The organism is Novilysobacter erysipheiresistens (assembly GCF_036663935.1).
Taxonomy (GTDB): Bacteria; Pseudomonadota; Gammaproteobacteria; order Xanthomonadales; family Xanthomonadaceae; genus Novilysobacter; species Novilysobacter erysipheiresistens.
Genome location: NZ_JAXGFP010000003.1, coordinates 1 through 57,671 on the forward strand (window position 1 = coordinate 1; position 57,671 = coordinate 57,671).

46 protein-coding genes, 1 tRNA gene and 2 pseudogenes (1 of these 49 running past the window's edge) are annotated in these 57,671 nt (G+C 66.9%); 22 read left to right on the forward strand and 27 right to left on the reverse strand.

Going from position 1 to position 57,671, the window contains the following annotated elements:
* From SNE34_RS06115 to SNE34_RS06130, 4 genes are all read right to left on the reverse strand, one after another.
* Positions 1-459: multicopper oxidase domain-containing protein (locus SNE34_RS06115; protein ID WP_332615729.1), on the reverse strand; the 459-nt coding region annotated here is incomplete at its 3' end.
* Between the two features lie 116 nt (positions 460-575).
* Positions 576-995, reverse strand: coding sequence for a CopL family metal-binding regulatory protein (locus tag SNE34_RS06120; protein WP_332615731.1), 420 nt, complete (start codon positions 993-995; stop codon positions 576-578).
* A gap of 279 nt (positions 996-1,274) precedes the next feature.
* Complete coding sequence (locus SNE34_RS06125) at positions 1,275-2,798, reverse strand: UvrD-helicase domain-containing protein (RefSeq protein ID WP_332615733.1); 1,524 nt, start codon at positions 2,796-2,798, stop codon at positions 1,275-1,277.
* Positions 2,795-4,597 (reverse strand): ATP-dependent nuclease, encoded by a 1,803-nt coding sequence (locus SNE34_RS06130; RefSeq protein WP_332615736.1) that lies wholly within the window; start codon positions 4,595-4,597, stop codon positions 2,795-2,797. Before SNE34_RS06130 ends, SNE34_RS06125 begins: the two co-directional genes overlap by 4 nt.
* Before the next feature lie 248 nt (positions 4,598-4,845).
* Between SNE34_RS06130 and SNE34_RS06135 the strand changes: the two genes are divergently transcribed.
* The 5 genes and pseudogenes from SNE34_RS06135 to SNE34_RS14815 all read left to right on the forward strand — a co-directional run.
* Positions 4,846-5,877, forward strand: a complete 1,032-nt coding sequence (locus SNE34_RS06135; RefSeq protein WP_332615737.1) for an NAD(P)H-dependent flavin oxidoreductase — start codon at positions 4,846-4,848, stop codon at positions 5,875-5,877.
* An 808-nt stretch (positions 5,878-6,685) separates the two neighbouring features.
* A complete protein-coding gene (locus SNE34_RS06140; RefSeq protein WP_332615739.1) occupies positions 6,686-7,324 on the forward strand; it encodes an HAD family hydrolase in 639 nt (212 codons plus the stop codon).
* Positions 7,325-8,878: 1,554 nt separating this feature from the next.
* Complete coding sequence (locus tag SNE34_RS06145) at positions 8,879-11,350, forward strand: integrase catalytic domain-containing protein (protein ID WP_332615741.1); 2,472 nt, start codon at positions 8,879-8,881, stop codon at positions 11,348-11,350.
* A gap of 1 nt (position 11,351) precedes the next feature.
* The gene (locus SNE34_RS06150; RefSeq protein WP_332615743.1) at positions 11,352-12,377 is read left to right on the forward strand and encodes an AAA family ATPase; all 1,026 of its coding nucleotides are present in this window, start codon (positions 11,352-11,354) and stop codon (positions 12,375-12,377) included.
* Positions 12,370-12,819 (forward strand): annotated as a pseudogene (locus SNE34_RS14815) (TniQ family protein); the annotation flags it as partial. The gene SNE34_RS06150 and the pseudogene SNE34_RS14815, both read left to right, overlap by 8 nt.
* Positions 12,820-12,855: 36 nt before the next feature.
* Here SNE34_RS14815 and SNE34_RS06155 read toward each other — a convergent pair.
* The 4 genes from SNE34_RS06155 to dtd form a co-directional block, all read right to left on the reverse strand.
* Complete coding sequence (locus SNE34_RS06155) at positions 12,856-13,239, reverse strand: hypothetical protein (RefSeq protein ID WP_332615744.1); 384 nt, start codon at positions 13,237-13,239, stop codon at positions 12,856-12,858.
* A gap of 1,829 nt (positions 13,240-15,068) precedes the next feature.
* Positions 15,069-15,144: transfer RNA gene (locus SNE34_RS06160), tRNA-Ile, on the reverse strand.
* An 84-nt stretch (positions 15,145-15,228) separates the two neighbouring features.
* Entirely contained in the window at positions 15,229-17,115 is a 1,887-nt protein-coding gene (gene rpoD, locus SNE34_RS06165; protein WP_332615746.1) for an RNA polymerase sigma factor RpoD, read from the reverse strand.
* A 103-nt stretch (positions 17,116-17,218) separates the two neighbouring features.
* On the reverse strand, positions 17,219-17,659 hold the full coding sequence (dtd, locus tag SNE34_RS06170; RefSeq protein ID WP_332615749.1) for a D-aminoacyl-tRNA deacylase: 441 nt from the start codon (positions 17,657-17,659) through the stop codon (positions 17,219-17,221).
* A gap of 47 nt (positions 17,660-17,706) precedes the next feature.
* On the opposite strand from dtd, the gene SNE34_RS06175 reads away from it, so the two are divergent.
* From SNE34_RS06175 to SNE34_RS06185, 3 genes are all read left to right on the forward strand, one after another.
* The gene (locus SNE34_RS06175) at positions 17,707-18,642 is read left to right on the forward strand and encodes a lauroyl acyltransferase (RefSeq protein ID WP_332615751.1); all 936 of its coding nucleotides are present in this window, start codon (positions 17,707-17,709) and stop codon (positions 18,640-18,642) included.
* A 31-nt stretch (positions 18,643-18,673) separates the two neighbouring features.
* Positions 18,674-19,183 carry a PH domain-containing protein gene (locus tag SNE34_RS06180; RefSeq protein ID WP_332615753.1) on the forward strand — a complete coding sequence of 170 codons (510 nt, stop codon included), beginning with the start codon at positions 18,674-18,676 and terminating at the stop codon, positions 19,181-19,183.
* 76 nt (positions 19,184-19,259) lie between these two features.
* Complete coding sequence (locus SNE34_RS06185; protein ID WP_425604477.1) at positions 19,260-20,699, forward strand: PH domain-containing protein; 1,440 nt, start codon at positions 19,260-19,262, stop codon at positions 20,697-20,699.
* Positions 20,700-20,730: 31 nt separating this feature from the next.
* Here SNE34_RS06185 and SNE34_RS06190 read toward each other — a convergent pair whose 3' ends face one another.
* The 6 genes from SNE34_RS06190 to def all read right to left on the reverse strand — a co-directional run bounded on the left by SNE34_RS06190 (position 20,731) and on the right by def (position 26,719).
* Positions 20,731-21,747 carry a glycosyltransferase gene (locus SNE34_RS06190; RefSeq protein ID WP_332615757.1) on the reverse strand — a complete coding sequence of 339 codons (1,017 nt, stop codon included), beginning with the start codon at positions 21,745-21,747 and terminating at the stop codon, positions 20,731-20,733.
* The gene (locus tag SNE34_RS06195; protein WP_332615759.1) at positions 21,747-22,784 is read right to left on the reverse strand and encodes a CDP-glycerol glycerophosphotransferase family protein; all 1,038 of its coding nucleotides are present in this window, start codon (positions 22,782-22,784) and stop codon (positions 21,747-21,749) included. The genes SNE34_RS06190 and SNE34_RS06195 overlap by 1 nt, the downstream gene beginning before the upstream one ends.
* On the reverse strand, positions 22,784-23,746 hold the full coding sequence (locus SNE34_RS06200) for a glycosyltransferase (protein ID WP_332615760.1): 963 nt from the start codon (positions 23,744-23,746) through the stop codon (positions 22,784-22,786). Before SNE34_RS06200 ends, SNE34_RS06195 begins: the two co-directional genes overlap by 1 nt.
* Before the next feature lie 78 nt (positions 23,747-23,824).
* The gene (rsmB, locus tag SNE34_RS06205; protein WP_332615762.1) at positions 23,825-25,126 is read right to left on the reverse strand and encodes a 16S rRNA (cytosine(967)-C(5))-methyltransferase RsmB; all 1,302 of its coding nucleotides are present in this window, start codon (positions 25,124-25,126) and stop codon (positions 23,825-23,827) included.
* Positions 25,127-25,252: 126 nt separating this feature from the next.
* Positions 25,253-26,176, reverse strand: coding sequence for a methionyl-tRNA formyltransferase (gene fmt, locus SNE34_RS06210; protein WP_332615764.1), 924 nt, complete (start codon positions 26,174-26,176; stop codon positions 25,253-25,255).
* 30 nt (positions 26,177-26,206) lie between these two features.
* A complete protein-coding gene (def, locus tag SNE34_RS06215; protein WP_332615765.1) occupies positions 26,207-26,719 on the reverse strand; it encodes a peptide deformylase in 513 nt (170 codons plus the stop codon).
* 171 nt (positions 26,720-26,890) lie between these two features.
* Between def and SNE34_RS06220 the strand changes: the two genes are divergently transcribed.
* The 7 genes from SNE34_RS06220 (at position 26,891) to SNE34_RS06250 (ending at position 35,009) form a co-directional block, all read left to right on the forward strand.
* On the forward strand, positions 26,891-28,042 hold the full coding sequence (locus SNE34_RS06220) for a LysM peptidoglycan-binding domain-containing protein (RefSeq protein WP_332615766.1): 1,152 nt from the start codon (positions 26,891-26,893) through the stop codon (positions 28,040-28,042).
* An 87-nt stretch (positions 28,043-28,129) separates the two neighbouring features.
* Complete coding sequence (gene dprA, locus SNE34_RS06225; RefSeq protein WP_332615769.1) at positions 28,130-29,467, forward strand: DNA-processing protein DprA; 1,338 nt, start codon at positions 28,130-28,132, stop codon at positions 29,465-29,467.
* 74 nt (positions 29,468-29,541) lie between these two features.
* The gene (locus SNE34_RS06230) at positions 29,542-30,030 is read left to right on the forward strand and encodes a DUF494 family protein (protein WP_332615771.1); all 489 of its coding nucleotides are present in this window, start codon (positions 29,542-29,544) and stop codon (positions 30,028-30,030) included.
* A gap of 258 nt (positions 30,031-30,288) precedes the next feature.
* Positions 30,289-32,769 (forward strand): DNA topoisomerase I, encoded by a 2,481-nt coding sequence (locus SNE34_RS06235; protein WP_332615773.1) that lies wholly within the window; start codon positions 30,289-30,291, stop codon positions 32,767-32,769.
* A 147-nt stretch (positions 32,770-32,916) separates the two neighbouring features.
* Positions 32,917-33,483, forward strand: a complete 567-nt coding sequence (gene tsaC / locus SNE34_RS06240) for an L-threonylcarbamoyladenylate synthase type 1 TsaC (RefSeq protein WP_332615775.1) — start codon at positions 32,917-32,919, stop codon at positions 33,481-33,483.
* Positions 33,484-33,552: 69 nt separating this feature from the next.
* On the forward strand, positions 33,553-34,356 hold the full coding sequence (locus SNE34_RS06245) for a DUF4124 domain-containing protein (protein ID WP_332615777.1): 804 nt from the start codon (positions 33,553-33,555) through the stop codon (positions 34,354-34,356).
* Positions 34,353-35,009 (forward strand): DUF4124 domain-containing protein, encoded by a 657-nt coding sequence (locus tag SNE34_RS06250; protein WP_332615779.1) that lies wholly within the window; start codon positions 34,353-34,355, stop codon positions 35,007-35,009. The genes SNE34_RS06245 and SNE34_RS06250 overlap by 4 nt, the downstream gene beginning before the upstream one ends.
* 15 nt (positions 35,010-35,024) lie before the next feature.
* Here SNE34_RS06250 and SNE34_RS06255 read toward each other — a convergent pair whose 3' ends face one another.
* Complete coding sequence (locus SNE34_RS06255) at positions 35,025-35,801, reverse strand: SDR family oxidoreductase (RefSeq protein ID WP_332615780.1); 777 nt, start codon at positions 35,799-35,801, stop codon at positions 35,025-35,027.
* A gap of 102 nt (positions 35,802-35,903) precedes the next feature.
* Between SNE34_RS06255 and SNE34_RS06260 the strand changes: the two genes are divergently transcribed.
* On the forward strand, positions 35,904-36,119 hold the full coding sequence (locus tag SNE34_RS06260) for a hypothetical protein (RefSeq protein WP_332615782.1): 216 nt from the start codon (positions 35,904-35,906) through the stop codon (positions 36,117-36,119).
* A 172-nt stretch (positions 36,120-36,291) separates the two neighbouring features.
* Here SNE34_RS06260 and sppA read toward each other — a convergent pair whose 3' ends face one another.
* Both sppA and SNE34_RS06270 read right to left on the reverse strand, forming a co-directional pair.
* Positions 36,292-38,181 (reverse strand): signal peptide peptidase SppA, encoded by a 1,890-nt coding sequence (gene sppA, locus SNE34_RS06265; protein WP_332615784.1) that lies wholly within the window; start codon positions 38,179-38,181, stop codon positions 36,292-36,294.
* A 54-nt stretch (positions 38,182-38,235) separates the two neighbouring features.
* Complete coding sequence (locus SNE34_RS06270) at positions 38,236-39,681, reverse strand: MATE family efflux transporter (RefSeq protein ID WP_332615787.1); 1,446 nt, start codon at positions 39,679-39,681, stop codon at positions 38,236-38,238.
* 160 nt (positions 39,682-39,841) lie between these two features.
* Between SNE34_RS06270 and SNE34_RS14820 the strand changes: the two are divergent.
* Together SNE34_RS14820 and SNE34_RS06280 are read left to right on the forward strand one after the other, a co-directional pair.
* A pseudogene (locus SNE34_RS14820) lies at positions 39,842-40,129 on the forward strand (DUF3667 domain-containing protein); the annotation flags it as partial.
* A 905-nt stretch (positions 40,130-41,034) separates the two neighbouring features.
* Positions 41,035-41,376, forward strand: coding sequence for a DUF4286 family protein (locus SNE34_RS06280; protein WP_332615791.1), 342 nt, complete (start codon positions 41,035-41,037; stop codon positions 41,374-41,376).
* Positions 41,377-41,493: 117 nt separating this feature from the next.
* Here the strand turns inward: SNE34_RS06280 and SNE34_RS06285 are convergent, their stop codons facing one another.
* Together SNE34_RS06285 and SNE34_RS06290 are read right to left on the reverse strand one after the other, a co-directional pair.
* Positions 41,494-42,093: a DUF3106 domain-containing protein gene (locus SNE34_RS06285; RefSeq protein WP_332615794.1), complete on the reverse strand. Its 600-nt coding sequence runs from the start codon at positions 42,091-42,093 to the stop codon at positions 41,494-41,496.
* A 67-nt stretch (positions 42,094-42,160) separates the two neighbouring features.
* Entirely contained in the window at positions 42,161-43,159 is a 999-nt protein-coding gene (locus SNE34_RS06290; RefSeq protein ID WP_332615796.1) for a hypothetical protein, read from the reverse strand.
* A gap of 482 nt (positions 43,160-43,641) precedes the next feature.
* On the opposite strand from SNE34_RS06290, the gene SNE34_RS06295 reads away from it, so the two are divergent.
* Positions 43,642-45,867, forward strand: coding sequence for a primosomal protein N' (locus tag SNE34_RS06295; protein ID WP_332615798.1), 2,226 nt, complete (start codon positions 43,642-43,644; stop codon positions 45,865-45,867).
* A 117-nt stretch (positions 45,868-45,984) separates the two neighbouring features.
* On the opposite strand, the gene SNE34_RS06300 is transcribed toward SNE34_RS06295, so the two are convergent.
* Positions 45,985-46,767, reverse strand: a complete 783-nt coding sequence (locus SNE34_RS06300; protein WP_332615800.1) for an NYN domain-containing protein — start codon at positions 46,765-46,767, stop codon at positions 45,985-45,987.
* Between the two features lie 116 nt (positions 46,768-46,883).
* Between SNE34_RS06300 and SNE34_RS06305 the strand changes: the two genes are divergently transcribed.
* Positions 46,884-48,257 carry an NAD(P)/FAD-dependent oxidoreductase gene (locus SNE34_RS06305; protein WP_332615802.1) on the forward strand — a complete coding sequence of 458 codons (1,374 nt, stop codon included), beginning with the start codon at positions 46,884-46,886 and terminating at the stop codon, positions 48,255-48,257.
* An 80-nt stretch (positions 48,258-48,337) separates the two neighbouring features.
* On the opposite strand, the gene rpoH is transcribed toward SNE34_RS06305, so the two are convergent.
* The 6 genes from rpoH to rhlB form a co-directional block, all read right to left on the reverse strand.
* Positions 48,338-49,231, reverse strand: a complete 894-nt coding sequence (gene rpoH, locus SNE34_RS06310; RefSeq protein WP_332615805.1) for an RNA polymerase sigma factor RpoH — start codon at positions 49,229-49,231, stop codon at positions 48,338-48,340.
* 171 nt (positions 49,232-49,402) lie between these two features.
* Positions 49,403-50,110 (reverse strand): uracil-DNA glycosylase, encoded by a 708-nt coding sequence (gene ung, locus SNE34_RS06315; RefSeq protein ID WP_332615806.1) that lies wholly within the window; start codon positions 50,108-50,110, stop codon positions 49,403-49,405.
* 134 nt (positions 50,111-50,244) lie between these two features.
* Positions 50,245-51,072 carry a response regulator gene (locus tag SNE34_RS06320; RefSeq protein WP_332615808.1) on the reverse strand — a complete coding sequence of 276 codons (828 nt, stop codon included), beginning with the start codon at positions 51,070-51,072 and terminating at the stop codon, positions 50,245-50,247.
* 24 nt (positions 51,073-51,096) lie between these two features.
* Positions 51,097-52,041, reverse strand: coding sequence for a permease-like cell division protein FtsX (gene ftsX, locus SNE34_RS06325; RefSeq protein WP_332615810.1), 945 nt, complete (start codon positions 52,039-52,041; stop codon positions 51,097-51,099).
* The gene (gene ftsE, locus SNE34_RS06330; RefSeq protein WP_332615812.1) at positions 52,038-52,724 is read right to left on the reverse strand and encodes a cell division ATP-binding protein FtsE; all 687 of its coding nucleotides are present in this window, start codon (positions 52,722-52,724) and stop codon (positions 52,038-52,040) included. Before ftsE ends, ftsX begins: the two co-directional genes overlap by 4 nt.
* A 242-nt stretch (positions 52,725-52,966) precedes the next feature.
* The gene (gene rhlB / locus SNE34_RS06335; RefSeq protein ID WP_332615814.1) at positions 52,967-54,778 is read right to left on the reverse strand and encodes an ATP-dependent RNA helicase RhlB; all 1,812 of its coding nucleotides are present in this window, start codon (positions 54,776-54,778) and stop codon (positions 52,967-52,969) included.
* Between the two features lie 236 nt (positions 54,779-55,014).
* On the opposite strand from rhlB, the gene trxA reads away from it, so the two are divergent.
* Both trxA and rho read left to right on the forward strand, forming a co-directional pair.
* On the forward strand, positions 55,015-55,341 hold the full coding sequence (trxA, locus tag SNE34_RS06340; RefSeq protein ID WP_332615816.1) for a thioredoxin TrxA: 327 nt from the start codon (positions 55,015-55,017) through the stop codon (positions 55,339-55,341).
* A 201-nt stretch (positions 55,342-55,542) separates the two neighbouring features.
* Positions 55,543-57,384 carry a transcription termination factor Rho gene (rho, locus tag SNE34_RS06345; RefSeq protein ID WP_332615817.1) on the forward strand — a complete coding sequence of 614 codons (1,842 nt, stop codon included), beginning with the start codon at positions 55,543-55,545 and terminating at the stop codon, positions 57,382-57,384.
* Positions 57,385-57,612: 228 nt separating this feature from the next.
* On the opposite strand, the gene SNE34_RS06350 is transcribed toward rho, so the two are convergent.
* Positions 57,613-57,671: the end of a hypothetical protein gene (locus tag SNE34_RS06350; RefSeq protein ID WP_332615819.1), read on the reverse strand. The gene runs 862 nt beyond the window's last position; only the last 59 of its 921 coding nucleotides appear in the window; the start codon falls outside the window, past its right edge — the gene reads right to left on this strand; its stop codon occupies positions 57,613-57,615.

Genomic DNA, 57,671 nt, shown 5'->3' on the forward strand with positions numbered 1-57,671 from the left:
GTTCTGGCGGACATCGAACCGGTAGCGATAGGCCTCGCCACGGTTAATGCCGTCGAAGCTCAAGCCCGGCACGCCGTCCATGTTCGCCGGCAGCAACAGGCCGTGCCAGTGGATGGAGGTCTGGTGGCCGTGGATTGATCCCTCTGGCAGCGCGTTGGCGACGTCGAGCGTCACCGTGTCGCCCTCGCGCCAGCGCAGCAGCGGCGCCGGCAAGCTGCGGTTGACGGTGATCGCCGGCCGGGTCAGGCCGGTGAAGTTCATCGGCGTCTCGCCGATGTTCAGGTTGAAGTGAGTGCCGGACAGCACGTTCGGCTGGCCGTAGGCGTGCTGCGCCCACGACTGCCGGGGCCACAGCCCCAGACCGGCCACTGCACCGCCGGCCGCCAGGCCTTGCACAAAGCGGCGTCGAGACAGATTCGACAGCCGTCGGTCGGCATCGCCGAGAAAATCGGATGACATGGAAAACTCCGAGGAAGCATCAAGAAACAGCTCGTCGTGGACTGAGCCGAATGCCTGACATGGGGCCAAAGCCACGCATGTGCAGGAAATAGGCGCCACTGGGCGCCGATAGATGCTTAACCGATCGGGGGTCGGATCAGATGCGGCAATGCCGGCGATGAATGGCCGGCAGCCATTGGACGTACGCTGTCGGAGTGCTCGAGCTTGATAGTCGTGAAGCGTCCATAGAGGAGGGCAGCCGGGGCTTGCTGCGCGCAGACCGAAGGACAGGTGCCCGATTCACAGCAATCAGCCGGTTCGGAGTCCAGCGATCCAGCCAGTGGCGCCGCCCCGGTCTCTCGGTCAGCGGTTGAAGGAGGCGCCCCATGGTGCTCGTCGCACGGCATGGCTTCCGCTTTCGCGGCGTGGTCGATCACCAGATCAGCTCTGGCCGCTGATTCGACCAGCCCCGTACCGCTCGCCGACGCTGACGCCACCCCATTGAACAGCAGGGCGACGCTGAGAAGCACGCGCAGCAAGACGGAAAGGATCGACATGGTGCCTACTTTACCTCGCCCGAGCACGGGAAGGTAAAGGGCATCTGAACCATTCGAAGCCACACCGGAGCGGCCCAGAAATCGGCGACTCCGTGATGGGATCTGTCCTAAAGCCCGCTCGCTTGGAGACCCGCCTCAGATAACGGTTTATCCGGTAGGCGTCGCCTTACGGCCAGAAGCGGACATGAAAGGTTTCGTATCGACCTCGGCTAGCAAGCGCTTTCCAGTCAGGTGGACTCGATAGGACGTAGCGAGAGATCAGGTCGCAGGCAACACCGGCTAAACCGAGAGGAGCGGCGATGGATTGGTTCGTGGCACTGCTAATGCCAGCGATTCACAGGCCCTGCTCAGGGCCACGTAGAGCAGGCAGCGGTTCTTCTCGTTGTCTACAAGGTTGTTTGCGTCACAGGGGAGCAAGATCGCACTGGGAATCTCGAGGCCCTTCGACTTATGAACGGTGCTGATGACCTTTGGTGGCATCTCGGCATTTCGTGCGCCGCGCTGATATGCCTGCCTTGCGAGCACCGTATTGATCTCCGGAGCTTCCTGGATTCGACACGCCTCAGCGAACTCACGACGCAGGTCGATCCGAATGTCGTCGAAGTGCTGGCTGGTACGCATTAGGTGATGAACCTGGTTTATAGCCGCGCCAACCCCCACGTGACTTGCATCTTGCAGGATTAGGCGTGCGATGGATTGGATCTCGGCCGGCTTTCCGCGGCTCGGTCTGGCGCATCGGGTCTCCAACTCCTGGATCAGACGATTGCCATATGCTGACGCTGAAAAGCCTTTCCCAACTTCCTCAAAGAACCTACACATCGCCCTGCCAAGAGCCACTGGATCACCGAAATTGCGTCGGCAGGCGCCCAGCAACTTGTTCAGCGCATCTCGGGTATGGCCCTCCCAAATCGGGATACGCCAGCCCCAAAAGGCGTTGAGCCCGAGCACGGTCGCGTTATGCGGCGTCAGCACCAGGAGGTTTGGAGTATTCCGGACCAATGCATTGATCGGCCGGCGGTCCTCCGCGTCCAACTGGAATCCGCCATAGCGCGGCGACTGGTTGTCGGCACGGAACACCTGGAGACCCTTGGGCAAACGCGCTCGAAGATCCACAGCGTCGCCGACACGCAGGCGCTCTCGCTGTTCGAGCACCCAAGCCCCAAGCGCCGGCGAGCCATCAGTCCAGCGGTGCGCCGAATCCAGCAGCTCGTTTGCATCCGAAACCGCGACGAGCTCTTGCCACCGACGCTGCTGTGCTTCCCTCTCTCGCCCGGAGGTGAAGACGGCCTGCATCGGGTCGCCAAAAATGCGTGTACGGGCACCTGCTCTCGCGAGCGCTTCGATGATTCCGTGTTGGTCCTCACTGGCGTCTTGGTGCTCGTCGCAGATCACAATGGGGTGTCGCTCCACTATGGCGCCGGCGACGCCAGTCGGACGGTCGAGCAGCAAATGCACGCGCCTAGCCAACTCCGAATAGCAGTCGTGCCCGCGCTCGATCGACCACGCCGGGATATCCGCCGGCAAGCCGAGTGCCCGGTGATAGATCTTTGCGATCGTCGCAACCAGAGAGTCTATGGTCCCGATCTGCAGGCGTCCGCCGAGATCCGCCGTTCTCGATGAGAACACGCCACACGCGGCATGGGTGTGCGCCAGAATCAGGACCCGCTGCCCCTTGAGGAGTTCAATAGCTGCATGTCGGGCGTAGCTCGCCGCTTGGAAGGTCTTCCCCGTACCTGCGGGTGCCTCGACTACAACGCGGTGCGCGTTCGATCGCAGAGCCTCGGCAACAGACGCGTCGCTCACTCTCCGTCAGTCCGTCGTGCATCCGGGCCGGACACCGCCTGCACTTGGACGATCGCGTCGATTAATGGACTTAGTTGCCTTCCGAGCTGCTGGTCCCACACCCCAGAAGCACGGACCTTCCGAGCTAGCTCGTGTCCGCCTTCCACGCTCTTGAACCAGGCCGACGCATGACCCTTGAATGGATTGCGTTGCGCGGCCGGCGCGTCTCTGAGCGTATCCGGCACCTTGCCCGATGCCGCGTCGACGATCCAAGGAATCAGCGAGTGAGTCCACTGACCGGCTGCCGCGCCGAGGTGCTCTCGCGCACGCTCGGTCACGGCTTCGAAAGTCACATCTGCCGTTCCTAATCTGTCCGCAAGCGTGCGCATGCGCAGACCCGTTTTCTCACCAGCCGGATCCTCGATCAGCGCCCACACTTGCTCACTGGAAAACATCGGGATGACGTTTTGCTCCAAGTTGCCTTCGTCCCACTGAAACATGAGTTGCCGGATGCGCTCCTTCACCGCACGCCAGCGCCCAGCGTCGCGGTTCTCGTTATCGACGAAGCAGCCGAACTTAACGCCACCGAGCGAGAGCGCTTCAAGCAATGCCAAAGCATCGTCATTGCCTCCTCCATCGGTGACGTAAACCCCTAACTCCCTCCAACCGGGAAGAGCATGATCGAGCAGTTCTCGAAGAAATCCGACCTCCGTGGCCCCCTCACCGACGATCGAGAGGCGCGCCAAAAAGGCCTCCGGATCCCGGGCCAGATAACGGGCAATTCTGTTGGTCGGGAGCTCACCGACCCGGCCGCCCGTGTCGACGTACCAGACCGTTGCATCCGTTGCCGCGCTCAGAACCGGCGCACTGTGAGTGGTTACAAAGGTCTGCCCTTGTCCTGCAGCAATTCGTTGGACGAGCTGGCGTTGGCGATACGGTTCGAGACCGCGTTCGAGTTCATCGACAAGGGTAATCGGATGGCCATCTTGCAAGGAGTCGCCAATCGCTAATGCGGCAAGACGACGAGTACCAGCTCCCCAGGTTGCGAAAGGCAGCACTACCCCTTCCTTGTCCGAAGTAAGGCCGATCAGCGCGTTGATTGACTGGCCCGCGCCGCCGGTGAGCGCCAGACCTAGCTGACTTGGCAGGCGGCGTAGTAGAAACTGCTCCTCAAGCAGTTGCAGCCGAGCGCGCGGCTCAGCGTCTAAGTGACGATCCACTGGGTCAGCGGCGAGTTCACGTCCAAGCCGTGCACGCAGGCCGCGGTCATTGATCAACCGATCCAGGTTGGACCCATATACCAGTCTAAGGTCCCGGTCGTTGCGATCATCCCCAAGTAGTCGCACAAGTCCTATTTCGCGGCGTAGCCCCACCGAAAACGCAATGATGCTGTCGTCGGGTTGGACGATCTCGTAGGCAAGCTCAAGATCTGCTGTGCCGCGAACCCGGACCTTGTACACCGATGGCCGGGCAGCCCGAACTACCGCTGTCTCGTCTGGCGCCTCTACCATGGCGGTCACTGCATCCTGTCCATCCCATTCCCATGGCCAAGCCATGCCAGACTGCCGATTGACCTCACCCGGGAGCGCCATGACAGCCTCTATCGAGAACTCCTCTTCTACGCGCCTTCCGAGGTAATCAGAGTCCGCTAATGTGTAGCTGGTGCTCGGGCTCAATAGCAGGCCGATCGCCTCCAAGAGCGTCGTTTTGCCGACGTTGCCGCCGCCGAGCAGCAAGTTGAGTCCAGAACCCGGCCTCCAACTCAGCTCTTGAATGCCTCGAAAACGCCGAATGTGAAGAAGCTTAATTTCCGCAGCCACTCGAATCTCCAAATCAAAGACATTGCCGACAGCTGCTTCCGCGAGGTGACGGAAACCGCGAACAGACCCAAATTCTCGGAGCCCCGTCCGTTCGAGTCGGGCCGCTTAGACAGACCGGCACCTTAACGAAAGTAAACCGCTTACGCTTCCGTTGCCGACCAAACATCCACGCGGGAGTCTCAATGGCAGCAATGGGTCGGAAGCCGACATCGGCGCAGCATCGGTCGGGCCTTGAAAGGAGCCGTTTCATGCCCTCGATCACATCTCTTCTCGGTGTAGATCTGCCGGTCATACAAGCGCCCATGGCCGGCGCGCAGGACGAGGCGCTGGCCATCGCTGTCGCCAAAGCTGGTGGGCTCGGCTCGATGCCTTGCGCTCTGCTCGATGCAGCTCGACTAGAAGCCGCATTACAGCGCTTTGCCGCGCTGGATGTCCCCATCAACCTCAACTTCTTCTGCCATGAAATGGCGGAGCCGGATCCAGTCGAAGTGGCTCGCTGGCGCGAAGCGCTTCTGCCCTACTATCGCGAACTGGGCATCGAGACCGAGCTGAGTACGACCGGCGCACGCCGGCCGATCGACGCCTCGACGGTGGACCTCCTGGCCCGGTTCCGACCGCGAGTGGTCAGCTTCCACTTCGGGCTCCCCGAGTCGCACTTGCTAGCGCGAATCAAGAACTGGGGCGCGACGGTGCTGGCATCGGCAACCACGGTGGATGAAGGACTCTGGCTCGAACGACACGGAGCGGATGTCGTAATTGCGCAAGGCATTGAGGCAGGCGGTCACCGCGGCCATTTCCTGTCCGATGACCTGACCAGCCAAGCCACAACCGTGGAACTGGTCAGTGCTCTATCGCAGGCGCTGCGTTTGCCCGTTGTCGCCGCCGGCGGAATCGGCAGCCGCGCAGACGTGGAAGCATTGCTCAAGATTGGAGCATCGGCAGTCCAGATGGGCACGGCTTACCTCCTGTGTCCGGAAGCAACCACAACGCTCGTGCACCGGAAAGCGCTGCAACAGCCCGGCCGGCCCGCAGCAATCACGAACCTCTTCAGCGGTCGGCCCGCGCGCGGGCTGGTGAACCGCCTCATGCGCGACTTGGGCGCAATGTCTCCGCTGCCTCCGAGGTTTCCGTGGGCTTCTCAGGCATTGGCACCGCTCCGGGCAGCAGCGGAGGCACGCGGCTTGGATGACTTCACTCCGCTTTGGAGCGGCGGAAAGCGAGGCACCTTTCCCGGCTCTGACGCAGCGCGCGTTACACGCGTGCTTGCAGGGCAAGCCTAACGGATAAGTAAGCGATGTCTGCTTCCGGCCAGAAGCGGTCGCCCAGCGACGTCTAGGTTAAGCCGCGCCGCGAAGCGGCGTCGGCTTGAAAAAAATGAGGCCGACATATCAACTCGTATGGCAGGCATTAGCACAGTAGTAGCACCCATTGACGCGATGACCTGGCCAGCGGCGCTTGGCATCCGCCACAGCGCTCTGACAGTTCGGGTGATATCCAAGATCGATCCGATTTGCCAGGGCCGGCATGTGAGAACAGCCGGCCGTAGTGTTGTGAACCTCGTGATCGCCGTTGGACTGCTGATTGGAGTTAATGATGAACGTAGGCACTTCGACATCTCCCCTGAAGAGTGAAATGAGTTAGCCACTGCGGCGACTTGACCGTAATGACGATCAGTCTCATAAGCTGAGACTGCCCCTTTGATTCCGCTCAATCTTGTTGGAGCGAGGTCCGCAACAATCGGGCGCAAAACCGGACCCAGCAGGGCCCCGCATGGCCTAGACTGATCGTTGATCGACGGGGCGAACCCTACGACGACCTGCGGACATGAATCTCGGTGTCGGTCTTGGGTCGACAGGGAACGTCGACTGATCGGCTCCCCGCAGGGTCGGGAGGATCATCATGCACTGACACACACTCGTCGGGGCCCGTGGCCGCTTTGGGTCGGAAGCGGATTTACCAATTTTGTCCACGGATCAGAACTGGTCATTGCCGCAACCAGCGATCAGTCTCGTGGCTTTCTTTGAGAGCGGCTAGTCCCCACTGCGGAACCCCAGGGAAGATGAAGATGGTCAGCAATGGGGAGGTTTCATGAGTTCACTTGATCCGCTGCAGACACGGATCCGCGCCGTACTGTTTGATGTGTACGGAACGCTAGTGCATATCCAGAATCCCAAGAGCCCGTATCGGCAATTGCTCAAGGTCGCACGAGAACGACAGCCCATTAGCAAGGAACAAAGCGCTCGCGACATCATGTGTCGGGCATTTGGGCTTACCGAGGCTGCCGGGTACTACGGGGTGGAGCTATCGGCGATACAACAGCGTCGGCTGGAGCTGGATTTGGATGAAGAGATCCGCAGCCTTAGGCTGTACCCAGAGGTTTCCGAGGTATTACGCACCCTGCGTGCACGCGGATACCGCATTGGACTTTGCTCGAATCTCGCCTTACCGTACGTGCAGCCTGTCGCCCATCTACTCGAAGGTATGTTCGATGTTGCGATATGGAGTTGCGGGGTCGGCGCGATAAAGCCGGACCCCGAGATGTATGCCATGGCCACTCAGCGCCTTGGCTTCGAGCCAGCCGCGGTGTTGATGGTCGGGGACAACTATCAAGCCGATGTCGAGGGGTCACGCTTGGCAGGGTTGCGCGCTCTCCACCTCAATCGCCAAAACGGCCGCGGCGATCTCAGGTCGTTGGAGGGACTGCTAGATCACTTGACTTGTGCGTGAGTGGCCAGCGGGTGCGGTTACAGGTCAATGATGCTGACACCCTTGACCAGACGGAGCCGCGTTGGCCAACGTCTGCTATGAGTACCCGGGCCGCCTCTTGCTGAGGGAGGAAGGCTGCAACGGCTACCAAAGCCCGCGACTGAAGCCAACTCATCTCATGTCCAGACCAAATACAGCGAGTATGGCGGAGATCTCCCGCTCGTCCCTGGGACCATCGACACGCAAGCAGCCAATGCACGTAGCGCTTTCCGCTAACGGGTCAAGGGCGAGAGCGTGGAGGTGCTGACGATATGCCTCATACCTTAGTTCTTGGCGTACACCTCCGAGATACCAGTGCGACCAAAAGCTGGTAGTCAGCAGCTCAAAAAGATGTTCCGAGCTTGTTGTTAGTTGGGGAGAACTCCGGACAACCGGCGCCAAGATCGAAAAGGCGGAAGCAGCTACGACTGCATGCCGCTCGTCATTGCACATCTGCTCGGCGAGCCGAGCAAGTCCAAGCAACGCCACTAATGCATCCAGAGATCGCATTTGACGTAGCTCCACGAGTTGCTCCTCGCTGATCTCCCCCAAGATTGGCCGAGAGCGGTGCAAACTCAAGAACAGAACTCTGCTGACATGCTCGGGTAGCTGCCAGAGCATTTCCACGATCTGCCGAGCGCCTAATTCATTCGGCTCAGCGATAAGTCGCCAGAGGGCATGGTCACGCCAGTACTGAAGGCGCGCTCTTCCGTTGGTCATCTGCGTCGCCCGATCGCACATGGCATTGGACGGTAATGCCACCCCATTGCGCCAGCGCTTGCACAGCCCTGACCACATTGGCTTTCCGGTCGCATCCAAAGGTGGCGTGCCCCCACGGAAGAATGCTTCTAGACGCCTGATGGAAGTTAAGCCGCTGGTGGAAAGTGCCTCGACTACGCATGCCGAACCGATGCATCTACGCAGCCGCCGCTGGTGGACAGCAAGCGCTTGGGCGGACAGTGGATCTCGGTAAGGCATTCGACGCCTCCGGGGGGGTACGAAATGCGTCCGTTCCTGTACCCGGTTGCCTGCGATGGCTCGTCGCGAGTAGCTTCGGCTGGAGTCGCTCAGGAGCGCTCTAGCCCGCCATGCCGAGATACGCTAAAGCAGAACGCAGCGCGTTGGAAAGCTCCTTGGTCAGGGAGCTTGGCCCCGTTATTGGCGGCGCCGCCTTAGCCCGAGCGCTGGGCTATAGAACGCAAGCAGCGTTTCGCACCGCAGCGCTCCGGGGGCGGGTGCCAGTACCCATCTTCTTTCTTGTAGGCCGTAGGGGCAGATTCGCTCTGACGCGGGATGTCGCGCATTGGCTCGCAGATGCACGCTCGGCTGCAAGCCGAACCTCAGAGGAGTAGGAATTTGATCAGCTAAGGGCGCCAAAAAAGGCAGCAGCCCGAGGCCGGCAAGCCTCGAGCTGCGATTACAGCGATGGGTTAGTCTCCCGACGCTTGTTTTACTCCGCGCTGCGGTCCCCGTCAAGCGCAGGAGTCGCTGCGCTTTTTCTTGGCGCCTCCCATCCATCCAGGATCAGGAGGCAGTATGGGTACCGCGCGCAAGTCAGCAAATCGTTCGCCCGAGCATTCGGGTCTCCCAAGCCCCCAAGCGCTAGCCGAGCATCTTCAGGCGCTGGAGATGCCGGATGACGGCATCGCGTATGTGCTCGAGACGATGTCGCAACCGCCCTCCCGCCGCGTGGGCGAGCATCGTCTTAGAAACTTTGTGCTCGACGTCCCCATGCCGCAATTTGGCGTGCGTCTTCAGGCGGAATCGGCGACCGGGGAGTACTACTTCTTGCTCGAACTGTCTCGACAAGATGACGTTTGGGCGGTCTTTGATCAACCACCGCCAGTGTTCTTCAACGTCACGACAAGACGTGGGTACCAGACGCCCTCACAACATACGCCAGACTACTTGGTCGTCCGGAACCATGTGGTTGTCGCTTACGAGGTCAAAGCAACCTCGATGCTCGACGAACTTTGCGAGAGTCGGAAGTGCGACTGGCAAAAATCGCCAAGCGGCTATCGGTTCCTTCCCGCTCGGGACTACTTTGAACGGCTTGGCATCGCTCACGAGATTCATCCAGCTGAGGCAGTTCCCGCAATTCGAGCGCAAAACTATCAACTTCTGAACGCTGTCCGTGATCTGTCGAAACCCATAGATGCTCGTACCGCGGACCGCCTTCTACAGCAGGTCTCCCTACGCACCTGTGTTAGCGGCAGGGAAGTCCAAGTACTGCTAGGAACGGTGGATTTAACGATCGCGTATGCACTGGTCCAGCAAAAAATTCTGTTTGTCGATCTCGACAATGCACTGCTCGCTGACCCAGACGCGGTGTGGTTTGCCACGCAGCCTGGTGTAGCCGAAGAGGTGACTCGCGCTCAGAAGACTATCGGAGCGGCGCTCGAGCGCTATGGCACTTCAGTCAGTATTCGAGACGTGTGCGCACCAAGGGATGAGCTTGAGCTTCTCGTCCGGCTCTCCAACGTAGATCCGTCGCACCGGCCACCCGATGTCCTATCGCTTCGCCGATCTGAACGTAGCAGAAGACGCTATCGGGCAATTCTGCGCAAAGCCGGAGGAGACCCTCGGAGCCTCATACCGAAGCAGAGGCCAGGCAACAGATCGCCTCGCAAGTCCGCGGAGCACTATGAGTTGATCAACGATGTCATCCACAACGCGCTGCGCAATCCCAGCCGGCCCAGCACCGCGATCGCGTTCCTAGAGTATCACCGTCGCCTACATGAATCGAGCCTTTGCCAACGCCCCCTGAGCCGGACAGCCTTCTATCTACACGCCAAGAAACACTCTCCTACGGCCACTGCTGCCAGCCGGGGAGGACGCAGAGAAGCAAATGCGTTGTCCGCTCCCATCTCACCGCAACACCATGGACTCCTGTGGACACGTGCCTTCGCAGGTGCCCACATCGATCACTACCAGATCGATAACCATCTGATCCTAGGCGAGATCGATGGAAAGAAAGTGAAGCGCCGCCCTTGGCTCACCGCGATGGTTGATGCCTATACGAAGGAAACCCTCGGCATCTGGCTTTCGTTCCGCCCCCCCAGCCGCGTCGCATGCGCCATGGTGATTCGCGACTGCGTGCGCAGGCACGAGCGACTCCCTGAAATGCTCGTAGTGGACGGCGGATCTGAGTTCGACAGCGTGCACTTCTCTGCGACTCTGGCCACCTTGGGAATCGTTCGCACCAACCGACCGCCTGAGGACCCTCGTTTCGGGACGGAGGCCGAGAGACTGTTCCTCACGCTGAAGGAGAAGTACGGACGCGGGCAGGCGGGCTTCACAGAAGGGATCGCCAGGCATCGGCGGATATCAGGAACGCATGCGCCTGCCAGGTTTGCCGCACTGACCCTTTCGACCTTCGCCCGTCGGCTTGAAGCTTTCCTTTTTACTCGACACGACAGTATTCCTCGGCGCGGCATGGACGCCTCACCATCAGCCCTTCGCTGCGAGAGCCTTGAACAAATTCCATTCTCAGGGAGACCCGCGGCATGGGACCTGCCGTTCCTTATCCTGACACCGGTCGAAGCTCCCCGGGACCAGTACGCGATCGATCCCATACGTGGTGTCCGCGTGTTTGACCTTTGGTACGCGTCGGAAGTGCTGGCACGCCAGCCACGCTACAAGCGTCAGGTCCAAGTCCGCATCGACCCTTGCACTGACGCCGCAATCTATGTGTGCATTGATGATCATTGGCACGTCTTTCTCCGTCGAGAAAGTCGCCAACTTCTCGCAAAGGAGTACTGGTCTGCGCAAAGCATAGCCAGTACTCGTCACGGTCTATCCGGCGACCTTCGGGCTATGGCAGAGTCAGCAGACCGAGCCGCGTATCTGCTCTTGTGTTCGGAGCAGGCCGCAGAGGCGAGCAACACCCGGTCTGCGCAAGAGAAACCGTCCAGCGTTCCCGCTCCCGCCTCGGATGACTGTCCTCCTAGCGTCAAGAAGCCTTGGCCCAGCCCCGGAGGGGACTTGGCGTCAGATGAGCCTCTCTGACATGCCCGCTCTGATCGCCACGAAGGCGCTCCAGCACACAAACTTCACCGCGGCCTCGGAACTTCTTCTCAACCTTGTGCGCACCTGCCCCGGCGGCAAAACCATAGCGTTGGTTGGCCCAACCCAAGCTGGAAAATCGGTGATTTTCCGCCGTCTGGTGGATCGTTTGGCTGCCGACCTTCGTGAAGACTCCCCGGGATACATGCCTATCGTGGCGACTCACGTGGCGACTAGCCAAGACGGGAGAATCTCGCCCAAACATCTCGCTATGAAGCTATTGGCGGTGCTAAGGCACCCCATATACATGCACATCGGCTCAATCGAAGAGGAAGGGCGTCATGTGCCAGCGCGTGGACGCGACGAGAGCACCCTGAGGGTGGCGCTGGAGCGTGCGTTGGAGGCCCGCCGAACGTTGTATGTCGTTGTCGACGAAGCGCACCACTTAACACACACCAAGGATCCAACCGTCCGAGCAAACGTGCTCCAGTCGATCAAGTGCCTTGGTGCTCTGGATCGAACCTTGGTACTGATTGGTGGATACGAGCTCGCCTACCGCGGTCTCTTTGACTCAGCCCACTTCGCGGGTCGGCTTGTCGTAGTGGAGCTAGCGCCGTACGGCGACGGTGGAGCTGACATGGCTGAGTGGATGCGCATTCTCAAAGCGTTCACGGGGCTGCTCCCGCTCGCCCACGAGGACACGCTCTACAAGCAGGCAGACCTGCTCCTAAGGGCAAGTCACGGCTCGCTCGGCCTGCTTGAAAAGATCCTTTGGCAGGCAAAGGTGAGAGCTCTGGCGAGCGGCGGCTTCATCGATGCGCAGGCCATCCGCTCATCTCTGCCGGCCAAGGCCGAACATAGAACTATTCGGACCGACATCGACCGGGGACGCGAGGCGCTGCAGCGCCTTGAACATCTCACGATACCCGCCACTTCTTTGCCCACTCCAAAGAAGCGAAACGACGCGCCATTCAAACGCAAGCCGGACCGGCGGTTACCGACCCCAATCAAGGTAGCGAGCGATGACTGATTTTTTCAGCCTGGCGCCGGAGGGCATAGGGGGCATCGAGGTTGAGTCGTTCCCCTCCTACTTCCATCGACTTGCTCACTTCCACAGCTCGACGCCGCTCAGCTTTAGTGACGCGCTTTCCCGCTGGTGGAGGAAGCGAACTGGTACTTCCATCGGATTACCAACCAACCGTCTGTATGACGGGAAGGGTCTTCCACTATGCGGCTATGGGGACGCGGTCGGTCGTTACGTCGGAATCGTCAGCTGCGCCACGGGCCGCGATGACATTGCGCGAACTACTTTGCTCGCGCTACATGGCGTCAGCGACAGGAACTGTCATGGTGCCTTAGGACGAGGTCGCCAGTGGTGTCCCGCATGCATGTTCGAATCGGCCCGAGATGATCGTCCTCAGTACGATCGTCTCATCTGGTCGATGCTGGCAGTCAAGCGATGCCCAATTCACTCTATTGTGCTGCAGTCAGATTGCCCGCACTGCGGATCAGAGCAGCGGTTCTATAATAGTAGAGAAGGGCAGGATCAATGCTTTCGATGCCAGCGGTCGCTGTTGAGGCCACCGTCCGAATGGCAGGTCACGCGCCATCCGGGTTTTGGTGAGGCTGATTGCTGCGATTTGGTCGCTGCGATTGCGCGTGGTGAGTTGACCCATTGCATGCCCCGCGCCTTCAAAATCTTTTGCGATGAGGTCGTATCCATGGTCGTGCCGGCGCTTGAGCGGCATCGCAATCTGCGCTTGGCGCGGAAGGAGGACCCCCGTCGCTGGAAGCTGCGCGCGCCTCCAACGCTGGACACCATGCTCAAGCGCTGTCACCTGCTTGGAGTCTCTCTCCTCGATGTGCTCGTCGACCCCATCGCTGCTGCCCATGCCGCCGGCGAGCTTGAGTTTTTGAATAGAGTAGTGCCTACACGATCCAAGCCACGCAGACCTGCCGATCTAGAATGGAACATTCGATCGGAGCTGATCGCTTTCTTGGCCTTGCCTGATGACGAGCGAGTACCGTCTTTCGCGGACATTTGTCGAAAGCACGCCGTCACGGATGGATATGTGCGCTACAGAATGGGAGGGCTACTTGCCCAATACAACCGTCGAGTGCGCCTTCAGAACCTGATACTCAATCGCATTGTTCGAACTCGTCTTGCCAAATGGTTCCGTTCGCCGGAGTATCCAAAGCTCCTCGTTGAACTTGGAGGGTGCGAGAAGCGTCTAGTCGAGTGCATACGGCGACGCTTCTCAGTAAGCGTTCCTACCGCCCGCAAGGCGCTATCGTCTTTTAAGCGAGAACAGAGGTACGGTTCTCGCAGTACTTGTCATGGCCCGATAAGGAGACGGTCGTTACGAGTCCGACCAAAGGTGACTGAGCAGCGCAGAGCTGTCCTCAACGGACTTGTAGCTGGACCGCTCACACTGCGCGATATTGCGGAGAGGGCCAATAGCTCGCCAGATGGCGTTCGGAGAGTGCTGAGGAAGCTGGAGGATGATCGCTGCGTGTCGGTCGTGGGCAAGCGTGGTAAGAAGCTCGTCTACAGTCTGACCAAGCGTGGTGCGACTGCCATAGACGCCAAAGGTGCGAACATCTCGTTGCCTACCAACGTTCAAGCCGATCTGTCTCGTGGCCGTTCCCCTCGAATTGTTCCCAAAGCGCTAGAGACCGCGCTGATTCAGGTACTCGAGAGCTCTATGGCCGAAATACGAAAAACAGAGGATTTGGCCAATGCTCTCGGTCGATCGTTCGATTGGCTGACGCAGGCCTTCCGGAACAGTTACGGCATCCGATGTGGCACGTGGATACTTGCATGCAAGCTGAGCAAAGTTGATTGGTTGATCCACCGGGGCGTCAAACTTGACGATGCCGCGACCACCGTGGGACTCAACATGCGCACTATCGAAAACTGCCTGTCTGGTTCCCTCCGATTCAGAGGTCAGACCGTCCCTTCTTGGAGACTCGTCTGTCCCGCAGTGCATCCAGACTCGAAGTGGATGCCCCGTTTACCAGCCCGTGATCCATTGACTGTCGCTCCTTGCCTTTCCACCGACTCCGGCCAGGGTTAAGGCAAAGCTGCCGCGCAGGAGCTGGAGGGTGTAACGTAACCATTCGTCGCAGTTCGGTGCTGGAGTGTTCCATGAACGAAGAATCCCGAATAGACGAGACGGAACTTCGGACGCACCGGCGACCCAAGTACACGATGGCTGAATTGTTGGCGGAGTCTGACTACCTACAGACTCAACCGCGCGATCAGCGAGAGTGGGTGGATGCCCCAGCTACCGGCGGTGAGCTGCTGTAATTGGAGCCATAGGCGCCGCCTAATTTCGGGCGGGTTCGCGGGACGAGCTACACCCACGAGGGCCAGAACCCGGCAGTGCGCGCCACGCGCTAGGCAGACGAATGGTCCGTTCAGCTTGAAGCCTATCTCTGGCATGCGGGGACAACAGTCAAGATCCCCGCAGGCATCCTGCCGTGTGCGCCGAAGGCCAACATGAGTAGAGAACTCTTCGCTTGGACGTCTGGCCTAACTGCCGTCTTCGCAAGCTTGTTAACCATCCAGTGACCGTCGTGATCATTCTCGCCCGATGGCTAGACTAAACCACTAATAGCGGCTTCACGTCGGCCAACTTATCGCGCAATCAACCGTGCAATGACCGCTCCGGTCAACTTGTGGTGCAACGCACACAGCCCTAAGTGCGTGATCTGTAAGTGGTGGGCCCACCAGGACTCGAACCTGGAACCAAAGGATTATGAGTCCTCTGCTCTAACCATTGAGCTATAGGCCCGCAAAGCGGATTGCGATTGTAGCCCGCAAACGACGAAGCCCCGCACTGGGCGGGGCTTCGAATGTCGCGTCTGGCAACTCGCCGTTACTCGATATCGAGGAAGCTGCGCAGCTGCTCCGAGCGGCTCGGATGACGCAGCTTGCGCAACGCCTTGGCCTCTATCTGGCGGATCCGCTCGCGGGTGACGTCGAACTGCTTGCCGACTTCCTCGAGGGTGTGGTCGGTGTTCATGTCGATGCCGAAGCGCATCCGCAGCACCTTGGCCTCGCGCGGGGTCAGGCCGGCGAGCACGTCGCGGACGGTCTCGGTGAGGTTGATGTCGGTGGTCGCCTCGACCGGCGACATCACGTTGGTGTCCTCGATGAAGTCGCCCAGATGGCTGTCCTCGTCGTCGCCGATCGGGGTCTCCATCGAGATCGGTTCCTTGGCGATCTTCATGACCTTGCGGATCTTGTCCTCGGGCATGTCCATCTCTTTCGCCAACTCTTCCGGCGTCGCCTCGCGGCCGTACTGCTGCAGCATCTGGCGGCTGATGCGGTTGAGCTTGTTGATCGTCTCGATCATGTGCACCGGGATGCGGATGGTGCGCGCCTGGTCGGCAATGGACCGGGTGATCGCCTGGCGGATCCACCAGGTCGCGTAGGTCGAGAACTTGTAGCCGCGGCGGTACTCGAACTTGTCGACCGCCTTCATCAGGCCGATGTTGCCTTCCTGGATCAGGTCGAGGAACTGCAGGCCGCGGTTGGTGTACTTCTTGGCGATCGAGATCACCAGGCGCAGGTTGGCCTCGACCATCTCGCGCTTGGCCTTGCGCGCCTTGGTCTCGCCATAGGCCATGGTGCGGCTCATTTCCTTGAGGTCGCCCAGGGTGATGCGCATCGACTGCTCGGTGGCGATCGAGGCCTGCTGCTCGGCGATGATCAGGTCCTTGACGTCGCGCAGGCCGGACGCCCACTTCTGCTTGCGCTTGAGCAGCTCGTCGACCCACTCCAGGTTGGCCTGATTGCCGTCCCACGAGCGGATGAAGTCCTTGCGCGGCATCTTGGCGACGCGGGTGGCGAGCTCGAGGATGCGGCGCTCGTGGCGCTTGAGCTCGGCCACGGTGTCGCGCATGTTGCGCACCAGGGTGTCGGTCAGCGGCAGCGGCAGCTTGAGGGTGACGAAGATCTCGGCCATCTCCTCGCGCAGCTTGACCACCGACTTGTGGCTCGGGCCGTGCTTGGCGTAGGCCTTCTCGAACTTGGCGTACAGCGAGGTCAGGTTTTCGAAACGCTCCTCGACGATCGCCGGGTCCGGACCGGTCGGACCCTCGTCGGCGGCGGTGTCGTCGTCATCGTCGTCGTCGGAATCGTCGTCGCTGTCGTCGTCGTCCTTGCCCTTCGCATCCTTGCCGGTCTTGTCGTCCTTGTCGGCGGCGGGGGCCGGCGACGGCGGCGGCTCGTCGAGCATGTCGAGGAAGCCGACCAGCAACTCGGCCAGGCGCTTCTTGCCGGCCTTGTGCAGCTCGTAGTCCTGCAGGATCAGCTCGATGGTGCCGGGGAACAGCGCGATCGAGGCCTGGACCTGGTTCAGGCCCTCCTCGATGCGCTTGGCGATCGCGATCTCGCCCTCGCGGGTCAGCAGTTCGACCGTGCCCATCTCGCGCATGTACATGCGCACCGGGTCGGTGGTGCGGCCACCCTCGGCGTCGATGCCGGTCAGCGCGGCGGCGGCTTCCTCGGCGGTCGAGTCATCGACCTCGCGGTTGGAACCGCCATCGGCGAGCAGCAGGGTCTCGGCATCCGGCGCAACCTCGTGCACCTCGATGCCCATGCCGTTGATCATGCCGATGATGTCCTCGATCTGCTCCGGATCGACGATGTCGTTCGGGAGGTGATCGTTGACTTCGGCATAGGTCAGGTAGCCCTGCTCCAGACCCTTGCTGATCAGCGATTTGATGTCGGACTGGGGGGCCTGACGTTCGTTGGCCATACGGCTGCGCCACCACGTGATTGGGGAGAAATGAACCGTCTATTATACCAGCCCGGCCACTGGATCGCCCGGAAAGGCGCGCTGGCAAGGCATGGCCGGGCACTCAGGCCCGCAGAAGGAAGGTGACCGGGCCGTCGTTGACCAGGCTGATCACCATATGGGCACCGAAACGCCCGGTTTCCACCCCCGGGGCGTGTTTTTCGCGGCAGGTTCGCAGCAATTGGTTGAACACCGGTTCAGCCTCGTCCGGTGGCGCGGCGGTGCTGAAGCCCGGACGCATTCCGCTGGCGGTGTCGGCGGCGAGGGTGAACTGGCTGACCAGCAACAGGCCGCCGCCGGTATCGGCCAGGCCGAGGTTCATGCGCCCGGCGGCGTCGGCGAACACGCGGTAGCCGAGCAGGCGTTGGGCCATCCGCGCGACCTGGGCGTCACCATCGCCGGGTTCGACCCCGACCAGCGCGAGCAGGCCGGGGCCGATCGCGCCGACGGTGTCGTCGTCGATGCGGACGCTGGCTTGGGTGACGCGCTGGATCAGGGCGAGCATCGGAACAGGATAGGGGCGGTCGCGGCCGGGCCGCTACACTGCCGCCGATGACCGACCTCGCCGCCCGCCTGCTGTACGCCGCCGCCGCGTTGCTGGGGCGGCTGCCGTGGCGCTGGCTGATGCGGCTGGGTGACATGCTGGCCGCGCACTCGCTGCGCCGTGATAGCCGCGAGGCGCGGGTGGTGCAATGCAACCTCGAACTGGCCTACCCCGAGTTGCTTCCGGGCCAGCGCGAGCAACTGCGCCAGTCGATCCTGCGCGGCACCGCGCGTCAGCTGCTCGGGACCCTGCGGCTGTGGACGCGGCCGCACGCCGAGAACCTGGCGCTGATCCGCGAACACTACGGCGTGGACCACCTCGACGCTGCGCTCGCGTCGGGCAACGGAGTGGTCATCGTCGCCCCGCACCACGGCAACTGGGAACTGCTGAACCAGTGGTTGGCCGCACGGACGCCGCTGGCAATCCTGTATGCGCCACCGGAATCGAAGGTCGGCGAGGCGTTCCTGCAGCGGGTGCGCGCCAGCGACGATTCCGCCGCTCGGGTGACCCAGGTCCGCGCCGAGGGCGCCGGGGTGCGCCAACTGTTCAAGCGGTTGGCTGCCGGCGGGGTGGTCGGGATCCTGCCCGACCAGCAGCCCAAGCGCGGCGACGGTGAGTTCGGCCCGTTCTTCGGGATCGAGGCGCTGACCATGACCCTGATCGGCCGGCTCGCCTCGCGCAGCGGTGCGACCGTGCTGGTCGCCTGGTGCGAGCGCATCGACGGCGGCGCCGGCAACCACGCCCCGGCGTACGCGCTGCACATCGCGCCGACCCCACCGGCAGTCGCCGACGCCGACCCGAAGGCCAGCGTCGCCGCGCTCAACGCCGCGATCGAGGGTGTCGCCCGTCGCGACCCGAGCCAGTACCAGTGGACCTACAAGCGCTTCTCGCGGCGTCCGGCGGGCGAGGCCAATCCGTACTGGCCGTATTGTTACCGTCGCTAGCGGAGCGGCGTCCATCAACATCGGGGGACGAGTGAACCAGATTGCAGTGGCAGAACCGACCGGACCGACCGACCTGCAATGGCAGCCGTTGCCGGCGCGCGCGCGATCCCTGTTCCTGTTGGGCACGCTGCCATTGGCCGGCGCGATCGGGCTGGCAGCCGGCGGCATCCTCGCCACCGCCTTCGACCAGCCGCGACCCATGATCCTGGCCTGGGCGGCGCTGGGCGCACTGTTCGCGAGCGGATTCGGTCTTTGGTACGGGCTCAACCAATACCGGCGTACCTCATGGCGGCTTGATGACGAAGGCCTCGCCGTGCGTCGCGGCAAGCTGTGGCAGCGCGAGACCCGGGTGCCCGCCAGCCGGGTCCAGCACCTCGACCTCAAGCGCGGTCCGTTGCAACGCCGCCGCGAGCTGGCCACCCTGGTCGTGCACACCGCCGGCACCCGCCACAGCGCGGTGACCGTGCCCCATCTCGACGCCGCCGATGCCGAGCGCCTGCGCGACCGGCTCGGTCGCCAGATCGATCGCGACGATGACTGAACCCCGGCAACCCGAACCGGTGGCCGCCACCGCGCCGGAAGCCGGGGTCGCCGACGCCGAACATCGCCTGCACCCGATGTCATGGCTGTTCGTGCTGGTGGCCCAGCTCAGGCAGTTCATCGTTCCGCTGGTCGCATTGCTGGTGTTCGGCCAGGGCGACCGTAACGGCCTGTGGCCGATGATCGGCGTCGCCGTGCTGGCGCTGCTGTCGCTGTGGCAGTACTTCACCTACCGCTACGGCATGGTCGACGACGCGCTGGTGGTGCGCAGCGGCCTGCTCGAGCGCAGCCTGCGGGTGATCCCGTTCGCGCGGATCCACAACGTCGCCCTGAAGCAGACGCTGTTGCACCGGTTGTTCGGGGTGGCCGAGGTGCGGCTGGAATCGGCCGGCGGCAACAAGCCCGAGGCCGAGATGCGGGTGCTCAAGCTCGACGACGCGTTGGCGCTGGAGCGGCTGGTGCGCCAGCGCGGTCGTGCCCCCGACGCGGGCGTCGCCGTGGCCGCCGCGGACGGCGATGCGGTGCTGCTGCAGATGTCGCTGGGCGAGGTGCTGCGGCTGGGGCTGGTGTCGAACCGTGGGCTGATCCTGGTGGCCGCGGCGTTTGGTGGCATCTCCCAGTTCAACGCCGAACTGCTCCCGGACCTGTTCGAACGCTGGGGCGACATGCTGTTCGGCTGGGCCGGCGAACACCAGTTCGGGGTCGTCGAGTTCGCCCTGGCCGCGGTCACCCTCGTGCTGCTGGTGGAACTGATGTTGTGCCTGCTGTCGATCGCTTTGGCGCTGCTGCAGTTCTACGGGTTCCGGCTGAGCGAGCACGGCCGCCGGTTGACGGTCGAACGCGGCCTGCTGGCACGTTGGCGCACGAGTGCCTCGCGCCGGCGGATCCAGGCCTGGACGCTGCGCGAGGGCGTGCGGCATCGATGGCTTGGCCGGCAATCGCTGGAGGTCGACACCGCGGTCGCCGAAGACCACAACCGGCACCGCGCGTTGCGCGAAGTCGCACCGATCGCGACGCCGGCCCAGTGCACGGGCTTGATCGAATACCTGCTGCCGCGAGCGCAATGGACGGCCCTCGACTGGCGCCAACTGCCGGCCGGCAGTTGGTGGCGATTGTGGTTGCCATCGTGGCCGTGGGTGCTGGCCGCGACTGCGGTGCTGACGTGGAACGGCGGCAGCTGGGGCCCGCTGGTACTGGCGTGGCTGCCGTGGTCGGCCTACAAGGCGCGCCGCCGCACGGCACGCGCGGCCTGGGCGCTGGGCGACGAAGTGGTCGCGGTGCGCGAAGGCTGGCTGCGCCGGCACTGGCGTTTTGCCGAGATCGACAAGCTGCAGGCCCTGCAGTTGAGCCGCAACCCGATCGACCGCCGCTGCGGCACCGCGACGGTGTGGTTGGACACTGCCGGCGCCGGCACGATGGCGCCGCCGCTGCGGGTCCGGTTCCTGCCGCTGGCCGAAGCCGAGGCGCTGTACGCACGCCTGTCGCAGGAGTTGGCGCGGCGACCGCTGCGCTGGTGACGCCGTTCCAGTCGACGGCGCGGGCGTCGACTCAGCCGCCGCGCAGGCGGGCCAGGCCGTCGCGGTAGAACGCCTCGATCTGCGCCCGCTTGGCCTCGATCCGGAACCCGTCCATCGGGTACGCCAGCCGCCGTGGCCCGGCCGCACGCAGCGACCGCAACGCCGTCGCCAGCGCATCGACGTCGCCGATCGGCAGCAGCGGCTCCGGCAGTTGCGGCGCCAGGTGGCGCGCGCCTTCGGTGGCGCTGGCGAGGATCGGCAGGCCCGCTTCCATCGCCTCCAGCAACACCAGTCCGAACGGCTCGCTGCGCGCCGCGCTGACGAAACCGTCGAACGCCGCCAGCCAGTCCTGCGGATGCTCGGTGAAGCCCGGCATCAGCACCTGCGGCCCGGCCTGCTCGCGCAAGGTCTTCCACGCCTTGCCCTGGCCGACGATCACCAGCCGCGCGTCGGGCAGGCGCGCACGCTCGAACGCCTCGATCAGCACGTCGAGGCCCTTGCCCGCCTCGGCCCGGCCGAGTGCGCCGACCACGAAGGTGCGCTCGTCGATGCCATGTTCGGCACGCAGCCGTGCGCGCGCATCGGCGACGGCGGGCCGCGGCAGGGTCCAGTTGTCGATCTGCACCGTGTGTGCGCGCAGTGGCGCGGGGATCGCGTGCAGTTGCCACGGCGCGATCGCGATCAGGCCGTCCAACGTCGCGTGCTGGCGCGGCTTGTAATGGATGTGCAGGGTCGCCACCCGCAGGCAGCCGGGGACATCCAGCCCCTGCAGCGCGCGGCAGCCGCCACTGAGGTGGGCATGGGCGACGTCGGGTTTCACCCGCCGCAACACGCGGCGTGCTTGCCACGGCGTGAACAGATCGCCGACCACCTCGACCTTGACCCGCGGGTCCACCCGATGACCGATCGCGTCAGCGCGCGACGCGGTGCCGGCGCGGCGCAGCACCACGGTGACGTCGTGGTCGGCGGCCTGCGCCGCGGCCAACTCCAGCGCATGGCGCTCGCTGCCGGCGAAGCGGCTGGTCAGGATCAGGTGGACGATGCGCATCAGGCCGGCCCCCAATAGCGCAGGCGGCGTCGCAGCTTGAACTTGCGCCACGGGTCGAGCGGCCGGCGCTTGAGCGAGGCCGTTCCGCCCTCGGCGAGGAAGCGGTCGACCGCTTCCAGCGTGCGCTCGCTCGAGCGCCCGTCGCGATACGGATGGATGCGTTCGCCGAACTCGCGGATCGCCGCCATCAACTCCGGCGGCCGCGACAGCGCGCGCTCGATCGCCGGTTCGAACTCGGCCGGGTCGTCGATGTCGATCAGTTGCGGGCCAGGCCGGCGGTTCTTGAACGTCACCACCGGCTTGCCGGTGAGCAGGAACTCGCTCAGCGCCGATGAGGTGTCCGAACACATCATGTCGACCTGCCCGAACAGGTCGAGGATGTTGTCGTCATCGGCGAAGCGCAGGTGCTCGTTCTCCAGCGCGCGGTACATCGCCACCACTTCCGGGCCCATCTTCGGGTGCAGGGTCACGATCCAGCGCCAGCGGCCGTCGCGCGACAGCCGTTTCACTTCGTCGTGCAGCTTGCGCGCCGCGCTCCACGAGGGCGAGAACGTCGAGTGGTAGAGGATCACCGGCGGCGTCCGCACCGGCGGCAGGCTGTCCGGCAGTTGCTGCATGAACGGATCGAGCTTGGGCCAGCCGGTCTCGATCACGCGGAAGAAGCGCTTGCGCGCGACCAGCGCCTGGAACGCCGCGGTGTCCTGCGGCCCGGTGGTGCAGTACAGGTCGAAGAACGGGCGGATGTAGATGTGCCGCGGCTTGCCGGCGTCGAAACCGTGGAAGGTCTGCACCTTCACGCCCGGGAAGAAGTGCGGCAGCGCGTTGCTGGAGGTGAAGATCGCGGTCGGGTTCCAGTCGCGCACCTGCTCGACGCTGGTCAGCAGGCGCTCGTCGGCGCCGAGCTCGTCGGCACCGTCGCCGCCGTCGAAGAACCACGCCGCCTCGTCGCCGCGCGCCCGCGCCGCCGCCTGCAGCGGCCGCAGGATGCCGAGCGCGTAGCGCACCGAGCCGTAAAGCAGGTAGCGGTTGCCAGCCATCAATCCTCCATCGCGATCTGTACGAAATTGTTGCGGAACGCGGCATCGTTCGCCTCGAACCGTGCGCGCGCGCGCCGCGACCGTGCCTCGCGTTCGGCCACCGGCATCGCCAGCACCCGGTCCACCGCGGCCTCGATACCGACCGGGTCGACCCGGTAGCTCGGCGCGAGCCCCAGCGATCCTACGCTGGACGGTGGGATCAGCACGCCGTGGCTGTCATCGACCAGCTCGTTCATCGGCTCGCCGTCGACGGTGAGGGTGATCGCGCCGACGCTCATCGCCTCCATCAGGCAATGGCCGAAGCCCTCGGCCTCCGACGGGCCGATGTGGAAGCGATGGGCGTTCTGCAGCCGGCGCACCTCGGCGTCGTCGGCCTTGCCAATCCGGTGTTCGATGTTGGCGGCCGGCGGTCCCCGGCGCGCATAGCGCGGACCCTGCAGCACCACCAGCCGCGGCCAGTCCGAGCGCCGGCGCCACGCCGCCAGCACCGCCTCGGTGCCCTTGACCGGGCTGCGTCCGGCCAAGTGGAGGAAGGCATCCTCACGTGGCACGGCGGCATCCAACCGGTCCTCGCTGGTGAAGCCGATGTGGCGGGTGCGGCAACCGAGTTCGCCGAATATCCGCTCGGCGTGGCGGGTCTTGCACAGCAACGCGTCGAACCGGGGCAACAGGGGCGTCCACTTGTCGCGGAACCATTCGGGGTTCGGGATCAACACGTTGCGGCGGCCCAGTGCCAGCGACATCGAGTACACGTGTTCGAGCGAGACCTGCAGGTCGGCCCGGCCGCGCCAGCCGCGCGCCACCCACAACCCGGCCTCGCGCAACATGCGGATGCCCTTCTCGTTGCCGAAGCCCACCACGTCCACGTCGTGGCCGGCCTGCTGCATGAGGTGCGCGACCAGCCGCATGTCGCGAGCCAGTCCGGCGCCGTTGTCGCGGCCGAAGATTCTCACCAGTGACATCCGGGCAGCTTCCTACCGCATGCGGGGCGACAGGATACGGCCGTTGTTCGTTGCGAACCGTGCGGCCGGGCGAGGTGTTCAGCCGGCCTTGCGCAAGCGCGCGTAAAAGAAGCCATCCATGTCGTCCTCGCCGGGCAGGCGCTGGCGACCGGCGCCGCTGGGATGGCCGAAGCCGTCGCCCAGCGGTTCGGCGACGGCGTCCGGAGTGCGCGCGAGGAAGGCCTCGACCTGCGTCGCATTCTCCGACTGCAGGATCGAGCAGGTCGCGTACAACAGCACCCCGCCCGGGGTGAGCGTGCGCCACAGATTGTCGAGCAACGCCGCCTGGAGCTTGCCGAGCGCGACAAGGTCGGAGTCACGCCGGTGCAGCAGCACGTCGGGCTGGCGCCGGACGATGCCGGTGGCCGAACACGGCGCGTCCAGCAGCACTGCATCGAACGGGTTGCCGTCCCACCAGCTGTCGAGGTCGGAGGCGTCGGCGGCATGCAGTTGCGCGTGGCCGGCGAGCTGCAGGCGGTCGAGGGTCTCGCGGACCTGGCGCAGTCGGAGCGGATCGATGTCGAGCGCGGTCAGTCGCAGGGTCGGGTCGCGTTCCAGCAGGTGCGCGGCCTTGCCGCCGGGGGCGGCGCAGGCATCGAGCACGCGGCTGCCGGGCGGCGGTGCGAGTGCATCGGCTACACGCTGGGCGGCGCCGTCCTGCACCGACACCATTCCCTCGGCGAAGCCCGGCAGTGACGCGACCGGCACCGCCGACTGCAGGTACAGGGCGTCGGCCAGGTCGGTGACGGGCACCGCCTCGATGTCGTGCTGGCGCAGCCGTTCGAGGTAGTCATCGCGACAGGACTGGCGGCGATTGACCCGCAGCCATGACGGCGGCGCCTGCGCGCTGGCGGTGAAGATCGCATCGGCGTGATCGGGCCAGTCGCGCTCGACCCGTTCGCGCAACCAGCGCGGCCATTGCGCGCGCGGCTCCAGCGCCGGCAGGCCTTCGCGCTGGGCGCGGCGCAGCAGCGCGTTGACCAGCCCCGACTGGTGCTGGCGGCCGAGCACGCGCGCCGCCTCGACGGTCGCGCCGACCGCGGCGTGCGCTGGCAGGCCGATCGGATCGAGCTGGGCGAAGCCGGCCAGCAGCAATGCGCGCAGCTCGCGGTCGCGCTTGGCCAGCGGCCGCGGCAGCCACGCCGTCAGCGCCGCGTCGAAGCGAGCGCCCTCGCGCAGCACCGCGAAACAGATCGCCTCGACCAGCGCCCGGTCGCGCGGATCGGGCAATTGGTTGAGCGCGGTCGCCAACTCGGCCTTGAGCGAACGGCCGTGGTGCAAGACCGCGTCGAGCACGCGGGTGGCGACGACGCGCGGCTGGGTGCCGACCGGGGATTTCATGCGCGGCATTCTGTCTTTGTAGGAGCGACGTGAGTCGCGACCCACCGAACGGTGGAGAGGGTGTACAGGTCGCGACTCACGTCGCTCCTACCATCAGGCAAACGGCTATCGCCATTGAAACAAGCCCTACGCACCGACCACCAGATCGCGACGGCCGTTGAGATAGTCGGCGGCGGTGATTGCCTTGCCGCCATCGCGCTGCAGCACCCGGATCCGCAACGCGCCTTCGCCGCAGGCGACATCGATACCGTCGCGGCCAGCCGCGAGCACGTTGCCCGGTGTCGCGTCATGGGCCAGCGGCATCGCGACCGCGCCATGCACCCGCACACGCTCGCCGGCCAGCTGTGCCTCGGCCATCGGCCACGGATTGAAGGCACGCACCGTGCTGGCCAGTTCGGTCGCCGGTCGATTCCAGTCAAGCCGGGCCTCGGCCTTGTCGAGCTTGTGCGCGTAGGTCACGCCCTCGGCCGGCTGTGGTTGCGGCACCGGGCGGATGCCGGCGCGCAGCAGGCCCAGGCCATCGGCCAGCACCTGCGCGCCGAGTTCGGACAGGCGATCGTGCAACTGCCCGCCGGTCTCGTCGGCGCCGATGTCGATCGCCTGCTTCAGCAGCACCGGGCCGGTATCCAGGCCCTTTTCCATCTGCATCAGGCATACGCCGGTCCGTGCGTCCCCGGCCTGGATCGCGCGCTGGATCGGCGCCGCGCCGCGCCAGCGCGGCAGCAGCGAGGCGTGCACGTTCCAGCAACCGTGGGTCGGGATGTCGAGCACCGCCTGCGGCAGGATCAGGCCGTAGGCGACCACCACCAGCAGGTCGGGCTTCAGCGCGGCCAGCGCCTCGCGCGACACCGGCACCTTGAAGTTCTCCGGCTGCAGCACCTCGATCCCGCGCAACAGTGCCTCGCGCTTGACCGGCGACGGCGCCAGCGTGCGGCCGCGGCCGGCGGGACGGTCGGGCTGGGTGTACACGGCGACGACTTCATTGCGCCCGGTCGCCGCGCGCAGGCACGGCACGGCGAACTCGGGGGTTCCGGCGAAGACAATTCTCATGCGGCCATTCTACAGAGCCGCAAGCGGCGCTCAGGCCGCGTTGCGCCTGGCCTTGGCCAGCTTCTTGCGCACCATCTCGCGCTTCAGCGGCGACAGGTAGTCGACGAACAGCTTGCCGAGCAGGTGGTCCATCTCGTGCTGCACGCAGACCGCCAGCAGGTCGTCGACCTGCAGCTCGAACGGCTGGCCGTCGCGGCCGATCGCCTTGACCGTGATCGCATCGGAGCGGGTCACGTCGGCGAAGATCCCGGGCACCGACAAACAGCCTTCCTGGCAGACCTGCTCGCCGCTGCGCTCGGTGATTTCCGGGTTGATGAACACCAGCGGCCGGTCCTTCTCCTCGCTGACGTCGATCACCATGAAGCGCTGGTGCACGTCGACCTGGCTCGCCGCCAGGCCGATGCCGGGCGCGGCGTACATGGTCTCGAACATGTCGTCGAGCAACTTCTGGAATTCCGGCGAGGCAACCCGGGACAGGTCGACCGGCGCGGCGACGGTTCGCAGGCGCGGATCGGGGAATTCGAGGATCGGTAAAAGGGCCATGGCTCTAAAAATGGGGGCGTGGGTCACAACCACAAGCAGCCGATGGATTGTAACGCCGTTGGCGGCCCTGTTTGCTTGCAACCACGCGGTTCTTCTGGGCTATAGTGCCGACAGCCCCACGTCAGATACTGACGCTGGGCGCACCTGTAGGGGAATCAGGTAGACACTGCCATGCAAAAACCGATCCGTGCGGTGATGACCGCTGCGTTGTTGACCATTGCCACCTATGCGATGGCCGCCGAAGTCCGTGGCGACCATCCCGACACCTACGTGGTGCAGAAGGGTGACACCCTGTGGGATATCGCCGGGCGCTTCCTCGAGAAGCCATGGCTGTGGCCGGAAATCTGGCAGGCCAACCCGCAGGTGGCCAATCCCCACCTGATCTACCCGGGCGACGTGCTGTCGCTGGCCTACCTGGACCGGGTGACCGTGGCCGAAGGCCCGCGCGAGGTCGCCCCGGTGACCGGCGTGCCGCTGTCGGAGGTCGAGCCGTTCCTGAAAGACCTGCGCGTCGTCGACCAGTTCGAGCAGTTGCCGTACGTGGTCTCGCTGGAGACCGAGCGATTGCGCGCCAGCAAGGGCCAGGTCGCCTACATCGAAGGCCTGGAGAACGCCCAGCCCGGACAGCGTTACCAAGTGGTGCGCCCGACCCAGCGGTACACCCGCCTGGATCGCGATTCGGCCTGCTGCGACATCTTCCACAAGGACGACCTCGACTTCCGCGGCAAGCGCACGGTCGATTTCGAGCAGTTCTGGACCAACGCGACCGTGTCCGACGACGGCCATGAGTTGCTCGGCTACGAGCTGATGCAGCAGAACACCGGCACTGTCACCCGTGGCGAAGTCGGCGACATCGAGGTCACCACCCTGCTGCTGGACGACAGCGGCCGCGAGGTCCGGGTCGGCGATCGCCTGATCCCGGTCGAGGCGCAGCCGTACGACCTGCAGTTCTTCCCGCATCCGCCGAAGCAGCAGCTCGACTACGGTCGCGCCCGCATCATGGCCGTGGCCGACATGCTCACCACCGGCGGCCCGCGCGACGTGGTGGCGATCTCGGTCGGCGCCCGCGACGGGGTCGACAACGGCACCGTGTTCTCCAGCTGGCAAGTCGGCAACGCAGTGGTCGACCGGGTCGAGAACGGCCCGTGGGATCGCAGCGAGGATACCTTCGGCCGGAATGCCAAGGTGCGGCTGCCGGACGAGTTCGCCGGCCACCTGATGGTGTTCCGCACCTTCGACAAGGTCAGCTACGCGCTGGTGATGGACGCGATCAAGCCGGTCCAGGTCGGCCACGAGCTCAAGCACCCCGACGCGCCCTACTGACGGTCGGCGCCCGGGTAGGGGTTTCCCTACCGGCATATACGAAGGCGCCCTAGGGCGCCTTCGTCGTTTGCGGCGGATGCTGGATCGATGCATGCCGCCAATTCCCCGACCGCTCTTCCGGCCGCCCACCCATCGGGCGACGACCTGTTCGCCGAGACCCTCGCGCCGTCTCTCTCCACCACCGCCGCTGCGGCCTCCCGTGGCGACCCGGCCGAACTCGAAGCATTGCTGCAGCTGGTCGCCGGCGGCGGCCCCGCAGCCCCACGTCGACGGCTCCTGCGACAGGCCACGCCGGCCGCGGCCCTCGCCGCGGGCCCGGCGTTGTGGCGCGCTTGCGGCCTGACCGGGCCGCAGCTTGCCGCCCTGCAGTCGCCGCCAACGACCGCGTTGGAGCGCGCCGCCCAATGGCTCGACGACGCCAACCACCACTTGCTCGGCTGGCACGATCCCGATTACCCGCCGCTGCTGCGTCGATGCCCGAATCCGCCGCTGGCGCTGTTCGTCGCCGGCGACCCGGGTTTGCTGTGGCACCCGGCGGTCGCGATCGTCGGCAGCCGCGCGCCGACCCCGGCCGGCCACGACAATGCCGGCGAATTCGCCCGAGCCCTCGCCCGCGGCGGCCTGCTGGTCGCCAGCGGCATGGCCGCCGGCATCGACACCGCCGCACACCAGGCCGCGCTGTCGGTCGGTGCGCCGACCGTGGCCGTGCTCGGCACCGGCCCGGACGTGCCGTACCCGCGCAGCAATGGTGGCCTGCACGGAAAGATCGTCGAACACGGCGCGATCGTCAGCGAACACCTGCCCGGCACCGGACCGCGCCGCGAACACTTCCCGAGCCGCAACCGGATCCTCGCCGGCCTCAGTCTCGGGATTCTGGTCATCGAAGCGGCGCACCGCTCCGGCGCGTTGATCACCGCCCGGCTCGCGGCCGAAAGCGGGCGCGAGGTCATGGCCTTGCCCGGCTCGATCCACAACCCGCTAGCGCGCGGCTGCCACCGGTTGTTGCGCGACGGGGCGGCGCTGGTCGAACGGCCCGAGGACGTCATCGAACTGCTCGCCCCGGCGGCGGCGAACCTGGCCGGTGACTTGCGCCAGCGCCTGCTCGCCCCCACGTCGGTCGGCACCACCGTCGTCAGCAGCGCCCTTCACGATCCTGAGTCGGGGCTGGTGACGACCCCGACCCGCCCGGCCCGGAGTGAACCGCCGACCCCCACCCACGGTCCAAACCTGCAGTCGGAGGCCGCCGACGGTGCGGAGCGCGACCACCACATCGTGTGGTGCGCGCTCGGTCACGACCCAACCGGTATGGACCAGTTGGTCGAACGCACCGGATTGACGGCCGCCCGACTGTCATCCATGCTGCTACTCATGGAGCTGGAGGGTCGCGTGGCGGCGCAACACGGCCGGTATTTTCGCAACCGTTGAACCCACCTGCACGGGTCCGGCGGTCTCAGCAACTCCTGACCCACCGCGCCGCTGGCGGCGCAGGCCGAGGGGAAATGAAAGAAAGCATCCTGGACGTCCTGCTGTACCTGTTCGAACACTACTTCACCGAAGATGCGGACCTCGTCCGCGACCGTGAAAACCTGCAGAGCGGCCCGCTGTTCGAGGAACTGGGCCAGGCCGGCTTCAGCCCGGCGGAGATCAACAAGGCCTTCGAATGGCTCGACGCGCTGGCCCTGCAGCGGCCGGCGGCCACGCCTGCACGCGCCGACGGCCCGGTCCGGGTCTACGCCGGCCCCGAACTCGACCGCCTCGACACCGACTGCCGCGGCTTCCTTCTGTTCCTGGAGCAGCGCGGAATACTCGACGCCGGCCAGCGCGAGCTGGTGCTGGACCGCGCGATGGCGCTGGACCAGGACGGCATCGACCTGGACGACCTCAAGTGGGTGGTGCTGATGGTGCTGTTCAACCAGCCCGGCAGCGAGGCGGCCTACGCGTGGATGGAAACCCAGATGTTCGAGGAAGATCCCGAGCCGGTGCACTGAGCGACAGGGGGGGCGACTGCCCACCCGGGGCCGCATTCACTAAGATGTGTGCGTTGCGACCGGCTTCGCCCCGGCCGACCTGCAAATGGCTTGACAGCAGTGCCCGCCGCGTGATTCCACTAAAGAAGCATTCCTGAACGCCCGGGGTCTGCCCCGGGCGTCGGCCTTGCCCGATCCCGGCCGGTCCCGGCACTCCCACCCGGCTTGACGGCGCCGCCTTCACGGCGCGCCCCCGCCCCCAACGACAGGCTCTGCCGCGTGGCCAAGAACCTCCTCATCGTCGAGTCGCCGGCCAAGGCCAAGACGATCAACAAGTACCTCGGCAAGGACTTCATCGTCCTGGCGTCCTACGGCCACGTCCGCGACTTGGTGCCGAAGGAGGGCGCGGTCGATCCCGATGCCGACTTCGCGATGCGCTATGACCTGATCGAGAAGAACGAGAAGCACGTCACCGCGATCGCCAAGGCCGCCAAGAGCGCCGACGCCGTCTACCTCGCGACCGATCCGGATCGCGAGGGCGAGGCGATCAGCTGGCACATCGCCGAGATCCTGCGCGAGCGCGGCCTGCTCGACGGCAAGACCCTGCAACGGGTGGTGTTCACCGAAATCACCCCGCGCGCGATCAAGGAGGCGATGAGCCGCCCGCGCGACATCGCCGCCGACCTGGTCGACGCGCAGCAGGCGCGCCGCGCGCTCGACTACCTGGTCGGTTTCAACCTGTCGCCGGTGCTGTGGCGCAAGGTCCAGCGCGGCCTGTCGGCCGGCCGCGTGCAGTCGCCGGCGCTGCGCATGATCGTCGAGCGCGAGGAAGAGATCGAGGCGTTCAAGGCGCGCGAGTACTGGAGCATCGAAGCCGAGTGCCAGCACCCGAGCCAGGCCTTCAGCGCGCGCCTGACCAAGCTCGACGGCGCCAAGTTCGAGCAGTTCACGATCACCGACGGCGACACCGCCGAGGCCGCGCGCCAGCGCATCGTCGCCGCCGCCAATGGCGCGCTGCACGTCACCGACGTCACCAGCAAGGAGCGCAAGCGCCGCCCGGCCGCGCCGTTCACCACCTCGACCCTGCAGCAGGAGGCCGCGCGCAAGCTCGGCTTCACCACCAAGCGCACCATGCAGGTCGCGCAGAAGCTCTACGAGGGCGTGGCGCTCGGCGACGAGGGCACGGTCGGCCTGATCAGCTACATGCGTACCGACTCGGTCAACTTGTCGGTCGAGGCGGTCAGCGAGATCCGCGACGTGATCGCCCGCGATTACGGCACCAAGGCGGTGCCGGACCAGCCGGTCACCTACAAGTCCAAGTCGAAGAACGCGCAGGAAGCCCATGAGGCGGTGCGTCCGACCTCGGCGCTGCGCACCCCGGCGCAGGTCTCGCGCTTCCTCGAGGACGACGCCCGCCGCCTGTACGAGTTGATTTGGAAGCGCGCCGTCGCCAGCCAGATGGTCCCGGCCACACTCAACACGGTGTCGGTCGACCTCGCCGCCGGCAGCGAGCACAGTTTCCGCGTCTCCGGCACCACCGTGATCGATCCGGGCTTCCTCGCCGTCTACGAGGAAGGCAAGGACGCCAAGGCCGCCGACGCCGACGACGAGGGCCGCAAGCTGCCGCCGATGAAGACCGGCGACCGTATCCCGCTCGACCGCATCCACGCCGACCAGCATTTCACCGAACCGCCGCCGCGCTTCTCCGAAGCCTCGCTGGTCAAGGCGCTGGAGGAATACGGCATCGGCCGGCCGTCGACCTACGCCTCGATCATCGCGACCCTGCTGTTCCGCAAATACGTCGAGCTCGACAGTCGCCGCTTCCGCCCGAGCGATGTCGGCCGCGCGGTCAGCAACTTCCTCTCCGGCCACTTCACCCAGTACGTCGACTACGACTTCACCGCCAAGCTCGAGGACGAGCTCGACGCGGTGTCGCGCGGCGAGGAGGAGTGGGTGCCATTGATGGAGCGGTTCTGGACGCCGTTCAAGCAGATGGTCGACGACAAGATGGAGTCGGTCGACCGCAGCCAGGCGACCGGCGCGCGCGAGCTCGGCACCGACCCCAAGACTGGCAAGCCGGTCAGCGTGCGGCTGGGCCGCTACGGGCCGTACGCGGCGATCGGCAGCACCGCCGAGGACGCCGAGGACAAACCGAAGTTCGCTTCGCTGCGGCCGGGCCAGAGCATGCACACGATCTCGCTGGAGGACGCGCTGGAGCTGTTCAAGATGCCGCGCGCGCTCGGCCAGTCGAATGGCGAGGACGTCAGCGTCGGCATCGGCCGGTTCGGGCCGTTCGCCAAGCGCGGCAGCGTGTACGCCTCGCTGAAGAAGGAGGACGACCCGTACAAGATCGACCTGGAACGCGCGGTGTTCCTGATCGAGGAGAAGGAGGAGATCGCCCGCAACCGGATCATCAAGGAGTTCGACGGCAGCGACATCCAGGTCCTCAACGGCCGCTACGGCCCGTACCTCAGCGACGGCAAGCTCAACGGCAAGATCCCGAAGGACCGCGAACCGGCCTCGCTGACGCTGGAGGAAGTCGTCAAGCTGATGGAAGAAACCGGCAAGCCGATGCGCAAGGGCTTCGGCAAGAAGGCGCCGGCGAAGAAGGCCGTGGTGAAAAAGGCCGCGACGAAAAAGGTCGCGAAGAAGGCGCCGGCCAAGAAAGCTGCGAAGAAGACCGCCAAGAAGGCAACGAAGAAAGTTGAAAAAAAGGCCACCAAAAAGGTAGTGAAGAAGGCCGCAGCTCCAACGCGCTGACAGCTTCGGGTAGGAACGACGTAAGTCGCGAGCTGTACATCGCCTCCAGCATTCGGCGGTTCGCGACTTACGTCGCTCCTACATCGAACAAGCGCAGTCGGACGACCACCCCGGCTCGCGTACCAACGGCAGCGCTATGCTTTGACAATGATCGAAGCCGCCCCCGACCTCGCTCCCGCCATCGCCGCCCTGCACCGCGGCGGCGTCATCGCCTACCCCACGGAAGCTGTGTGGGGCCTGGGTTGCGACCCGTTCGACGAAACCGCGGTGACCCGCCTGCTCGCGATCAAGCAACGGCCGGTCGACAAGGGCCTGATCCTGATCGCCGGCACCCCGGCCCAGCTCGACGGCCTGCTCGACTGGCAAACCTTGCCGCCAGCACGCCGCGACGACGTGCTCGCCTCCTGGCCCGGTCCCAACACCTGGATCGTCCCGGCCACCGCGCGGGTACCGCGCTGGATCACCGGCACCCACGACGGGGTCGCGGTGCGGGTCAGCGCGCATCCGACCGTGGTCGCGTTGTGCGCCGCGTTCGGCGGGCCGCTGGTGTCGACCAGCGCCAACCCGGCCGGGGCCGAACCGCCGCGCCGGCTGGATGATTTCGATCCGGCCCTGCGCGCCGCCGTCGATGCGATCGTTGCCGGCGACACCGGCACCCAGCAACGCCCCACGCCGATCCGCGACGCCCGCAGCGGCGCTACCTTGCGGCCCTGACCGGCACCTGCGTCCGGACATGCACACCGGGTTCACCCGCATCCGCCTTGGCGGGTGCAAGATGGCGGCATGCGCTCCCGCCTGCCACTGCTGCTTGCGCTTGCCGTGTCGCCGGCATTGTCGCTGGTTCTGTCACTGGCCTTGCCAATGAGCGGCCAGGCGCACGCCGCGGCCGACCAGGTCACGATCTACCGCTGCACCGACGCCGATGGCGCGCTGACCGTGCGCAACACCCCGTGCGAGCGCGGGGAGCGCCAGCAGGTGACCGAGATGCAACGCCCGAAGGACCCGCCGGCGAGGCCGAAGGCCAAGTCGACCAGGCCACCGCCGGCCCCCGCCCCGGTTTCGCAAACCACTCGAGTGATCGTGGTCGAACGCCCACCGCCGGTCTACGAATGCACTACCGCCGACGGCGACACCTACACCAGCACCAGCGCGGCCGGCAATCCGCGCTGGGTGCCGCTGTGGACGCTGGGCTACCCGGCGCGCCCGCCGTACGCGTACCCACGCCGGCCATCCAACGGCGTGGTGCAACGCCCGCCGCTCGACCTGCCGGTGCGGCCGGCTGGCAGCCCCGCCCACCTCGGCAACGACCTGGTGTTCGACGACATCGGCCGGCCGAGTCCGCCGCCACCGGGTGACCCGCAACGCGCGCCGGAACTGCCGCCGGCCGTCGGCCTGGCTTACACCCCGGGTACCTGGATCAATGACATCTGCCAGCCGCTGCCGCCGGCCGAAGTCTGCCAGCGCCTGCGCGACCGCCACTGGGAACTCGGCCGCCGCTACAACAGCGCGCTGCAGAGCGAGCGCGAGCAGATCGATGCCGAGCAGCGCCGGATCGACGCGCAGTTGGACCAACAGTGCGTCGGTTGAGCAGGGCGCGCGCCGCATCGGCGCTGGGACTGATGCTGGCAACGGTCTCCGCGCCCGGCCTCGCCCAACAGTCGGTGGTGATCTATCGCTGCACCGACGCCAGCGGCGCGGTCACCGTGCAGAACGACGTCGCCTGCCCGAAAGGCAGCCAGCAGCAGCGGCGCGTGATCGAGACCGAGGCGCCGCCGTACACGCCACCAGCGCCACCCGCCGCGCCCGCGGAGCCCGCACCGCTGGTTGCCGTCGTACCAATGCCCGCGCCGAGCGTGATCGAACCGCCTCCAGCGGACGCGACCGTCGACCTCCCGCCACCGATTCCGCTAGCCGAACGCACCGCGCCGCCACCACTGTTCGCCTGCAAGACCTGGAACCGCGAGGAGTACCTCAGCGACGACCCGGTGCCGGCCGAGCGCTGCGCGCCGATGCAGACCACCGGTCTGGGCGGCGACCCGGCGATGGGTGCCGGCGCGGCTTGCATGATGGTGACCGACTTCTGCCAGCCGGTGCCCGAGGCGGCGCTGTGCGAACGCTGGCGCGACCACCTGATGCGCGCCGAGGCGATCGTCGAGTTCGACCGCGCACGCGATCCGGTCGCGGCGAAAACCGAACTCCAGCGCCTGCGCACGATCGTCAGCCACAGCACCTGCAGCTGACCGCGCGCGTGGCGATCAGAACCCGTAGCGCAGGAACCCGCCATCCACCGCGATGCACTCGCCGGTGACGTAACTGGACGCCGGCAGGCACAGGAACGCGACCGCCGCGGCAACCTCTTCCGGCTCGCCGATCCGGCCCAACGGCGTGCGCAGCAGCACCTCGTCGAGGTAGTCGGGATCGGCCAGTTTGCTCGAGGTGCGGCGGGTGCGGATGTACCACGGCGCGACCGCGTTGACCCGGATCCCGTCCTCGGCCCACTCGACGGCGAGGTTGCGGGTCATCTGGTGCATCGCCGCCTTGCTCATGCCGTACGGCGCGCCGGTGCGCACATGGGTCAATCCCGACACGCTGCCGACGTTGACGATGCTCGATGCGGCGTGGCGGGTCAGCAGCGGATGCAGGTAGCGCGACAGCTCGAACGCGGAGAACACGTTGACCTCGAAGATCTCCCGCCATTCCTCGTCGCTGTAGTCGGTGCTCGGCTTGCTGGCGTTGGCGCCGGCGTTGTTGACCAGGATGTGCAGGCCCTCGCCGAAATCCTCGACCCAGTCGAGCAGTTCGCGGCGCTGCTCCTCGATGCCGACGTCGCAGGCGAAACCCTGCACTTCGCGTTCGGGGAAATCCTCCAGCAGTTCGGCGCGGGCATCGTCGAGGCCGGCGCTGTCGCGCGCGGCCAGCAGCACGTCGGCGCCGAAACCGAGCAGTTCGCGCGCGATCGCGCGGCCGATGCCGGCGCTGCCGCCGGTCACGAGTGCCAGTTGGCCGTCCAGCCGCCAGCGTTTGGGATCCATGCCTGCTCCTGTCGATGCGCCTGTCGGCGGCGTCGCGCGGCCACATGCGGGCCGGCACGCGACCGGCGTAGCATAGCCCCGAGCCACGACGAGGAACCCACGATGCCGCGAAGCCCGCTTGTTTTCGTCGCGCTGCTGGCGCTGGCCGCCTGCAAGCCGACCCCGCCCGACCCGGAGCGACCAGTGGAGCCGCAGGCGCAGCACACCGAGTTGCGCGAGGCGATCCATGAGCCGCTGGACAAGGCCAAGGCGGTCGAAGAGGACTTGCAGAAGGCCGCGGATGCGCAGCGCGCGGCGATCGAAGCGGCCGGGGGTTGAGCGCCGGGCTCGTTTGCGGTTGGGGGTTGCGGTCGACTTCGATGTAGGAGCGAGGTCGGCATGCCGACCTCGGTGAGTCGCGACCCGCCGAACGGTTGGGGCGATGTACAGGTCGCGACTTACGTCGCTCCTACGACGCCCCCGGATCCGACCGTGGGGCGTCACATGCGCCTTATTTGAGGCTGCAGAAGCAGTAGGCCAATGCCTTCACCGGCACCCCGGCGACCGGGGTGATCGCGCCTTCGAGCAGCTCCAGGTCGGCCCGCGCCTGCGGCATCGCCTTGGCCAGAAGGCCGCGCGCCAATGCCGAATCGCCGAGCAGATTCACGCCAATGCGGCTCTGCGCGAAACCGGCGAAGAACTGCTCGAACGGGGTCGGGATCTTCTCGACGTAATGCACCGCGTAGTCGCCGACCTCGCCGAGTTCGGCGCGCTTGGCGGCGTCGGCAATCGCCGCCTTCAGGCCGCCCAGTTCGTCGACCAGGCCGCGCACCTTGGCCTGCGCGCCGCTCCAGACCCGGCCGCGGGCGACCTCGTCTATCTTCGCCACCGGCTGCTCGCGCGCCTCGGCAACCTTGCCGATGAAGTCGCGGTAGCCCTTCTCGATCACCGACTGGATGATCTGGCCGACCTGCGGGTCGAGCTCGCGGGTGATGTTGAACGCGCCGGCCAGCGCGGTGGTGCCGACGCCGTCGGTGTTGATGCCGATCTTGTCGAGCGCTCGCGGGATGGTCGGGAACATCCCGAAAATGCCGATCGAGCCGGTGATCGTCGACGGATCGGCGTAGATGCGGTCGGCGTTCATGCTGATCCAGTAGCCGCCGGACGCGGCCAGGTCGCCCATAGACACCACCACCGGCTTGCCGGCCTGCTGCAGCGCGACCACCTCGCGGCGGATCTGCTCGGAGGCGAACACCTCGCCGCCGGGCGAATCGACCCGCAGCACCACCGCCTTGATCCTGTCCTCGTCGAGGGCCTGGCGCAGCAGCGCCGAGGTCGACTCACCGCCGATCGTGCCCGGCGGCTGCTCGCCACCGGTGATCGCGCCGGCGGCGACCACCACCGCAACCTGCGGCCGCGGGTCGGTGGCCATCTGCAGCCCGGTGTCGAGGTGGGCGAGGTAGCCATCCAGCGACACCTGGCGGAAACCGCCCTCGGCGTCGGGGTCGGCGACGCCGCGCTCGACCAGCAGGTCGGCGACCTCGCCGCGGGTCTTCAGGCCGTCGACCCACTTGTGCTGCAACGCGTAGCGGGCGAGGTCGCCGCCGACCGCGGCGAGCCCGGCCGGCAACTGCGCCAGGTCGCCGGCGATCTGCGAGGGGGCGATCCCGCGTGCCTGGCCGACATCGGCGAGGTAGCGGTTCCACAGGTCGTTCATCCAGTACAGGTCGGCTTCCTTCGACTCCGGCGAGGCCGCGTCGAGCACGAACGGCTCGGCCGCCGACTTGTACTCGCCGACCTTGAACAGGTGCACGTCGACGCCGAGCTTGTCCTCCAGCCCTTCGCGGTAGTACTGGCGGTAGCGGCCCAGGCCTTCCAGCAACAGCCCGCCCATCGGGTCGAGGTAGACCTCGCCGGCCTCGGCGGCGATCAGGTACTGCTCCTGGCCCATCATTTCGGAGAACGCGACGACCTGCTTGCCGCTCTCGCGCAGTCGCGCCACCGCGGCGGCGACTTCGCGACGGCTGGCCATGCCACCGCCGGTCAGTTGGTCGAGTTGCAGCACCACGCGTTCGATCCGCTCGTCGGTCGCGGCCTTGTCGAGCGCGCGCAGCAGGTCGCGCAGTTGTACTTCACCGGCGTCGTCGCCCATCGCCTTGGCCAGCGCGCGGGTCGCCGGGTCGGCGCTGTACTGCTCGACCAGCGCGCCCTCGGGGGCGATCACCAGGGTGGTGCGATCGAGCAGCGGCTCGACCCGCTCGCCGGCACTGAAGAGCGCCAGCAACAGGAACAGCAGGACGAAGAACACCAGGTTGAAGATCAACCGGCGGGTGAAGTTCATCGCGTCCCACAGGCCGATGAAGAAGCGGGCGATCGGACCGCGGCGCGGGATCTGGTTCATTGCTGGCAACACTCCATTTCAGTCGGGCCAGCGTACCCGCTGGCCGCGGCGGGTTCATCCATCATTGGTCACCCGGGTGGCGTCCGGGATGCGGTCCGGCGAGCGTCGGTTCAGCAACGGCTGCAGCCGCGCGGGCCGGCTCGATCGCCAGAACCGCAGCCCCAGCAGGACCGCCGCGACCAGCAGACCGGCGATCAGGCCGACCCACATTCCGCGCGGCCCCCATGCCGGTGTGAAGCCGCCCAGGCCCAGCCCGAGCCCGGCGCCCAGCGGCATGCCGATGCCCCAGTACGCCAGCACCGCCAGCAGCATCGGTACACGGGTGTCGCCGAGCCCGCGCAACGCGCCGGCCGACAGCACCTGCACGCCGTCGGGGAACTGGAACGCGGCCGCGTACAGGAGCAGCGCCGCGGCCAGCGACGCGACCGCGATGTCGTCGGTATAGAAGCCGACGATCCACTCGTTGCCCAGCAGCAGCGCCAGCGCCGACAGCGCCTGGGTGCCAAGCACGATCACGTAGCCGGCGGTCGCGGCGCGGCGCACTCCATCGCCGTCGCCGCGGCCGAGCGCATGGCCGACCCGCACGGTGGTCGCCTCGGCCAGGCCCATCGGGATCATGAAGCACAGGCTGGCGACGTTGATCGCGATCTGATGCGCGGCCGCCGGGGTCTCGCCAAGCCGGCCGATCAACAACGCGGTGGTGACGAACAGTCCACCCTCCATCGCCACCGTCACCCCGATCGGCAGGCCCGTCGCGAGCAGCCCGCGGATGGTGTGCCAGCTTGGCGGATCGAAACGCGCGAACAGCCGCAACCCGGCAAACCGTTTGGCCCGTCGCAGATACAGCCCGAACGCGATCGCCTGCGCCCACAGCATGATCGCCGAAGCGATGCCGAGACCGCCGGCGCCGCGCTCGGGCATGCCGAACGCGCCATAGGTGAACGTGTAGCCCAGCGGCACCAGCAACAGCAGGCCGCCGAAGCCGAGCAGCATCGTCGGCAGGGTGAAGTGCAGGCCGTCGCTGAGATAGCGCATGCACAGGTAGAGGGTCAGCGCCGGCACGCCCCAGCGGATGCCGCGCAGGAAGTCGCTGGCGCCGGGGACGATCTCCGGCGCGATCCCCATCGGTCCCAGCGCGTGCACCGCCGCGGTCATGAAGGCGAACAGCGCGATCCCGAGCACCACCGACAGCCACAGCGCCTGCCGGAACAGCGCGCCGACCTCGTCGCGGCGGCCCGCGCCATCGAGCTGCGACACCGCCGGCGGCAGCGACATCAGCGTGCCCATCGGCACCATCATCGGCAGCCAGAACAGCGCGGTGCCGACCGACACCGCGGCCAGCGTCTCGGTGCCGTGGTGACCGGCGATCACGGCGTCGACGAAACCGATCAGCCCGGTCGACAGGTGGCCGAGCACCAGCGGCGCGGCAAGCACGCCGGTGCGGCGGATTTCAGGGAGAAGGCGCGGCGGCGCGGCAGGCAGCGCAACGGGGGAAGACATCGGACGACCGGTTCGCGCGACTGCGGCCGCGCCGCCGAACCGGTGTCGGGCGCTGGCGCCGGGTCGCGGCGGCCCGCTATCTTAGCCGCTCGCCGGTGACGGCCCATGGAGTACAAGCCCCGCGATGATCGACGCCAGCAACCACGACGCCCACGCCATACCGAGCCATTGCGAGAATTGCGACGCCGCGTTGCAGGGTGAGTTCTGCCATCAGTGCGGGCAGTCGATGCACAACCCGATCCGCCACGCCGGGCATGCGATCGAGGAGTTCTTCGAGGCGTTCTGGCACCTCGATGGCCGGCTCTGGCGCACCCTGCGCGACCTGATGGTGCCCGGCCGCACCGCCCGCAATTACCTTGCCGGCCACCGCCAGCGCTACATCGCGCCGCTGCGGTTGTTCGTGGTGCTCAGCGTGCTGACGTTCTTCCTCGGCGCGTTGACCATTCATTTCGATTCGACGACAACGATCGACACCGGCGTCGAGACCGAGGCCATCACCCAGGCGCAAACCGTCGAGGCGGTCGAGCGCGAACGCGACCGCCTGCTCGCCGAGATCGAGCAGGCGCGCGCCGAAACCGCCAACCTTCCGATCGTCGACCCGGCACTGATCGCGGCCGAGGTCAAAATCCGGGGCGAGGCCGCCAATCGAATCGGCGAGTTGCGCCAAGCCACCGGCGCTGGCACGCGAGCGCCGGACGCCGGGGCGGAAGGCGACCGGGACACGCCCACGGAAAGCACCGCCGTGGAAGACGTGCCACCCGCGACTCCGCCGGCACCCGTCCCCAGCAAGGGCGAATTGTTCTCGCTCGATCACGAGGACTGGGACCCGGCTGGCAGCCGGGTCAAGATCGCCTGGCTGCCGCAGTTCGCCAATGACTGGTCCACCGGCAAGCTGCAGCATGCGCTGGTCAACATCCAGCGAATGGAAGGCCGGCCGGACCTGTGGTTCAAGGCGTTCATGGCGTCGGTGCCGTCGGCGTTGTTCGTGCTGGTGCCGGTGTTCGCGCTGCTCCTGAAGGTGGCCTACCTGTTCACCCGCCGGCTGTACCTGGAGCACCTGGTGGTGGCGCTGTACAGCCACGCGTTCCTGCTGATCGCGCTGGCAGCGATGTTCCTGCTGGCGGCGCTCGGCGGCTGGCTGGAACCGCGGCTGGCGTGGCTGGCGGGTATCGCCAACGCCGCGGTGTGGGCGGTGGGGCTGTGGATGCCGGTCTACCTGCTGCTGATGCAGAAACGCGTGTATGCCCAGGGCTGGCCGCTGACCACGATCAAGTACCTGGTGATCGGCTTCGTCTACATCTACCTGCTGGCATTCGCCGCCGCGCTGATGTTCCTGGCGCGGCTGGCGCAGGCATGAGCGGCACGGGCGCGAGTGCCGTCGGTGCGGGTGGCGCCGTGGTGTACGAGGTCAACCTCGACATCGATGCCGATGTGATCGCGGCGTACCGCCGCTGGCTCGACGCGCACGTCGCCGAGATCTGCGCCCTGCCCGGTTTCACCGGCGCGCGGGTGTTCGAGGTGGTCGAGCCGGCGACCGCCGAAGGTCGGGTGGCGCTGTGCGTGCAGTACCTGCTGCGCGACGCCGCTGCGCTCGACGACTACCTGGCCGACCACGCCGCGCGGATGCGCGCCGACGGACTGGCGCGCTTCGGCGGCCGTTTCAACGCCAGCCGGCGGATCCTGCGTTCGGCCTGACGACGCTCAACGTCGTCACGGTTTCAAGTCGTATCCAGATGTAGGAGCGACGTAAGTCGCGATCGCCTCCACCGTTCGGCGGATCGCGACTCACGTCGCTCCTGCAACCGCTGGGCATCACCGGTGCAATCGCTCCCACAACCAGTCGTCGCGATTGGCCGTGGCGGTCGACAGCAATTCGCGACGGAGCTCGGCTCGCTCCTGCGGCGGGGTGCGCTGCACCAGCACCGCCAGGTCACGGCGCTGGCGCGGATCCATCGCCCGCAATGCCGCCAGCACGCCGGCATGCTCGTCCGCCGGCATTTGCGCCAGCAGCGGCTGCAGCGCCGGGTAGTCGGCGCCGAGTTCGGGCCCCAGCAGCCAGCCGCGACGCTCGCTGCGATCGAGCGCATCGAACCGTGCACGCAGGACCTGCTGCTGCTCCGCCGGCAACTGCGCGAACTGCCGGGCGGCCGCCCGCACCCGGGCCTGCTCGATGGCCGGCAGCGCCTGCCAGGCACGAAAACGTTCGCGACGGCGGCCGCGTTCGGCCGGCGCCAAGGCATCCCATTGCGCCGCTCGCCCGCGGAACGCCTGGCGTTCGGCATCATCCCAGGCGCTCCAGCGTTCCGCGTGCCGCACCAATTCGGCACGCTGCGGCGGTTGCAGCCGCGGCAGCACCGCGGCGAAGTCCTGCAGCACCGTCGGGGTCGCATGTGCCAGCGTCGCCAACAGCACCAAACCCGCCAGGAACCACCGTCCGCGCCATCCGCTCCGGGGCGTGCACCGGGGCGGCGCTGACCGCTCAGCGCGGCTCATGCGCGGTCTCGCCGGGCGAATGCACGAGGTCGGCGTCGATATCGACTGCCGCCAACGGCGCGGTGGTCGCGGGACCATTCGGCGCCGCCGTGGCACCCGGCATCGATCCATCAACTCCCTGGGCCGCCAACCAGGAATGAAAGCCGAGCCGTTCCGACGCGGCCAGCACCTGCGGGTCGGCCAGCAGTTCGAAATCGCGATGCGCGACCAATCCGGCGTCCGCTCCGTAGCGCGAAGCCGGCGCCTCTTCCGGCAACGCGCGCTCCCAGGCCTGGCCCGGTCCGGGGCCTTCGAACAACGCGATCGTGCGCCCCCAGAAAGTCGCCGCGAACGCGACCGCGCACAGTGCCAGCAACGCCCACAACAGCGGCAACAATCCGCGTGGGCGATGGCGTGCCTGGACGCCGACACGATTGCCGCGGGTACCTTCAGGCGCAACCGCGCCGGCCAGCGCCGCTTCGCGGGTTCCGGCCAGCCGCACCAGCCGCGGCGGCGGCAGGGTCTTGATCCGACGATGGACCTGCTCGCGCAGGCGGCCCCAGGACTCGGGGTCGGCGCGGCCGTCGGGGTGGTGCGGCAGGGCCCGCTGCAGCGCCAGCCGGTAGCTCGGCACGGCGACTCCCAGCACCGCAGCGGCCGCGTCATCGTCCAACCCGGCCGCCAGCCGCAACAGCAGGGCCGCACGCGGTCCGGCGCCAAGTTGGGCGAGCCCGTCGGTCGCGTCCAGCTCCAGCGCCACCGGGGCGCGACCGCGCAAACCGGGATCGGCCAGCAGCAAGGTCCAGAATCGCCGGGGCCATTGGCCCATCGGCTGCCGCTCGGCCTCGACGACGAACTGCCGCATGGCTCGCGCCAGCGCGGCGTCACCGCGATCGGCATCGCCGCACTGCAGCTCCGCCAGCACCGCGCCGCGGCGCTCGACGCCGCGCAGGAACGCCGCCAGCGCCGGGGCCGGCCGACCCGCGAGCGGTGACGCGGCGGGCATCGAGGGGTACTCGCCGGGGGTCCCGGCAGACGAACGGACACTCATCGGAACGACTTCACCATGTCCGCATCATAGCGAGGGAAACGGCCGCGACCGGAGCTTGACAACCCCGTCAAGACTTCGCGAACAAAGCGTGACGGGGCTTTCCCGGAAAACGGTTGTGCACAGCGGGGCTCCGGTGGTCATGAACAAGCCGTTCAGCGAGTTTTACTCCCGCATTGCAGCAATGTTTCACGGGTAAATATTTGATCCTGCTCAATTTTTGTTGCATGGCACTTTTTTGACCAACCCGGCGCGAGGGCTTGTACCACCGGGATTGCGCATGCCTGCCGGACAACCATGCACAGAGTTACCCACAGGCGATGTGGATAAGGAGCATTTCCCTTGAAAAACGCGAACTTGCGCACGCTTTGTGCGCGGGCTGGAAGCAATGCAATGCAACTGCGCTCGGTCCGTTGCCGGTCGCTCGCTAGACTCGCCGGATGCCACCAGCCCCCACCTCCTCCTGCGTACTCCGCGTCGCCCTGCCGCTGCCGCTGCCGCGCCTGTTCGATTATCTCGCGCCCGAGCGAGACGGTGTCGTGCCCCAGGTCGGCGCGCGGGTGCGGGTGCCGTTCGGCCCGCGCGAACGGATCGGGGTGATCGCCGCGCTGGCGTCCGCTGCCGATGCCGACGTCCCGGAGCTGAAACCGGCACTGGAGGTGCTGGACGCGGAGCCGCTGTTTGCCGGCGAGCTGATCGACTCGCTGCGCTGGCTGGCGCGCTACACCCACGCCGCGCTCGGCGAGGTCCTGGCCACCGCCCTGCCCGGGCCGCTGCGCCATGGCGAGCCGCTGTCGGACACCCATGATTGGGCCTGGCAACTGACCGAGGCCGGCCACGCCGCGGTGGACGGCCTGCGCGCCGGCAAGCCACGGCGGCTGGCCGAACGGCTGCAACGCGGCCGACTGGACGAGACCACGCTCGACGATTCCGCTGCCGATGCCGCCATCGACGACTGGCGTGGCGCCGCCCGTTCGCTGGCCAGGCGCGGACTGGCCGAACGCATCGCAGTGGCGGCCTCCTCGCGGGCGCCGGTTCCGGCACCCGGTCCGACCCTGCATCCGCAACAGCAGGCCGCGGTCGACGCGGTGCTGGCCGCCGACGGCTTCGCCCCGTTCCTGCTCGATGGCGTCACCGGCAGCGGCAAAACCGAGGTCTACCTGCATGCGATCGCCGACTGCCTCGCCCGCGGCCGGCAGGCGCTGGTGCTGGTGCCGGAGATCGGCCTGACCCCGCAGCTGCTGGCGCGTTTCCGCGCCCGCCTCGGGGTGCCGGTGCACGCGCTGCACTCGGGCCTGCCGGACGGCGAGCGTGCACGCACCTGGGCGGCCTGCCACCGCGGCGAGGCGCGGGTGGTGGTCGGCACCCGCTCGGCGGTGTTCCTGCCGCTGCCGGACGCCGGCCTGATCGTCATCGACGAGGAACACGACGGCAGCTTCAAGCAGCTCGACGGCATCCGCTACCACGCCCGCGACTTCGCGCTGGTGCGCGCACGCGCGCTCGACGTGCCGATCGTGCTCGGCAGCGCCACGCCATCGCTGGAGTCGTTGCGCAACGCCCAGACCGGGCGCTACGCCCACCTGCGCCTGCGCCAGCGCGCCGGCAACGCGCAGCCGCCGGCGGTGCGGGTGATCGACGTGCGCAAGCGCCCGCTGCAGGCCGGGCTGTCGCCGGAACTGCTCGATGCGATCGGCCGCGCCCTCGACGCCGGCGGCCAGGTGCTGGTGTTCAAGAACCGACGCGGCTACGCCCCGGTGCTGATGTGCCACGATTGCGGCTGGAACGCGCAGTGCCCGCGCTGCAGCCTGCCCGAGCAGGGCACGCCGATGACCGTGCATGCCGGCGGCCGGCGGCTGCAATGTCACCACTGCGGCGCACGCCGGCCGGCGCCCAACGCCTGTCCCGATTGCGGCGGGCTGGCGCTGCAATCGCAGGGCGCCGGCACCGAACGGATCGAGGAAGCGCTGAAGGCGCGCTTTAGCGAGGTGCCGGTGCTGCGGATCGACCGCGGCACCACCAACCGCCGCGATGCCCTGGAACAACACCTGGCCGAGTTCGGCAACGCCCGCGGCATCCTCGTCGGCACCCAGATGCTGGCCAAGGGCCACGACCTGCCGAACCTGACCCTGGTGGCGGTCGTGGGGATCGACGAGGGCCTGTTCTCCGCCGACTTCCGCGCCCCGGAAAAACTCGCGCAATTGCTGATCCAGGTCGCCGGCCGCGCCGGCCGCGCCGACAAGCCCGGGCTGGTGCTGCTGCAAACCCACCATCCCGAACACCCGCTGCTGGCGACGTTACTGACGGGTGGCTACGGCGCCTTCGCCGAACTCGAACTGGAGCAGCGCGAGGCGGCCGGGTTCCCGCCGTTCGTGCACCTGGCGATGCTGCGCGCCGAAGCGAAGCAGGTCGAGGTCGCCAACGACTTCCTGCAGGCGGTGCGTCGCTGCATCGAGCGCGATGCCGACCGCCACCTGGAGATCAGCGGGCCGTTGCCGGCGCCGATGCCGCGGCGCGCCGGCTACCAGCGCGTGCAACTGCTGCTGTCGGCGCCGGAGCGTCGCGGCTTGCATGCCGCGCTCGATGCCGCGCTGCCGGCGATCCACACGCTGCCCGAAGCGCGCAAGGTGCGCTGGTCGCTGGATGTGGACCCGGTGGACTTGTATTGACGCGTGTCCCTCCATGTAGGAGCGACGTAAGTCGCGATGTCGCGGAGTCCCGATTGATCGCGCGTTCGCGACTTACGTCGCTCCTACATGAAGGCAGCCACGGTTTGCGAATCGCGGCTACGGCGACTTGGGAGCGTTCGCGGCCGCGGCCCGCTTCTTGCCGGCCGGTTTCTTTGCCTTCGGCTTGTCGCGAACGTGGATGGCGAGGTTGTCCCGCCGCACCTGAAACAAGTCGGTCGCCTCGATCAGGTCGCTGAGCTTTCGATAACCGTAGTTGCGCGAGTCGAACGAGGTCTGGTTGCCGATCTGGCTGCCGACCGCGCCCAGGTGCGACCAGCCGTCGTCGCCGCTGGCGGCATCGACCGCCGAGCGCAACAGTTGCACCAGCTTGGTGTCGCTGCGCAGCGCGCTGGCAGTCATCGGTTTGGCCGCCGGGGTGGCGCCGGCGTTCTCCGACTCGCCGAGGTTCTCCAGGTACAGGAACGTCGAGCAGGCCTTCACGAACGGCTCCGGCGTCTTCTTCTCGCCGAAGCCATACACCTTCAGGCTCTCGCTGCGCAGGCGCATCACCAGCGGGGTGAAGTCGGCGTCGCTCGACACGATCGCGAAACCGTCGAGGTTGCGCGCGTACAGCATGTCCATCGCGTCGATCACCATCGCCATGTCGGAGGCGTTCTTGCCGCTGCTGTAGGCGAACTGCTGGATCGGTCGGATCGCGTGCGCGTGCAGCGTCTCCTCCCAGCCCTTGATGTGCGGGTTCTTCCAGTTGCCGTAGGCGCGGCGGACGTTGGCCTCGCCGTGGCGCGCGACCTCGGCGAGGATGACGTCGATCTTGCCGGCGGGCGCGTTGTCGGCGTCGATCAGCAGGGCGATGCGTTTTGCCGGGTCGTTGACGGCCATGGCGGTTCCTTGCGGGGCGGTGGCCCGAGCCTACCGCAGCGCGCGGCTGGCGGTCGGCATTTGGTCGGCCACCACCTGGCTGTCAGACTATGTCGACGCAAGCGCAGGGAGTCGGCATGCCCGACAGTGGCAGGCAACACCATGTGGTGGTGGTCGGTGGCGGTTTTGCCGGGTTGTGGGCGACCCGCGCGCTGGCCGGCGACGATGTCCGCATCACCCTGGTCGATCGGCGCAACCACCACCTGTTCCAGCCGCTGCTGTACCAGGTCGCGACCGCCGGACTGTCGGCCCCGGACATCGCCGCGCCCTTGCGGCACATCCTGCGCGGCCAGTACAACGTCGAGGTGCGACTCGGCGAAGTCACCGACATCGACACCGCCGCGCACACGGTCACGCTGGCCGATGGCGACGCGATCGGCTACGACAGCCTGCTGCTCGCCAGCGGCGCGACCCACGCCTATTTCGGCCACGACGACTGGGCCGGTGACGCGCCCGGACTGAAAACACTCGATGACGCGCTGCTGATCCGGCGCCGCGTCTTGCTGGCATTCGAGCGCGCCGAGGCCGCCGACGATCCGGCCGAGCGCGACGCCTGGCTGAGCTTCGCGGTGGTCGGTGGTGGGCCCACCGGGGTCGAACTGGCCGGCACCCTCGCCGAGATCGCGCGCAAGACCCTGCGCCGCGAGTTCCGCCACATCGACCCGGCCAATGCACGGGTGCGACTGGTCGAAGCCGGGGCGCGGGTGTTGTCGACGTTTCCCGAATCGTTGTCGGACAAGGCGCGGCGGCAGCTGGAGAAACTTGGCGTCGAAGTCCTGACCGGCGCCCCGGTCAGCGCGATCGATGCGCACGGCTTCAGCTTGTCGCAGCCTGATCAGACGACGCGTGCGGCACCGGGCGCCAAGCCGTCGCAGATCGACGCGGCATCGGGCGCCGGCAGCGTCGGCCACGGCGTGGCGCCGGTCAGGGTCGCCGCGCGCACCGTGCTGTGGGCGGCCGGCGTCGCCGCCTCGCCGCTGGGCGCGTTGCTGGACGCCGAGCGCGATCGTGCCGGCCGGATCCTGGTCGACCCGGACCTGCGGGTGCCCGGTCATCCCGACGTGTTCGTCGCCGGCGATCTCGCCAGCGTCGTGCAGGACGGCAAGCCGGTCCCCGGGGTCGCCCCGGCGGCCAAGCAGATGGGCGCGCATGTCGCCGCCGCGATCCGCGCGCGATTGACCGGCAAACCAACCCCTGCATTTCGTTACCGGGATTTCGGCAACCTCGCGACCATCGGCCGGATGGCCGCGGTGGTCCACTTCGGCCGGCTCAAGCTGTCGGGCGTGCTGGCGTGGTGGTTCTGGCTGGTCGTGCACATCGCATTCCTGATCGGTTTCCGCAACCGGCTGGTGGTGATGCTCAACTGGGCCTGGGCGTACTGGAGCTACCAGCGCCACGCGCGGATAATTTTCGGCAAGCCGGACCCACCCGACGACCCGCCGGCCCTGTAGGAGCGACGGACTTCGCGGCACACACAAACGCAAACGGCCCGGTTGCCCGGGCCGTTGCTCGATCATCGCGATGGCGTCGATTACGCGGTGAACAGCGCCCGCATCTTCTTCAGCGCGTTCGCCTCGATCTGACGGATACGTTCGGCAGACACGCCGTATTCGTCGGCCAGCTCCTGCAGGGTCACCTTGTTCTCATTGCCGAGCCAGCGACGCGCAACGATGTCGCGCGAACGCTCGTCGAGTTCGGCCAGGCCTTCGTGCAGCAGCGCGATCTGGCTGTCCTCGGAATCCTCGCGCTCGTAGATCTGGGACGGGTCCTCGTCGCTGGTGCGCAGGTAGGCGGCCGGCGACGGCGGCGCGTGGTCGTCGTCGTCGTCGCTGGACAGGTCGAAGCCGATGTCGCGACCGGACAGGCGCGACTCCATCTCCAGCACCTCGCGCTTGGAGACGTTGAGGTCGGCGGCGACCGCGGTGACCTCGGCGTCGTTCATCCAGCCCAGGCGCTTCTTGCTCTTGCGCAGGTTGAAGAACAGCTTGCGCTGCGCCTTGGTGGTGGCGACCTTGACGATGCGCCAGTTCTTGAGGATGAACTCGTGCATCTCGGCGCGGATCCAGTGCACCGCGAAGCTGACCAGGCGCACGCCCTGGTCGGGGTCGAAGCGCTTGACCGCCTTCATCAGGCCGATGTTGCCTTCCTGGATCAGGTCGCCGAGCTGCAGCCCGTAGCCGTTGTAGCCGCGGGCGACGTGGACCACGAAGCGCAGGTGCGAATGGACCAGCTCGCGGGCGGCGTCGAGGTCATCCTCGCCGTGGAAGCGGCGGGCGAGCGCCTGCTCGTCCTCGGCACTGAGCACCGGGATCTTGTGGACCGCGCCGATATAGGCATCCAGCGAGCCGATCGGGGTCAGCGCGTTGAGCGCGGCGACCGGCAGGCTGTTGGATACGAGGGCGTTGGAAGCGGCAATCTGGGTCATGGGGGTGATCTTAGCAGTCGTTATTGGTGAGTGCTAAGGCCCAGACGGGGCTTCAGCATCCCATTCACGGAACAATCAGCGGGATTTGGCGACACAGCGTGCCCCATTGGACGTAGGGGCGAGGTCAACGGTTTCAATGGGCGTCCGCTCGCGCTGCGGCCGAACGCCGGTTCAGGGCGACGCCAACGCGGCGGCCGGCGGCAGCGACCAGTCGATCGGCGCCTGCCCGCGACGGACCAGATACTGGTTGGCCGCGGAAAAATGGCCGCAGCCGAGGAAGCCGCGGTGGGCCGACAGCGGCGAAGGGTGCGGCGCCTTCAATACGCGGTGGCGCTGGCGGTCGATCATGGCGCCCTTCTTTTGCGCGTAGCTGCCCCACAACAGGAACACCAGGCCCTCGCGCTCGCGGTCCAGGGTCTCGACCACGTGGTCAGTGAAACCCTCCCAGCCCTTGCCGGCATGGGCGCCGGCGCGACCGGCCTCGACCGACATCACCGCGTTGAGCAGCAGCACGCCCTGCCGGGCCCACGGCAGCAGGCAGCCGTGGTCGGGCCGGGCGATGCCGAGGTCGCGCTCGATCTCCTTGTAGACATTGAGCAACGACGGTGGCACCGGCACCCCGGGGCGCACCGAGAAGCACAGGCCGTGGGCCTGGCCGGGACCGTGGTAGGGGTCCTGGCCGAGGATCACCACCCGGGTTTGCTCGAACGGTGTGGCATCGAACGCGGCGAACAGATCGGGCCCCGGCGGGAACACCTGAGCGCCGGCGGCCTTGCGCTGGCGCAGGAAGGCGGCGAGTGCCTGCATGTCCTCGCGCTGCAGATAGTCGCCGACGCGGGCCTTCCAGGAGGGTTCGAGTTTGATCCGGTCGTCGGTCATGGACCCATTGTAGGAGCGACGTCAGTCGCTACCTGTACATCGTTTGTAGAAGTGACGGGGTGCGTCGCACGGCGAACGGCCGAGACAATGTACAGGTCGCGACTGACGTCGCTCCTACCAGAGCACCCCGCGAACTAGGCCAGCTTCGCAAGCCGCAACTGGAACAACGTCTTGGTCACCAGCAAGCGCTCCTCAATCGGCTTCAACACCAGGTCGTTGGCGCCAGCGCGCAGCAGCGCGCTCTGGTTGTCCGCGTTGGCGTCGCCGGTCATCACCAGCACCGGCAGCCGCCGCTTGCCGTAGCCGAAGTCGTGGCGGACGCGGTCGAGCAGGTCCTTGCCCTCCAGTTCGCCCTTCAGGTAGACGTCGGTGAGGATCAGGTCGGTGCCCGGGTCGTCGGCGCCGCGCAGGCCTTCGAGGTACTCCAGCGCCGACTCGACATCGACGAAGTGCAGCACCTGCATCTGCTGACGCTCGAGCATGCGCTTGGTCGCCAGCGCGACCACCTTGCTGTCCTCGACATACAGCACCCGCGCGCCGGGGATCGGCGCCGGCTGCACGTAGCCGCGGATGAACTCCGCCAGCGCGGTATGGCCGAGCGCCTTGTCGAAATAGTCGGTGACGTCCTCGGTGAACTGCCGCGACTCCAGGTGCGACTGGGCGTCGGCGGAGACCACGATCACCGGCACGTAGGCCTGCCCCGCGGTCTCGCGTACCGCGCGGGCCAGGGCGATGCCGTCGCCATCGGCCAGCGACAACGAGGTGGTGACCAGGTCGACCGGGCCGGCCGCAAGCGCGGCGCGGGCATCGGCGATGTCGGCGCAGGGCACCACCTCGACATTCTGCAGCTCGCGCACGAGCACGTCGCCGATCAGCTTGCGCACCAGCTTCGAGCCGTCGACAACCATCACCCGCGGGGCGTCGGCGGCGACGTGGCGCAGCTTGTCTTCGATCTCGCTCATGCGTGCGCGCTCATGTGTCCATGCTCATGTGTCGGTGGGCCGGGTCTGGCGCAGGTAATGGCCGGTGACCAGGCCGGCGCCGATCCAGCCGAGCACGCCGGCGCCGATCACGATCGCGATCGCGGCGACCGGGCCGAAACCCTGCAGGGCGAAATCGCTGCCGTAGCTGCGCGCCAGTTCCGCCAGCGGCGCGCGCAGCGACAGGTCGGCGACGGTCAGCAATGCCAGTGCCAGCGCGCCGGCAACCACGCCGTAACTCAGGCCCAGGTACAGGAACGGCCGGCGGATGAAACCGTCGGTGGCACCGAGCAGCTGCAGCACGCCGATCTCCTCGGTGCGCTGCTGGATGTCGAGACGCACGGTGTTGCCGACCACCAGCAGCGCGCCGAAGCCGAGCATCGCCGCCAGCACCCAGGCCAGGCGGCCGCCGAAACGCAACCAGCCGTCGAGGCGTTCGCGCCAGGCGGCGTCGTGCTGGACGATGTCGGCCTCCGGCAGTTGTTGCAGTGATGCCGCCAGCAAGGCCTCGTCGCCGCTCGGGCTGACCACCAGCAGGCTCGGCAGCGGGTTGCCGTCGAGGCTGGAAATCGTCTCGCCGAGGCCACTGGTGCTGCGCAGTTCGGCCAGGCCCTGTTCCGGGGTGTGGTGCTCGACCGCGGCGACATCGGCGCGCGCGCGCAGTGCGTCGGTCAGCGCGGCGGCGCGTTCGAGGCTGATTTCGGGCTTGAGGAACAGGCTGATCTGGCGCGCGTCCTGGACGTCGCCGGCGAAACGCTCGACGTTCGCCAGCGCCACCCACAGGCCCAGCGGCAGGGCCAGCGCGACCGCCATCACCCCGATCGTCAGCGCGGTCGACCACGGTTTCTTCAGCATCCGCCCGGCGCTGGCGACCAAGCTGTAAATGTGGTGGTCGAACCAGCTGCCGAATCGGGATTGCGACTTCGCCGCCGGACTGTTGGTCGCGCTCATTCGGCCAGGTCCTGCGGCGAGATGTCGTCAGCCAGCTGGCCCTGGTTGAGCACCAGCACGCGCTTCTTCATGCGCTTGACCAGCGCCAGGTCGTGGCTGGCGACCAGCACGCTGGTGCCGCGCTCCGGCAGCGCCTCGAACAGCGCCATGATCTCGGCCGACAGGGTCGGGTCGAGGTTGCCGGTCGGCTCGTCGGCGACCAGCAGCGCCGGCTCGCCGACGATCGCGCGGGCGATGCCGACGCGTTGCTGCTCGCCGGCCGACAGCTGGGTCGGCAGTGCCTGCGCGCGGGCGCCGAGGCTGACCCGGTCGAGCACCGCCCGCACCCGCTTGTTGATCTCGGCCCGGCGCAGGCCCTGCAGCAGCAACGGCAGGGCGACGTTGTCGGCGACGCTGCGGTCGGCCAGCAACCGGTGGTCCTGGAACACCACGCCGACGTTGCGTCGATGCATCGCGACCTTGCGTCCGCGCACCCGTAGCAGGTTCTGCTGGCCGAACAGCACCGCGCCGCGACTCGGTCGCTCGGCAAGGTGGATGAGTTTCAGCAGCGTGGTCTTGCCGGCGCCGGAGTGGCCGGTGAGGAACAGCATCTCGCCGGCGCCGACCTCGAAGCTGACCTCTCGCAGCGCCTGCTGGCCGCCGCTGTACTGCTTGCTGACGTTGTCGAAGCGCAGAACGCTCATCGCGCACCTGTCGAAGACGATGGCGCCAAGTATCGGCGGCGGCGGCGGCGATGGCTAGGGCGGTAGCCGATGACGTTCGTGTTCACAACGCTGCGCGTGGAAACCGATTCCGATGTAGGAGCGACGTGAGTCGCGACCCGCCGACCGCTGGAGGCGATGTACAGGTCGCGACTCACGTCACTCCTACGCCCGCGCTGGAGATCCGGCGGCGGCTTGGGCTTGCCGCCGGAAGTCCGCGTCCTTTAGTGCTGCGAATTCGGGCCGCGGGTCACCATCGCCTGCAGGCCGCGCTTGATCCGGCCGAGCAGGCCGGTCTTCTCGCTGGCCGGCTTGGTCGCCGTGGCGGCCGGCTTGGGCTTGTTGGCCGCGACTTGGGTGGCCTTGCCGCTGTTGCCGGCCGGGCTGCGCTTGGGCTGCTGGACTTGGCCCGGGGCCGACTGGTCGGCGGCGCTGTCACCGGCTCCCTCGATCTTGCGGCCGCCGCGGCGGCGCCGACGCTTGCGCGGCGGACGCGATTCGCCGTCGACACCGGCCGGCACGCCATCGGTCGCGGTCGCCGCGGTCTGCGGACGCGGCTTTGGCGCAGCTGCGCCCGGAGCCTGCGTCTCGTCCTGTGCCGGACCACCCGCGACCTTGTCGGCATCGGCCGTGCTCTTCTCTCGACGCGGCCGGCGCGAACCACTCCCGCCCTCGCTGCGACCGCCGCTGCTGCGACCGCCACCGCCGCTGCGGCTGCCCGAACCGCCCGCTCCGCTGCGGCCACGACCACCACCACGACGCTCCTCTTCGGCCGCGCGCTGCTCGCGCGCCTCCTTGAAGATCGCGCCGACGCTCTCGGATTCCTCGCCCTCGACCGGCTCGCGCTTCGGCCGCGGCCTGGAGACCAGCAGGTCGGCCTCGACCGGCGCGGTCGGCACCTTCTGTTCGATATAGGCCTCGATGTCCGGCAGGCTCATCGCGTAGCGCTCGCAGGCGAAGCTGATCGCGTCGCCCTCGGCGCCCAGACGGGCGGTGCGGCCGATCCGGTGCACGTAGTCCTCGGCGTCGAACGGCAGGTCGTAGTTGTAGACGTGCGACACGCCGTCGATGTGCAGGCCACGGGCGGCGACGTCGGTCGCGACCAGGATTTCGAGCTGGCCCTTCTGGAACTTCGCCAGCAGCGACTCGCGCTTCTTCTGCGGCACGTCGCCGCTCAGCACGCCGACCCGGTAGCCGCCGCGCTCCAGCGCCCGCGCGACCCGTTCGACCCAGACCTTGGTGTTGACGAACACCATCGTCCGCGCACCCTCGCTGCGCGACAGCAGGCCCAGCAGCAACGGGATCTTCTCCTCGTCGGACGGGAAGTACATCAGCTGGCGCACGCTCGAGTTGGTGATGAACTCGGACTCGACGACGAGCTTCTCGGGCTCGTTCATGTGCTCGTAGGCCAGCTCCAGCACGCGGTGGCTCAGGGTCGCGGAGAACAGCAGGGTCTGCCGCTCGGTGCGGATCGGCATCCTCCGCAGCAGGAAGCGGATGTCCTTGATGAAGCCGAGGTCGAACATGCGGTCGGCCTCGTCGAGCACGCACATCTCGCAAGCGTGCAGCGACACCACCTTGTGCTGCTTGACGTAGTCGATCAGCCGGCCCGGGGTGGCGATGATGACGTCGACGCCTTCCTGCAGCAGCGCGCGCTGCTTGTCGTAGTCGACCCCGCCGTAGACCAGCGCGAACCTGAGGCCGAGCTCGGAACCGAACTTCACCGCGTCCTTGTGGATCTGGATCGCGAGCTCGCGGGTCGGCGCTAGGATCAATGCGCGCGGATCTTCCGGGTTGCGCTCGGTCAGCGCCGGGCGGGTCAGCAGGCGGTTGATGACCGCGATCAGGAATGCCAGGGTCTTGCCGGTGCCGGTCTGGGCCTGGCCGGCGACGTCGCCGCCGGGCAGCGCCACCGGCAGGGTCAGCGCCTGGATCGGGGTGCAGCGGGTGAAGCCGGCGGTCTCCAACCCGGCCAGCAGGCTCGGATGCAGGTCAAACGAGGAAAAGGAAATATCGGTAAGGGGCTTGTCGCTCATGCGGTCGGTCATCTCAGGTCTGGGGGTCCCACGCGGTGGCGCGAAATGGACGTGCTTGCGTGGGTGGCGTCGGCGAAGCAGACTGCCGGGGTCGGCCAGTTTTTCCCTGACCGCAGCGTGCGGGGGCCTTGAATGCCGCCGCGAAACGCCCCAGTTTAACGCAACCCCCGGCAAAAGCCCGGCCGCGCCTCAGCCGCCGGCGCCCGACCCATCATCCTTCCCACCAGGAGAGCCTTGTGAGCGATAAAGTCATGCAGGTCGGCGATGCCGATTTCGAGTCTGCCGTGCTGCAGTCGTCCGAACCGGTGCTGGTCGACTTCTGGGCCGAATGGTGCGGCCCGTGCAAGATGATCGCCCCGGCACTGGACCAGCTCGCCGAGGAGTACGCCGGCAAGGTCAAGATCGCCAAGGTCAACGTCGACCACAACCGCGCCACCGCGATGAAGTACCACGTGCGCTCGATCCCGATGCTGCTGCTGTTCAAGGACGGCCAGGTCCAGGAGACCCAGATCGGCGCGGTCGGCAAGGGCCAACTGGCGCAGTTGATCGACAAGGCGCTCTGAGGCGACCGGCCGCCGCGCCGCCCGGATCATGAACCGCGGGGCACCGCCCCGCTTGCTGCCGCGCAATAGCGGTGCTAGTTTCAGCAAACCCGGCGTGTTGCAGGCGCCGCACCCCTTCTTGAAATCACTCATCAGTGACCACGTCCCCGACGTCCCGCTCGCCGCTGCGCGAGCGCTCGCCGCTTAGCGAGGAACTCCCGCTTGTCCGATAACACCCCCGATGCTGGCGATACCGCCGAGAAGCGCGTGCGCAAGCCGCGCGTGAGCAAGGCCGACTCCACGCCCGCTGCCAGCAAGACCGAGTCGGCCAAGGCCGACACCCCCAAATCCGAACCCGCCAAAAGCGAGCCGAAGGCCGCGCCGACCGAGGCCCGCCCGGCACCCGCCGCGTCCGGCGCCCCGGCATCCGCGCCTGCGCAGACACCGGCACCGGCCAAGGCCGATGCGCCGAAGGCAGCCGCCGAATCCGCCGCTCCCTCCGGCGGTGGCACCACGAGCGACGGCAATACCGCCCGTACCGAGGGCCAGCCGCGCAGCGACAACCAGCAGCGCGCCGACCAGAACCAGCCGCGTGGTGACCAGCAGCGCGGCGGCGGCGACCAGGACGGCGGCCGCGGCAACCGCCGCGAACGCTTCCGCAACCGTCGTGAGCGCGGTGGTGGTGGAGGCGGCGGCGGTGGTGGTGGCAACCGCGGCAACCGCGACGGCTTCCCCAGCGACGACGGCGGCAACGAGACCTTCGTCCCACGGCCGAACCCGCAGGTGCCCGAGGGTTTCCCGCAGTACTCGCTGGGCGACCTCAAGCGGATGCCGGCGCACAAGCTGCTGGAGATCGCCGAGCAGCTGAACATCTCCGAGGGCGTCGCCCGCGCGCGCAAGCAGGACGTGATCTTCGCCGTGCTCAAGGTGCTGACCCGCCACGGCGAAGGCGTCGCCGCCGACGGCGTGCTGGAGATCCTGCCCGACGGCTTCGGCTTCCTGCGCGCGGCCGAGGCCAGCTATCTGGCCGGCCCCGACGACACCTACATCTCGCCGAGCCAGATCCGCCGCTTCAACCTGCGCACCGGCGACCACCTTTCGGGGCGCATCCGCTTCCCGAAGGACGGCGAGCGCTACTTCGCGTTGTCGATCGTCGACACCATCAACGGCGAGCCGCTGGAAGCGTCCAAGAACAAGGTCCTGTTCGAGAACCTGACGCCGCTGTTCCCGCGACGCAAGTTCACGCTGGAACGTGGTGACGGGTCGACCGAGGACATCACCGGCCGCATCCTCGATTTGATGGCGCCGCAGGGCAAGGGCCAGCGCGCACTGATCGTGTCGCCGCCGAAAGCCGGCAAGACCATGCTGATGCAGCAGGTCGCGACCGCGATCACCCACAACCACCCCGACGTGCACCTGATCGTGCTGCTGGTCGACGAGCGGCCCGAGGAAGTCACCGAGATGCAGCGCACCGTGCGCGGCGAAGTGGTGTCCTCGACCTTCGACGAGCCGGCCGGCCGCCACGTGCAGGTCGCAGAAATGGTGATCGAGCGCGCCAAGCGCCTGGTCGAGCACAAGAAGGACGTGGTGATCCTGCTCGACTCGATCACCCGCCTCGCCCGCGCCTACAACAACGTGCTGCCGAGCTCCGGCAAGATCCTGTCCGGCGGCGTCGACGCCAACGCCCTGCATCGCCCGAAGCGCTTCTTTGGCGCCGCGCGCAACGTCGAGGAAGGCGGTTCGCTGACGATCATTGCAACGGCCTTGATCGACACCGGCAGCAAGATGGACGAGGTGATCTACGAGGAGTTCAAGGGCACCGGCAACTCCGAGGTGCACCTCAACCGCCGCATCGCCGAAAAGCGCGTGTATCCCGCGATCGACATCAACCGCTCCGGCACCCGCCGCGAGGACTTGCTGATCGAGCCGGAGCTGCTGCAGAAGATCTGGATCCTGCGCAAGCTGCTGCATGGCATGGACGAGATCGGCGCGATGGAGTTCCTGCTCGACAAAATGAAGAACACCAAGTCCAACGACGAGTTCTTCAGTTCGATGCGGCGCTGAGTCGAGCATTGGCTGCAACGAAAGCGCCCCGCATTGCGGGGCGCTTTTTTGTTCCCGTCGATGGCGTCGTGCTTGCCGGGAATGCTGTTTCCCGTGAAAGCCGCGTGCCCGACCGGGGGCGTCCGCGCATAATCTAACGCGAGGAGTTCGCATGCACCGTAGTGGCCTCGATCTGGCTCAGGGCATTCCTACTTCAATCGGAAATACCCGCATCGAAATCAATCACAGCTAGTTTCTAAGCGTCCTGATTGCGTTTACATACCAGTTGAAGGCCGAAAGATCCGACC

Excerpts from the sequence above, each read along its gene's own strand:
- SNE34_RS06150 (WP_332615743.1), top strand. The coding sequence starts at position 11,352 with ATGCCCGCTCTGATCGCCACGAAGGCGCTCCAGCACACAAACTTCACC.
- SNE34_RS06230 (WP_332615771.1), top strand. The coding sequence starts at position 29,542 with ATGAAAGAAAGCATCCTGGACGTCCTGCTGTACCTGTTCGAACACTAC.
- SNE34_RS06280 (WP_332615791.1), top strand. The coding sequence starts at position 41,035 with ATGAGCGGCACGGGCGCGAGTGCCGTCGGTGCGGGTGGCGCCGTGGTG.
- SNE34_RS06290 (WP_332615796.1), bottom strand. The coding sequence starts at position 43,159 with ATGCCCGCCGCGTCACCGCTCGCGGGTCGGCCGGCCCCGGCGCTGGCG.
- SNE34_RS06245 (WP_332615777.1), top strand. The coding sequence starts at position 33,553 with ATGCGCTCCCGCCTGCCACTGCTGCTTGCGCTTGCCGTGTCGCCGGCA.
- sppA (WP_332615784.1), bottom strand. The coding sequence starts at position 38,181 with ATGAACCAGATCCCGCGCCGCGGTCCGATCGCCCGCTTCTTCATCGGC.
- SNE34_RS06320 (WP_332615808.1), bottom strand. The coding sequence starts at position 51,072 with ATGAGCGAGATCGAAGACAAGCTGCGCCACGTCGCCGCCGACGCCCCG.
- SNE34_RS06155 (WP_332615744.1), bottom strand. The coding sequence starts at position 13,239 with ATGGGCAGCAGCGATGGGGTCGACGAGCACATCGAGGAGAGAGACTCC.
- SNE34_RS06305 (WP_332615802.1), top strand. The coding sequence starts at position 46,884 with ATGCCCGACAGTGGCAGGCAACACCATGTGGTGGTGGTCGGTGGCGGT.
- ftsX (WP_332615810.1), bottom strand. The coding sequence starts at position 52,041 with ATGAGCGCGACCAACAGTCCGGCGGCGAAGTCGCAATCCCGATTCGGC.
- rpoH (WP_332615805.1), bottom strand. The coding sequence starts at position 49,231 with ATGACCCAGATTGCCGCTTCCAACGCCCTCGTATCCAACAGCCTGCCG.
- fmt (WP_332615764.1), bottom strand. The coding sequence starts at position 26,176 with ATGAGAATTGTCTTCGCCGGAACCCCCGAGTTCGCCGTGCCGTGCCTG.
- SNE34_RS06190 (WP_332615757.1), bottom strand. The coding sequence starts at position 21,747 with ATGCGCATCGTCCACCTGATCCTGACCAGCCGCTTCGCCGGCAGCGAG.
- ung (WP_332615806.1), bottom strand. The coding sequence starts at position 50,110 with ATGACCGACGACCGGATCAAACTCGAACCCTCCTGGAAGGCCCGCGTC.
- SNE34_RS06185 (WP_425604477.1), top strand. The coding sequence starts at position 19,260 with ATGTCATGGCTGTTCGTGCTGGTGGCCCAGCTCAGGCAGTTCATCGTT.
- rpoD (WP_332615746.1), bottom strand. The coding sequence starts at position 17,115 with ATGGCCAACGAACGTCAGGCCCCCCAGTCCGACATCAAATCGCTGATC.
- SNE34_RS06255 (WP_332615780.1), bottom strand. The coding sequence starts at position 35,801 with ATGGATCCCAAACGCTGGCGGCTGGACGGCCAACTGGCACTCGTGACC.
- SNE34_RS06140 (WP_332615739.1), top strand. The coding sequence starts at position 6,686 with ATGAGTTCACTTGATCCGCTGCAGACACGGATCCGCGCCGTACTGTTT.
- dprA (WP_332615769.1), top strand. The coding sequence starts at position 28,130 with ATGCATGCCGCCAATTCCCCGACCGCTCTTCCGGCCGCCCACCCATCG.
- def (WP_332615765.1), bottom strand. The coding sequence starts at position 26,719 with ATGGCCCTTTTACCGATCCTCGAATTCCCCGATCCGCGCCTGCGAACC.
- SNE34_RS06270 (WP_332615787.1), bottom strand. The coding sequence starts at position 39,681 with ATGTCTTCCCCCGTTGCGCTGCCTGCCGCGCCGCCGCGCCTTCTCCCT.
- dtd (WP_332615749.1), bottom strand. The coding sequence starts at position 17,659 with ATGCTCGCCCTGATCCAGCGCGTCACCCAAGCCAGCGTCCGCATCGAC.
- SNE34_RS06300 (WP_332615800.1), bottom strand. The coding sequence starts at position 46,767 with ATGGCCGTCAACGACCCGGCAAAACGCATCGCCCTGCTGATCGACGCC.
- SNE34_RS06135 (WP_332615737.1), top strand. The coding sequence starts at position 4,846 with ATGCCCTCGATCACATCTCTTCTCGGTGTAGATCTGCCGGTCATACAA.
- SNE34_RS06145 (WP_332615741.1), top strand. The coding sequence starts at position 8,879 with ATGGGTACCGCGCGCAAGTCAGCAAATCGTTCGCCCGAGCATTCGGGT.
- SNE34_RS06220 (WP_332615766.1), top strand. The coding sequence starts at position 26,891 with ATGCAAAAACCGATCCGTGCGGTGATGACCGCTGCGTTGTTGACCATT.
- ftsE (WP_332615812.1), bottom strand. The coding sequence starts at position 52,724 with ATGAGCGTTCTGCGCTTCGACAACGTCAGCAAGCAGTACAGCGGCGGC.
- tsaC (WP_332615775.1), top strand. The coding sequence starts at position 32,917 with ATGATCGAAGCCGCCCCCGACCTCGCTCCCGCCATCGCCGCCCTGCAC.
- SNE34_RS06200 (WP_332615760.1), bottom strand. The coding sequence starts at position 23,746 with ATGTCACTGGTGAGAATCTTCGGCCGCGACAACGGCGCCGGACTGGCT.
- SNE34_RS06295 (WP_332615798.1), top strand. The coding sequence starts at position 43,642 with ATGCCACCAGCCCCCACCTCCTCCTGCGTACTCCGCGTCGCCCTGCCG.
- rsmB (WP_332615762.1), bottom strand. The coding sequence starts at position 25,126 with ATGAAATCCCCGGTCGGCACCCAGCCGCGCGTCGTCGCCACCCGCGTG.
- SNE34_RS06195 (WP_332615759.1), bottom strand. The coding sequence starts at position 22,784 with ATGGCTGGCAACCGCTACCTGCTTTACGGCTCGGTGCGCTACGCGCTC.
- SNE34_RS06260 (WP_332615782.1), top strand. The coding sequence starts at position 35,904 with ATGCCGCGAAGCCCGCTTGTTTTCGTCGCGCTGCTGGCGCTGGCCGCC.
- SNE34_RS06120 (WP_332615731.1), bottom strand. The coding sequence starts at position 995 with ATGTCGATCCTTTCCGTCTTGCTGCGCGTGCTTCTCAGCGTCGCCCTG.
- rhlB (WP_332615814.1), bottom strand. The coding sequence starts at position 54,778 with ATGAGCGACAAGCCCCTTACCGATATTTCCTTTTCCTCGTTTGACCTG.
- SNE34_RS06175 (WP_332615751.1), top strand. The coding sequence starts at position 17,707 with ATGACCGACCTCGCCGCCCGCCTGCTGTACGCCGCCGCCGCGTTGCTG.